General features: G+C 57.3%; 52 protein-coding genes. 23 read left to right on the forward strand and 29 right to left on the reverse strand.

Going from position 1 to position 57,470, the window contains the following annotated elements:
- Positions 1–402 precede the first annotated feature (402 nt).
- Positions 403–762 carry a FlxA-like family protein gene (locus tag PU683_RS00005; protein ID WP_277169531.1) on the forward strand — a complete coding sequence of 120 codons (360 nt, stop codon included), beginning with the start codon at positions 403–405 and terminating at the stop codon, positions 760–762.
- Here PU683_RS00005 and PU683_RS00010 read toward each other — a convergent pair.
- Positions 753–1,682: a LysR family transcriptional regulator gene (locus PU683_RS00010; RefSeq protein WP_277169532.1), complete on the reverse strand. Its 930-nt coding sequence runs from the start codon at positions 1,680–1,682 to the stop codon at positions 753–755. The two genes, PU683_RS00005 and PU683_RS00010, sit on opposite strands and share 10 nt — an antisense overlap.
- Before the next feature lie 89 nt (positions 1,683–1,771).
- Here PU683_RS00010 and PU683_RS00015 point away from each other — a divergent pair, with 89 nt between their 5' ends.
- Positions 1,772–2,761, forward strand: coding sequence for a bile acid:sodium symporter family protein (locus PU683_RS00015; RefSeq protein ID WP_277169533.1), 990 nt, complete (start codon positions 1,772–1,774; stop codon positions 2,759–2,761).
- Here the strand turns inward: PU683_RS00015 and PU683_RS00020 are convergent.
- The 3 genes from PU683_RS00020 to zipA form a co-directional block, all read right to left on the reverse strand.
- Positions 2,758–2,973 carry a DUF3820 family protein gene (locus tag PU683_RS00020; protein ID WP_277169534.1) on the reverse strand — a complete coding sequence of 72 codons (216 nt, stop codon included), beginning with the start codon at positions 2,971–2,973 and terminating at the stop codon, positions 2,758–2,760. The two genes, PU683_RS00015 and PU683_RS00020, sit on opposite strands and share 4 nt — an antisense overlap.
- On the reverse strand, positions 2,974–4,992 hold the full coding sequence (gene ligA, locus PU683_RS00025) for an NAD-dependent DNA ligase LigA (RefSeq protein WP_277169535.1): 2,019 nt from the start codon (positions 4,990–4,992) through the stop codon (positions 2,974–2,976). It abuts the gene before it with no gap.
- A 69-nt stretch (positions 4,993–5,061) separates the two neighbouring features.
- Entirely contained in the window at positions 5,062–6,099 is a 1,038-nt protein-coding gene (zipA, locus tag PU683_RS00030; RefSeq protein ID WP_277169536.1) for a cell division protein ZipA, read from the reverse strand.
- Positions 6,100–6,328: 229 nt separating this feature from the next.
- On the opposite strand from zipA, the gene cysZ reads away from it, so the two are divergent.
- The 5 genes from cysZ to crr all read left to right on the forward strand — a co-directional run bounded on the left by cysZ (position 6,329) and on the right by crr (position 11,168).
- Entirely contained in the window at positions 6,329–7,090 is a 762-nt protein-coding gene (gene cysZ, locus PU683_RS00035; RefSeq protein WP_277169538.1) for a sulfate transporter CysZ, read from the forward strand.
- Positions 7,091–7,230: 140 nt separating this feature from the next.
- Positions 7,231–8,202 (forward strand): cysteine synthase A, encoded by a 972-nt coding sequence (cysK, locus tag PU683_RS00040; RefSeq protein ID WP_277169539.1) that lies wholly within the window; start codon positions 7,231–7,233, stop codon positions 8,200–8,202.
- Positions 8,203–8,584: 382 nt separating this feature from the next.
- Positions 8,585–8,842: a phosphocarrier protein Hpr gene (gene ptsH / locus PU683_RS00045; RefSeq protein ID WP_007370907.1), complete on the forward strand. Its 258-nt coding sequence runs from the start codon at positions 8,585–8,587 to the stop codon at positions 8,840–8,842.
- 48 nt (positions 8,843–8,890) lie between these two features.
- Positions 8,891–10,618, forward strand: coding sequence for a phosphoenolpyruvate-protein phosphotransferase PtsI (gene ptsI, locus PU683_RS00050; RefSeq protein ID WP_277169540.1), 1,728 nt, complete (start codon positions 8,891–8,893; stop codon positions 10,616–10,618).
- A gap of 40 nt (positions 10,619–10,658) precedes the next feature.
- Positions 10,659–11,168, forward strand: a complete 510-nt coding sequence (crr, locus tag PU683_RS00055; protein ID WP_023478954.1) for a PTS glucose transporter subunit IIA — start codon at positions 10,659–10,661, stop codon at positions 11,166–11,168.
- A gap of 47 nt (positions 11,169–11,215) precedes the next feature.
- Here crr and pdxK read toward each other — a convergent pair whose 3' ends face one another.
- The 9 genes from pdxK to PU683_RS00100 form a co-directional block, all read right to left on the reverse strand.
- Entirely contained in the window at positions 11,216–12,055 is an 840-nt protein-coding gene (gene pdxK / locus PU683_RS00060; RefSeq protein ID WP_277169541.1) for a pyridoxine/pyridoxal/pyridoxamine kinase, read from the reverse strand.
- Between the two features lie 17 nt (positions 12,056–12,072).
- Positions 12,073–12,984: a cysteine synthase CysM gene (cysM, locus tag PU683_RS00065; RefSeq protein WP_277169542.1), complete on the reverse strand. Its 912-nt coding sequence runs from the start codon at positions 12,982–12,984 to the stop codon at positions 12,073–12,075.
- Positions 12,985–13,085: 101 nt separating this feature from the next.
- Positions 13,086–14,180 carry a sulfate/thiosulfate ABC transporter ATP-binding protein CysA gene (gene cysA, locus PU683_RS00070; RefSeq protein WP_277169543.1) on the reverse strand — a complete coding sequence of 365 codons (1,095 nt, stop codon included), beginning with the start codon at positions 14,178–14,180 and terminating at the stop codon, positions 13,086–13,088.
- Positions 14,170–15,045 (reverse strand): sulfate/thiosulfate ABC transporter permease CysW, encoded by an 876-nt coding sequence (gene cysW, locus PU683_RS00075; RefSeq protein ID WP_277169544.1) that lies wholly within the window; start codon positions 15,043–15,045, stop codon positions 14,170–14,172. The genes cysA and cysW overlap by 11 nt, the downstream gene beginning before the upstream one ends.
- Positions 15,045–15,875 carry a sulfate/thiosulfate ABC transporter permease CysT gene (cysT, locus tag PU683_RS00080; protein WP_023478964.1) on the reverse strand — a complete coding sequence of 277 codons (831 nt, stop codon included), beginning with the start codon at positions 15,873–15,875 and terminating at the stop codon, positions 15,045–15,047. Before cysT ends, cysW begins: the two co-directional genes overlap by 1 nt.
- Entirely contained in the window at positions 15,875–16,891 is a 1,017-nt protein-coding gene (locus tag PU683_RS00085; RefSeq protein ID WP_277169545.1) for a sulfate ABC transporter substrate-binding protein, read from the reverse strand. Before PU683_RS00085 ends, cysT begins: the two co-directional genes overlap by 1 nt.
- Before the next feature lie 164 nt (positions 16,892–17,055).
- On the reverse strand, positions 17,056–17,955 hold the full coding sequence (locus tag PU683_RS00090) for a Dyp-type peroxidase (RefSeq protein WP_277169546.1): 900 nt from the start codon (positions 17,953–17,955) through the stop codon (positions 17,056–17,058).
- An 80-nt stretch (positions 17,956–18,035) separates the two neighbouring features.
- On the reverse strand, positions 18,036–18,611 hold the full coding sequence (locus PU683_RS00095; protein WP_277169547.1) for an RpoE-regulated lipoprotein: 576 nt from the start codon (positions 18,609–18,611) through the stop codon (positions 18,036–18,038).
- 81 nt (positions 18,612–18,692) lie between these two features.
- Positions 18,693–19,118 carry a GNAT family acetyltransferase gene (locus PU683_RS00100; protein WP_042718790.1) on the reverse strand — a complete coding sequence of 142 codons (426 nt, stop codon included), beginning with the start codon at positions 19,116–19,118 and terminating at the stop codon, positions 18,693–18,695.
- Between the two features lie 212 nt (positions 19,119–19,330).
- Between PU683_RS00100 and amiA the strand changes: the two genes are divergently transcribed.
- Both amiA and hemF read left to right on the forward strand, forming a co-directional pair.
- Positions 19,331–20,203 (forward strand): N-acetylmuramoyl-L-alanine amidase AmiA, encoded by an 873-nt coding sequence (gene amiA, locus PU683_RS00105; protein ID WP_277169548.1) that lies wholly within the window; start codon positions 19,331–19,333, stop codon positions 20,201–20,203.
- The gene (gene hemF / locus PU683_RS00110; RefSeq protein WP_277169549.1) at positions 20,203–21,105 is read left to right on the forward strand and encodes an oxygen-dependent coproporphyrinogen oxidase; all 903 of its coding nucleotides are present in this window, start codon (positions 20,203–20,205) and stop codon (positions 21,103–21,105) included. The genes amiA and hemF overlap by 1 nt, the downstream gene beginning before the upstream one ends.
- Positions 21,106–21,600: 495 nt before the next feature.
- Here hemF and maeB read toward each other — a convergent pair whose 3' ends face one another.
- Positions 21,601–23,880, reverse strand: coding sequence for an NADP-dependent oxaloacetate-decarboxylating malate dehydrogenase (maeB, locus tag PU683_RS00115; RefSeq protein WP_277169550.1), 2,280 nt, complete (start codon positions 23,878–23,880; stop codon positions 21,601–21,603).
- A gap of 286 nt (positions 23,881–24,166) precedes the next feature.
- On the opposite strand from maeB, the gene tal reads away from it, so the two are divergent.
- Positions 24,167–25,117 carry a transaldolase gene (tal, locus tag PU683_RS00120; RefSeq protein WP_277169552.1) on the forward strand — a complete coding sequence of 317 codons (951 nt, stop codon included), beginning with the start codon at positions 24,167–24,169 and terminating at the stop codon, positions 25,115–25,117.
- 21 nt (positions 25,118–25,138) lie between these two features.
- A complete protein-coding gene (gene tkt, locus PU683_RS00125) occupies positions 25,139–27,133 on the forward strand; it encodes a transketolase (protein ID WP_277169553.1) in 1,995 nt (664 codons plus the stop codon).
- 37 nt (positions 27,134–27,170) lie between these two features.
- Here the strand turns inward: tkt and PU683_RS00130 are convergent, their stop codons facing one another.
- The 4 genes from PU683_RS00130 to aegA all read right to left on the reverse strand — a co-directional run bounded on the left by PU683_RS00130 (position 27,171) and on the right by aegA (position 31,945).
- The gene (locus PU683_RS00130; protein ID WP_277169555.1) at positions 27,171–28,103 is read right to left on the reverse strand and encodes a hypothetical protein; all 933 of its coding nucleotides are present in this window, start codon (positions 28,101–28,103) and stop codon (positions 27,171–27,173) included.
- A 65-nt stretch (positions 28,104–28,168) separates the two neighbouring features.
- Positions 28,169–29,212 carry a DUF1176 domain-containing protein gene (locus PU683_RS00135; protein ID WP_277169556.1) on the reverse strand — a complete coding sequence of 348 codons (1,044 nt, stop codon included), beginning with the start codon at positions 29,210–29,212 and terminating at the stop codon, positions 28,169–28,171.
- A gap of 124 nt (positions 29,213–29,336) precedes the next feature.
- On the reverse strand, positions 29,337–29,912 hold the full coding sequence (gene nudK, locus PU683_RS00140) for a GDP-mannose pyrophosphatase NudK (protein WP_277169557.1): 576 nt from the start codon (positions 29,910–29,912) through the stop codon (positions 29,337–29,339).
- A 68-nt stretch (positions 29,913–29,980) separates the two neighbouring features.
- Positions 29,981–31,945, reverse strand: a complete 1,965-nt coding sequence (gene aegA, locus PU683_RS00145) for a formate-dependent uric acid utilization protein AegA (protein WP_277169558.1) — start codon at positions 31,943–31,945, stop codon at positions 29,981–29,983.
- 449 nt (positions 31,946–32,394) lie between these two features.
- On the opposite strand from aegA, the gene acrD reads away from it, so the two are divergent.
- Positions 32,395–35,508, forward strand: a complete 3,114-nt coding sequence (gene acrD / locus PU683_RS00150) for a multidrug efflux RND transporter permease AcrD (RefSeq protein ID WP_277169559.1) — start codon at positions 32,395–32,397, stop codon at positions 35,506–35,508.
- A gap of 94 nt (positions 35,509–35,602) precedes the next feature.
- Here the strand turns inward: acrD and ypfM are convergent, their stop codons facing one another.
- Positions 35,603–35,662: a protein YpfM gene (gene ypfM / locus PU683_RS00155; RefSeq protein WP_100181659.1), complete on the reverse strand. Its 60-nt coding sequence runs from the start codon at positions 35,660–35,662 to the stop codon at positions 35,603–35,605.
- A 384-nt stretch (positions 35,663–36,046) separates the two neighbouring features.
- On the opposite strand from ypfM, the gene PU683_RS00160 reads away from it, so the two are divergent.
- The 3 genes from PU683_RS00160 to PU683_RS00170 are packed head-to-tail and all read left to right on the forward strand — an operon-like array spanning position 36,047 to position 37,751.
- Positions 36,047–36,403, forward strand: coding sequence for an ArsC family reductase (locus PU683_RS00160; RefSeq protein ID WP_277169560.1), 357 nt, complete (start codon positions 36,047–36,049; stop codon positions 36,401–36,403).
- A gap of 3 nt (positions 36,404–36,406) precedes the next feature.
- Entirely contained in the window at positions 36,407–37,534 is a 1,128-nt protein-coding gene (dapE, locus tag PU683_RS00165) for a succinyl-diaminopimelate desuccinylase (protein ID WP_277169561.1), read from the forward strand.
- Positions 37,535–37,550: 16 nt separating this feature from the next.
- Positions 37,551–37,751, forward strand: coding sequence for a YpfN family protein (locus tag PU683_RS00170; protein ID WP_023481257.1), 201 nt, complete (start codon positions 37,551–37,553; stop codon positions 37,749–37,751).
- A gap of 29 nt (positions 37,752–37,780) precedes the next feature.
- Here the strand turns inward: PU683_RS00170 and ypfH are convergent, their stop codons facing one another.
- From ypfH to dapA, 6 genes are all read right to left on the reverse strand, one after another.
- On the reverse strand, positions 37,781–38,479 hold the full coding sequence (gene ypfH / locus PU683_RS00175) for an esterase (RefSeq protein WP_277169562.1): 699 nt from the start codon (positions 38,477–38,479) through the stop codon (positions 37,781–37,783).
- A gap of 77 nt (positions 38,480–38,556) precedes the next feature.
- Positions 38,557–40,557 (reverse strand): tRNA(Met) cytidine acetyltransferase TmcA, encoded by a 2,001-nt coding sequence (locus tag PU683_RS00180; RefSeq protein ID WP_487246929.1) that lies wholly within the window; start codon positions 40,555–40,557, stop codon positions 38,557–38,559.
- 9 nt (positions 40,558–40,566) lie between these two features.
- Entirely contained in the window at positions 40,567–41,433 is an 867-nt protein-coding gene (gene ypfJ / locus PU683_RS00185; protein WP_277169563.1) for a KPN_02809 family neutral zinc metallopeptidase, read from the reverse strand.
- A 135-nt stretch (positions 41,434–41,568) separates the two neighbouring features.
- Positions 41,569–42,282 carry a phosphoribosylaminoimidazolesuccinocarboxamide synthase gene (gene purC / locus PU683_RS00190; protein WP_277169564.1) on the reverse strand — a complete coding sequence of 238 codons (714 nt, stop codon included), beginning with the start codon at positions 42,280–42,282 and terminating at the stop codon, positions 41,569–41,571.
- A 106-nt stretch (positions 42,283–42,388) separates the two neighbouring features.
- Positions 42,389–43,423: an outer membrane protein assembly factor BamC gene (gene bamC / locus PU683_RS00195; RefSeq protein WP_277169565.1), complete on the reverse strand. Its 1,035-nt coding sequence runs from the start codon at positions 43,421–43,423 to the stop codon at positions 42,389–42,391.
- A 16-nt stretch (positions 43,424–43,439) separates the two neighbouring features.
- Positions 43,440–44,318 carry a 4-hydroxy-tetrahydrodipicolinate synthase gene (dapA, locus tag PU683_RS00200; protein ID WP_023481177.1) on the reverse strand — a complete coding sequence of 293 codons (879 nt, stop codon included), beginning with the start codon at positions 44,316–44,318 and terminating at the stop codon, positions 43,440–43,442.
- 145 nt (positions 44,319–44,463) lie between these two features.
- Here dapA and PU683_RS00205 point away from each other — a divergent pair, with 145 nt between their 5' ends.
- Both PU683_RS00205 and bcp read left to right on the forward strand, forming a co-directional pair.
- Positions 44,464–45,039 carry a glycine cleavage system transcriptional repressor gene (locus PU683_RS00205; RefSeq protein WP_277169566.1) on the forward strand — a complete coding sequence of 192 codons (576 nt, stop codon included), beginning with the start codon at positions 44,464–44,466 and terminating at the stop codon, positions 45,037–45,039.
- Entirely contained in the window at positions 45,036–45,506 is a 471-nt protein-coding gene (gene bcp, locus PU683_RS00210; protein ID WP_023481155.1) for a thioredoxin-dependent thiol peroxidase, read from the forward strand. The genes PU683_RS00205 and bcp overlap by 4 nt, the downstream gene beginning before the upstream one ends.
- Before the next feature lie 64 nt (positions 45,507–45,570).
- Here the strand turns inward: bcp and PU683_RS00215 are convergent, their stop codons facing one another.
- Complete coding sequence (locus PU683_RS00215; protein ID WP_277169567.1) at positions 45,571–46,647, reverse strand: AI-2E family transporter; 1,077 nt, start codon at positions 46,645–46,647, stop codon at positions 45,571–45,573.
- A gap of 214 nt (positions 46,648–46,861) precedes the next feature.
- Here PU683_RS00215 and bepA point away from each other — a divergent pair, with 214 nt between their 5' ends.
- Both bepA and arsC read left to right on the forward strand, forming a co-directional pair.
- Complete coding sequence (gene bepA, locus PU683_RS00220) at positions 46,862–48,325, forward strand: beta-barrel assembly-enhancing protease (RefSeq protein WP_277169568.1); 1,464 nt, start codon at positions 46,862–46,864, stop codon at positions 48,323–48,325.
- Positions 48,326–48,337: 12 nt separating this feature from the next.
- The gene (gene arsC, locus PU683_RS00225) at positions 48,338–48,697 is read left to right on the forward strand and encodes an arsenate reductase (glutaredoxin) (RefSeq protein ID WP_277169569.1); all 360 of its coding nucleotides are present in this window, start codon (positions 48,338–48,340) and stop codon (positions 48,695–48,697) included.
- A gap of 127 nt (positions 48,698–48,824) precedes the next feature.
- On the opposite strand, the gene PU683_RS00230 is transcribed toward arsC, so the two are convergent.
- The 3 genes from PU683_RS00230 to upp form a co-directional block, all read right to left on the reverse strand.
- Positions 48,825–49,526: a DnaA inactivator Hda gene (locus PU683_RS00230; RefSeq protein ID WP_034813832.1), complete on the reverse strand. Its 702-nt coding sequence runs from the start codon at positions 49,524–49,526 to the stop codon at positions 48,825–48,827.
- A 99-nt stretch (positions 49,527–49,625) separates the two neighbouring features.
- Positions 49,626–50,915, reverse strand: a complete 1,290-nt coding sequence (gene uraA, locus PU683_RS00235; protein WP_277169570.1) for a uracil permease — start codon at positions 50,913–50,915, stop codon at positions 49,626–49,628.
- Between the two features lie 110 nt (positions 50,916–51,025).
- Positions 51,026–51,652 carry a uracil phosphoribosyltransferase gene (upp, locus tag PU683_RS00240; protein WP_023481179.1) on the reverse strand — a complete coding sequence of 209 codons (627 nt, stop codon included), beginning with the start codon at positions 51,650–51,652 and terminating at the stop codon, positions 51,026–51,028.
- A 235-nt stretch (positions 51,653–51,887) separates the two neighbouring features.
- On the opposite strand from upp, the gene purM reads away from it, so the two are divergent.
- The 4 genes from purM to ppx all read left to right on the forward strand — a co-directional run bounded on the left by purM (position 51,888) and on the right by ppx (position 57,462).
- The gene (purM, locus tag PU683_RS00245) at positions 51,888–52,925 is read left to right on the forward strand and encodes a phosphoribosylformylglycinamidine cyclo-ligase (RefSeq protein WP_277169571.1); all 1,038 of its coding nucleotides are present in this window, start codon (positions 51,888–51,890) and stop codon (positions 52,923–52,925) included.
- Entirely contained in the window at positions 52,922–53,563 is a 642-nt protein-coding gene (gene purN, locus PU683_RS00250; RefSeq protein WP_277169572.1) for a phosphoribosylglycinamide formyltransferase, read from the forward strand. Before purM ends, purN begins: the two co-directional genes overlap by 4 nt.
- Positions 53,564–53,856: 293 nt before the next feature.
- Entirely contained in the window at positions 53,857–55,917 is a 2,061-nt protein-coding gene (ppk1, locus tag PU683_RS00255; RefSeq protein ID WP_277169573.1) for a polyphosphate kinase 1, read from the forward strand.
- Between the two features lie 3 nt (positions 55,918–55,920).
- The gene (gene ppx / locus PU683_RS00260; RefSeq protein ID WP_277169574.1) at positions 55,921–57,462 is read left to right on the forward strand and encodes an exopolyphosphatase; all 1,542 of its coding nucleotides are present in this window, start codon (positions 55,921–55,923) and stop codon (positions 57,460–57,462) included.
- Positions 57,463–57,470 lie beyond the last annotated feature (8 nt).

Raw genomic sequence — 57,470 nt, forward strand, 5'->3', positions numbered from 1 at the left:
TCGTTAGCTCAGTTGGTAGAGCAGTTGACTTTTAATCAATTGGTCGCAGGTTCGAATCCTGCACGACCCACCAATGTAAAAAAGCGCCCTAAAGGCGCTTTTTTGCTATCTGCGATTTGAAAAATCCGTGCCCTCTTCTTGCCGGATGGCAGCTGCGCCTTATCCGGCCTACAACTATCTGCGATTTGAAAGATTTGTGCTCTCTTCTTGCCGGATGACGGCTGCGCCTTATCCGGCCTACAACAGCTCTCCGCAACCGGTTTTCCGAGGCCTGCTAAGCGCAGCGCCAGCAGGCGGTTTGCCGGGCAAAGGCTTGCGGCTGACACATCCTCACACGCTTCTTATTGAAGTCCGGCATGATTGAGCCGATAACTCTCTTTTAAGGCAAAAAAGGAGTTTTCAATGACCACCATTTCGGCAGCAACACCCTCTGTTCAGGGCGGTGGCACCAGCGGTACCTCTTCCGCCGGTAGCGATACCGCATCACAAATCAGCCGCGTGACGCAGCAGATCGCCAAACTTACTCAGCAGTTGAAAGATATTCCTAACGGCGAAGGCACGACTGAAGAGAAAAAGAAACAGCAAGAGCAGATTCAGCAACAGATCCAGCTACTGCAGGCTCAGCTTCAACAGTTAATGCGCAAGCAGGCTGAAGAGGCGGAGCAGAAACAGACGCAAAACCATCCGAAAACCGCGACGCAGAGCAAAATTGAAGGCGTGAACACCCCTTCAGTCGATCACCAGGTCGATATCTACATCTGAGTAAAGAGCGGATCGCTCTCCCGGGCCCGGTTTAAACACCGGGCCTCTTCCCGTACGACATCCCATAACGCCTGCGCCGCGCCGGAAAGCGATCGGTTTTTACGTCGTACCAGCATAATTTTTCTCTGCATGTCCGGCACCAGCCGTTTCACCATCAGCTGACTCCCCTGCGGCAATGGCAGCGCCAGCGCAGGCAGAATACTGATGCCAATCCCCGCTTCCACCATCGGGAAGAGCGTCGCCGGATGACCAATCTCCTGCACGATTTTCGCCCGTACCGCAAAGTGGTAGAGCGCCGCATCGATCAGCGGACGGCTGCCGGAGGCGTAATCCTGCACCACCAGCCGGGCACCATCCAGCGCCGACCACGGCACGGCGTCAAGCGGCGCCCAGGAGTGATCGTTGCGGCACAGCAGGAAAAAGGGCTCGGCGAGGATCTCCTCGATCTCCAGGTCGCTTGCCGGGCCGGGATCGATCACAATGCCGAAATCGACTTCGCCCTGGCGAATGCTCTCCAGCACCCACTGCTGCGGGCGGTCATGCAGCACAAAATCGATCTCCGGGTAGCGCTGATTGCTGCTGGCGATACAGTGTGGGATAAGATGCGCGGAGATAGTCTGGCTGGCGGCGACGCGCACCGTTCCGGTTAACTGCTGCCCAACCCTCCCCGCTTCGCGCAGCGTGCTGCTAAGCTCATCTAACAGCCGCTCCAGCCGACCAGCCAGCTGTTGACCCGCTTCGGTCAGCACCACTTCGCGGGTGGTGCGATCCAGCAGCTTGACGCCGGTTTGCCGCTCCAGCTCTTTTACGCTGTGGCTAACCGCCGACTGGCTGAGGCCAATCATCTCCCCGGCGCGGCTGAAACTCTTCGCCTGGGCGACGGTGACAAAGACACGTAATTGTCGGAGTGAATAATTCATCTGATAAATTCATGAATGGATGCAATAAATCAATTTTATTTCTCAAAGCAGACAAAGCACAATAGCGCTATCGACTTTCAGGAGTGCACATGAAACTTTTTCGTATCCTCGATCCCTTTACCCTGACGCTGGTGTGCGTCGTCCTGCTGGCCTCTTTCTTCCCGGCACGCGGTGGTTTTGTCCCCTTTTTCGAAGGGCTGACCACCGCCGCGATTGCGCTGCTCTTTTTTATGCACGGCGCAAAACTTTCCCGTGAAGCGATTATTGCTGGCGGCAGCCACTGGCGTTTACACCTGTGGGTGATGTGCAGCACCTTTGTGCTCTTCCCGGCGCTCGGCGTGCTGTTTGTCTGGTGGTCGCCGATCAATATCAGCCAGGAGCTCTACACCGGTTTTCTCTATCTCTGCATTCTGCCCGCCACGGTGCAGTCGGCCATCGCTTTTACCTCACTGGCGGGCGGTAACGTCGCGGCGGCCGTCTGCTCAGCGTCGGCCTCCAGCCTGCTGGGGATCTTCCTCTCGCCGCTGTTAGTTGGCCTGCTGATGAACCTCCATGGTGCGCAGGGCAGCCTTGAGCAGGTCGGCAAAATCATGTTGCAACTGCTACTGCCATTTGTGCTCGGACACCTGTCACGTCCGTGGACCGCGGGATTTGTCACCAAACATAAAAAGTGGATTTCTAAAACCGACCAGACCTCGATTCTGCTGGTGGTTTACTCGGCTTTCAGTGAAGCCGTGGTGAACGGCATCTGGCACAAAGTGGGTCTCGGCTCGCTGATGTTTATCGTGGCGGCGAGCATCGTTCTGCTGGCGATCGTGATTGCGATAAATATTCTGGTGGCGCGCAAATGCGGCTTCAATAAAGCGGATGAGATTACGATCGTCTTCTGCGGATCGAAAAAGAGCCTTGCCAACGGTATACCGATGGCCAATATTCTCTTCCCGACATCGGTGATTGGCATGATGGTGCTGCCGCTGATGATTTTCCACCAGATCCAACTGATGGTGTGCGCCGTGCTGGCCCGCCGTTACAAACGTAAGGCGGAGCAGCACGCGGCGCAGGAAGCGGCGAAAGCTTAAGGCCGCTTGAGGGGCTGCACCAGATGGCTCAGCCCCTCGGTTTTGATCACTAAGGTAATTTGCATTAGCTCGCCAAGCCGCCCGGCGGGAAACTGCTCCTTACGGGCGAACCAGAGCAGATACTCCTCCGGCAGATCAATCAGACGACGCCCCTGGTATTTGCCAAAGGGCATCACCATATTGGCGATCTCAATCAGCTGCTCCTTCTCCATTCAGGCTCCCAGCAGGCGAATCATTTCATCTTCATCGATAACCGGAATGCCCAGCTCCTGCGCTTTCGCCAGCTTCGAGCCAGCGGCTTCACCAGCAATTACCAGATCGGTCTTCTTCGATACGCTGCCGGCCACTTTCGCCCCCAGCGCCGTTAAGCGCTCTTTGGCCTCGTCGCGCGAAAGCTGGCTCAGGCTGCCAGTGAGCACCACGGTTTTACCGGCAAACGGGCTGTCGATCTCCTCGGCATTGACCACCAGCGGCGCGGGCCAGTGGATGCCCACCTCCTCGGTCAGCTGACGAATCACGTCGCGGTTGCTCTCTTCACTGAAGAAGTTATGCACGTGTTTTGCCACCACCACGCCGACATCGGGCACTTTTTGCAGCTCGTCAACAGAGGCCGCCATCAATGCCTCCAGCGTGCCGAAGTAAGCCGCCAGCCCTGCCGCCGTCGCTTCGCCCACTTCGCGAATGCCGAGCGCATAGAGGAAACGGGCAAAAGTGGTCTCTTTCGCTTTCTCCAGCGCGTTGACGACGTTTTGTGCCGACTTTGGCCCCATCCGATCGAGGCCAGTCAGTTTTCCGGCGCTCAGGCGGAAGAGATCCGCAGGGGTGTGGACATACTCTTTCTCAACCAGCTGGTCGATAATCTTATCGCCCATGCCATCAACATCCATCGCGCGGCGCGATACGAAATGCTTAAGCGACTCTTTGCGCTGCGCCCCGCAGATCAGGCCGCCGGTACAGCGGGCAACCGCCTCACCTTCAACCCGCTCAACATCGGAGCCGCAGACCGGGCAGTGCGCCGGGAAGGTCACTTCGCGCGTCTCTTCCGGGCGTTCGGAAAGCACCACATTCACCACCTGCGGGATCACATCCCCGGCGCGGCGAATCACCACTTTGTCACCGATACGCAGCCCAAGTCTTTCAATCTCATCGGCGTTATGCAGGGTAGCATTGCTCACCAGCACCCCGGCAACGTGCACCGGTTCAAGGCGCGCGACGGGAGTGATCGCCCCGGTGCGCCCCACCTGGAACTCGACATCGCGCACGAACGTCAGCTGCTCCTGAGCCGGGAATTTAAACGCCACCGCCCAGCGCGGCGCACGCGCCACAAAGCCGAGCTGCGCCTGCAGATCGAGCGAGTCGACCTTGATCACCACACCGTCGATATCAAACCCCAGCGTCGGGCGGTCCTCTTCCACTTTATGATAGAAAGCCAGCACCTCTTCCGGCGTGCCGCACAGGCGAATACGATCGCTGACCGGCAGCCCCCACGCTTTAAACTGCTGCAAACGCGCCAGGTGGCTAGCAGGCAACTCGCCGCCTTCCAGGATACCAATGCCGTAGCAGAAGAAGGTGAGCGGACGCTTCGCAGTGATACGCGGATCGAGCTGGCGCAGCGAACCGGCGGCGGCGTTACGCGGGTTGGCGAACACTTTTCCGCCGGTGCGACGCGCCTCTTCATTGATCTTTTCAAAGCCCGATTGCGGCAGGAAAACTTCACCCCGCACTTCCAGGCGCGCCGGAATGTTCTCCCCGCGCAGTTTCAGCGGAATGGCGCGGATGGTGCGCACATTGGAGGTGATATCCTCCCCGGTAGTGCCATCGCCGCGCGTGGCAGCGCGCATCAGCACGCCGTTTTCATACAGCAAGCTGACCGCCAGGCCGTCGAGCTTCAGCTCGCAGCAGTAAATCAGCGCATCGCTGCTCTTTAAGCGATCCTGTACGCGCTTATTGAATGCCAGAAAGCTCTCTTCGTCGAAGACGTTATCGAGCGACAGCATCGGCACTTCGTGGCGCACCTGCGTGAAGGCAGTCAGCGGTGCGGCACCGACACGCTGAGTGGGCGAATCCGGCGTAATCAGCTCAGGATGCTGCGCTTCCAGCTCGCGCAGCTCGCGCATCAGGCGATCGTACTCGGCATCCGGGATCTCCGGCGCGTCCATAACGTGATAGAGATGTTCATGATGGCGAAGGGTAGTTCGCAGCTCTGTCAGTTGTTGTTCAATTGATTCCATATCGCACCATCAATGTAAAAAACCCCCGACGGGCGGGGGTTCTGGAAGGAAATGTGTCGTGACGCGCCGTTACGCGTTTGCGTCTTTAACTTCGCGTATACGCGCCTGGTATTCACGTAGCTTCTGCGGCGTCATCATCCGACGCTGGTCATCGAGCACCACACCGCCAACTTCATCGGCGATATGCTGTGCCGACTGCAGCATCAGCTTGAAGTTCTGCAACTCGTCACCGTAAGACGGCACCTGCATAAAGATAGTCACCCCAGGGGTAGCCATCTCGCCCATGGTTTCCACATCAAATGTGCCTGGGTTGACCATATTGGCCAGGCTGAAGAGCGCCGGGCCGCTGCCGTCCGGGCTGAGATGACGATGGAAAATATTCATATCGCCAAATTTGAAGCCGGCCTGCAGGATGCTGTTAAGCAGTACTTCGCCATTGAGCGCCGCGCCGTGATGGGCCGCAACGTTCATAATAATCACCGTCTCTTTGCGCTGCGGTTTTTCTACCGGCGCTTCCACAACCGGCTCCGGCTCTGGCTGCGGCGCAGGCTCGTGAACCTGAGGCTGCATCTGCGGCTGCTGTGGCGAAGGTGGCTGTGGCGATGGCTGATGATGCGCCGGCTGTTGCGGGAAGTGCTGCGGCGCCATCTGCGGCTGAGCAGGCGCGGCCGGCTGGGCGACAGGCTGCGGCTCGGCTGCGCGCGGCTCGACCACGGGGCGCTCCGGCTGCTGCGGCTGCGAATAGGGTTGCGGCGCGTGGTGCGCGGGCTCACTCTGCTGAACCGGCGGTGCCGACGGACGTGGCTGAGCCGACGCGTAAGGCGGCTGGTATTGATGCTGCGCGGCGTGACGCGGAGTTTCCTGTTCTACGCTGGCCTTCGGGGCGCTGTGGGTTTTATGCACCCGAACTTCACCAACACCTTCGTCCTCTTCGACGTCCTCGTCGTCAAACTCGTCGTCGTCACGTCGCGATTTCATACGTTTTAGTGGGCGATCGCGGAACATAGAAGAGCGTTCTTTGCGACTGGTCCAGAAACCATGAACCAGTAAAGCAATTATGGCGATCGCGCCAACAATGATTAATATCAGACGCAAATCCTGCATCATTATATTCTCTGTTGTTCTAACACCTTGCCACCACGGCAAACATTTACTCACTAAGAGTATTTGCGCATTAGGCCAAGTGCAAGTGGATGGGAAGCATTCACCGCATAAAGATGAATTAAATCGTACTTTTTGCTCTTTTTTCGAACATTTCCGAACAGGTTTCCCCCGTCCGGTGAATATTATAAGCTTCGGTTTTTTCGCATGAGTTTAACAGGAGTCCAGCCAAATCATGGTTTCATCATCGCTTGGCGCTGCGCGCAGCGGTCTTTATTACTTTTCACAAGGCTGGAAACTGGTCACGCTGCCGGGCATTCGCCGCTTCGTGATCATGCCTCTGCTGGTCAATATCCTGCTGATGGGGGGCGCGTTCTGGTGGCTCTTTACCCGTCTCGACAGCTGGATCCCTTCACTTATGAGCCACGTTCCGGAGTGGCTGCAGTGGCTTAGCTATCTATTATGGCCGATTATCGTTGTCTCCATCCTGCTGGTGTTTGGTTACTTCTTCTCCACCCTCGCCAACTGGATTGCTGCGCCCTTTAATGGCCTGCTGGCTGAGCAGCTTGAGGCAAGATTAACGGGCGCGACGCCGCCGGATGTCGGCGTGTTCGGGCTGATGAAAGACCTGCCCCGCATTATGAAGCGCGAGTGGCAGAAGCTCGCCTGGTACCTGCCGCGCGCCGCCATTCTCCTCATTCTCTATTTTATTCCCGGTGTCGGGCAGACCGTCGCTCCGGTGCTCTGGTTCCTGTTTAGCGCCTGGATGCTGGCGATCCAGTATTGCGACTACCCGTTCGATAACCATAAAGTGCCGTTTAGCACCATGCGCTCCGCGTTGCGCGAACGCAAAGTAACCAATATGCAGTTTGGTGCGCTTACCAGCCTGTTCACCATGGTGCCGGTGCTCAATCTGGTGGTGATGCCTGTCGCGGTCTGCGGCGCAACGGCCATGTGGGTCGACTGTTACCGCAATAAGCTCGCCAGCTGGCGCTGAGGAACTATTCCTTTTCTTATTCCATACTGATAACCATTATTTCGTCGCAGCATATAGATATGCGAAATCCTTACTTCCGCATCATCGGTAAGTGCGTATGCTGGGTCGGTTCCCAAATTTCATACAGTTAAGGACGGGCTATGAGTAAGATTTATGAAGACAACTCGCTGACCATTGGTCATACGCCGCTGGTTCGACTGAACCGCATCGGTAACGGACGCATTCTGGCGAAGGTCGAGTCGCGCAACCCGAGCTTCAGCATAAAATGCCGTATCGGTGCCAATATGATTTGGGATGCCGAAAAACGTGGTGTGCTGAAACCCGGTGTCGAACTGGTCGAACCGACAAGCGGCAACACCGGTATCGCGCTGGCCTATGTTGCCGCAGCGCGCGGTTATAAGCTGACGCTGACCATGCCGGAAACCATGAGCATTGAGCGCCGTAAGCTGCTGAAAGCGCTTGGCGCAAACCTGGTGCTGACCGAAGGCGCCAAAGGGATGAAAGGTGCGATTCAGAAAGCGGAAGAGATTGTCGCCAGCGATCCGGCGAAGTTCCTGCTGCTTCAGCAATTCAGCAACCCGGCCAACCCGGAGATCCACGAAAAGACTACCGGTCCTGAAATTTGGGAAGATACCGACGGCCAGGTGGATGTCTTTATCTCCGGCGTGGGCACGGGTGGTACGCTGACAGGCGTTACCCGCTTCATTAAAAACACCAAGGGCAAAACTGACCTGATTACTGTAGCCGTTGAGCCGACCGACTCGCCGGTAATCTCGCAGGCGCTGGCGGGCGAAGAGCTGAAGCCTGGCCCGCATAAGATTCAGGGTATTGGTGCCGGTTTTATCCCGGGCAACCTCGATCTGAAGCTGATCGATAAGGTCGTGAAGATTACGAACGAAGAGGCGATCAGCACCGCGCGTCGCCTGATGGAAGAGGAAGGCATTCTGGCCGGTATCTCTTCCGGTGCTGCTGTTGCGGCCGCACTCAAGCTTCAGGAAGATGAAGCCTTTACCAATAAAAATATTGTGGTTATCCTCCCCTCTTCCGGTGAACGTTACCTGAGTACCGCGCTGTTTGCCGATCTCTTTACTGAGAAAGAATTGCAGCAGTGATGCCCGATTGTTAAATCAGCGCAAAAAAGCACCCGTTGGGGTGCTTTTTTGTGGCATACATCAAACTTTTGTCCCACCTGGCATTGCCGAAAAGGGGCTGGTCTGGTATTTAACCATCACATTTATTTTGAAGCGCGAAATTAATCGAAGTCAGATTTCGCTTGGCTGAATCGTTTTTATGATTTGGTTCAATTCTGGCTTTGACGGCATAATGTTTAATGACGTAAGAAACGTCAGCGACCATCAGCGACTGCACGAGACCGCGCCTTTCTGGCATCTGAACCTTGGCTCGTTACGCCAGCGCTAACTATACAGGCTAAAGTCCTGCCGCCAGGCTAGACTTTAGTTCCACAACACTAAACCTATAAGTTGGGGAAATACAATGTTCCAGCAAGAAGTTACCATCACAGCTCCGAACGGTCTGCACACTCGCCCTGCTGCTCAGTTTGTTAAAGAAGCAAAAGGCTTCTCTTCTGAAATCACTGTGACCTCCAACGGCAAAAGCGCCAGCGCAAAAAGCCTGTTCAAACTGCAAACTCTGGGCCTGACTCAGGGCACCGTTGTGACTCTGACCGCCGAAGGCGAAGATGAGCAAAAAGCAGTTGAACATCTGGTTAAACTGATGGCGGAACTCGAGTAAGTTTTTCGCGGGTTTCTTTAAAAATCAGTCACAAGTAAAGGTAGGGTTATGATTTCAGGCATTTTAGCATCCCCGGGTATCGCTTTTGGCAAAGCACTTTTGCTGAAAGAAGATGAGATCGTCATCGACCGGAAGAAAGTTTCTGCCGACAAGGTTGATCAGGAAGTTGAGCGTTTCCTGAGCGGTCGTGCCAAGGCATCGGCGCAACTGGAAGCGATCAAAACAAAAGCAGGTGAAACTTTCGGCGAAGAAAAAGAAGCCATCTTCGAAGGCCACATCATGTTGCTGGAAGATGAGGAGCTGGAGCAGGAAATCATAGCCCTGATTAAAGATAAGAGCATGACTGCCGACGCGGCAGCCCATGAAGTTATCGAAGGTCAGGCAACCGCCCTGGAAGAGCTGGACGACGAATACCTGAAAGAGCGTGCGGCTGACGTGCGCGATATCGGTAAACGCCTGCTGCGCAACATTCTGGGTATGCCGATTATCGATCTGAGCGCTATTCAGGATGAAGTTATCCTGGTTGCGGCCGATCTGACTCCGTCCGAAACCGCACAGCTGAACCTGAAAAAAGTGCTCGGCTTTATCACCGACATTGGCGGTCGTACCTCCCACACCTCGATCATGGCGCGCTCCCTTGAGCTGCCGGCGATTGTAGGTACCGGTAGCATCACCAGCCAGGTGAAAAACGGCGACTATCTGATCCTCGATGCGGTAAACAACAAAGTTTACGTTAACCCGAGTGATGACGAGATCGACGCACTGCGCGCAGCGCAGGCGCAGGTTGCAGAAGAGAAAGCTGAACTGGCGAAGCTGAAAGATCTGCCGGCGATCACCCTTGATGGTCATCAGGTTGAAGTGTGTGCCAACATCGGTACCGTTCGCGATGTCGCAGGCGCGGAGCGCAACGGCGCTGAAGGCGTTGGCCTCTACCGTACCGAATTCCTGTTTATGGATCGCGACGCGCTGCCGACAGAAGAAGAGCAGTTCGACGCCTACAAAGCGGTAGCGGAAGCGTGTGGCTCCCAGGCCGTGATTGTTCGTACCATGGACATCGGCGGCGACAAAGAGCTGCCGTACATGAACTTCCCGAAAGAAGAGAACCCATTCCTGGGCTGGCGCGCTGTGCGTATCGCTATGGATCGCAAAGAGATCCTGCGCGATCAGGTTCGCGCTATCCTGCGTGCCTCTGCTTTCGGCAAACTGCGCATTATGTTCCCGATGATCATCTCTGTTGAAGAAGTGCGTGCGCTGAAGAAAGAGATTGAGATCTACAAACAGGAACTGCGCGACGAAGGCAAAGCTTTCGACGAATCCATCGAAATCGGCGTGATGGTAGAAACCCCTGCTGCCGCGACGATTGCGCGCCATCTGGCGAAAGAAGTGGACTTCTTTAGTATCGGCACCAATGATTTAACGCAGTACACCCTGGCAGTTGACCGCGGTAATGATATGATTTCACATCTTTACCAGCCGATGTCGCCGTCCGTACTCAATCTGATCAAGCAAGTTATTGATGCTTCTCATGCTGAAGGTAAATGGACCGGCATGTGTGGTGAGCTTGCTGGCGACGAACGTGCTACACTTCTGTTGCTGGGGATGGGTCTGGATGAATTCAGTATGAGTGCCATTTCTATCCCGCGCATTAAGAAGATTATTCGTAACACGAACTTCGAAGATGCGAAGGTGTTAGCAGAGCAGGCTCTTGCTCAACCGACAACGGACGAGTTAATGACGCTGGTTAACAAGTTCATTGAAGAAAAAACAATCTGCTAATCCACGAGATGCGGCCCAAATTACTGCTTAGGAGAAGATCATGGGTTTGTTCGATAAACTGAAATCTCTGGTTTCTGATGATAAGAAAGAGACCGGTGCCATTGAGATCATTGCCCCGCTGTCTGGCGAAATCGTTAACATTGAAGATGTACCGGATGTGGTGTTTGCTGAAAAAATCGTTGGTGATGGCATTGCTATCAAACCGACCGGCAACAAAATGGTCGCACCGGTTGACGGGACTATCGGCAAAATCTTTGAAACCAACCATGCCTTCTCTATCGAATCTGATAGCGGCATCGAACTCTTCGTTCACTTCGGTATTGATACCGTTGAACTGAAAGGTGAAGGTTTCAAACGCATCGCGGAAGAAGGTCAGCGCGTTAAAGTTGGCGACCCGGTTATTGAGTTCGACCTGCCGCTGCTGGAAGAGAAAGCAAAATCCACGCTGACGCCGGTTGTTATCTCTAACATGGATGAGATCAAAGAGCTGATCAAACTCTCTGGTAGCGTAACCGTGGGTGAAACGCCGGTGATTCGCATCAAGAAGTAAGCGATCTGACGTCTAAAAAAATGGCACCGTAAGGTGCCATTTTTGTTTTAGCGCGGCGGTAAAATCAGCTCGTCATACCCCTTTTCAAGGGTATAACCCATCACTTCCACGACCCGCTCACCTGCAGCCTGCACCGCCATATCCAGCGCTTTACCCTGAATAATGCTGCTCACCAGTTCGGAGCAGAAGAGATCGCCTGTCCCTTTCAGATCCGTCGCCACACGCGGGTAGCTACTGATATTGACACCTTCGGCTGAGACCACCACCACATGTATCTGCCCATCGTTGCGGTCCACCGGCGCGCTGGTGATCGCCACCCAGCGTAATGACGGGGAGAGCAGCCCCTGCGCCGCGGCAATTGCGCTCTGCAGATCCCGGCACGGTTTGCCGCTCAGCACTTCCAGTTCGAACACATTCGGCGTGATCCCCTGAGCCAGCGGCAGCAACACCTCGCGGTAAGCCTCAGGTATTTCAGGTTTCACATAGATGCCACTGTCGATATCGCCAATCACCGGATCGACCAGAATCAACAGCTGCGGGTGTTTCTCCCGCAGCGTCGTCAGCCACTTCGCCAGCAGCTTGATCTGGCTGGCGCTGCCCATGTAGCCGGTTGTCACGGCCTTCACGCTGCGCAGTACGTCGCGCTCTTCCAGTGCCTGCAAATAGCCGCTGAACCACTCATCGGGAATAACACCGCCATAAAAGGTGTCGTAATGCGGGGTATTGCTGAACAGCACCGTGGGGACAGCCAGTACGTTAAGCTGGTGTTGCCGAATATTGGGTACGGCAATGCTGTTGCCTACGCTACCGTAAACCACCTGCGACTGAACCGCGACGATATCGGCCTGCTGCGCCCGGGTTTTATCCCTGAACAGGATCATCTCCATTTTGCCTCCTTGACGGGTTAAATCCCCGCGCCCTGCGAATAACTCTCTTCACCAAACACGCCGGTCGACAGATAGCGATCGCCGCGATCGCAAATGATGGCGACAACCACCGCGCCCGGGTTCGCTTTCGCCACCCGAATCGCGCCGGCGACCGCGCCGCCAGAGCTGACGCCGCAGAAGATGCCCTCATTGACCGCCAGCGCGCGCATGGTATTTTCCGCCTCGCGCTGTTGGATATCCAGCACCTCATCCACCAAATCGGCGTTAAAAATGCCCGGCATATAGTCGGCAGGCCAGCGGCGGATACCGGGGATGCTGCTCCCCTCTTCCGGCTGGAGGCCAACAATCGTCACTTTTTTCGCCTGTTCACGCAGGAAACGTGAAACGCCGGTGATGGTGCCGGTGGTGCCCATGCTGGAGACAAAGTGGCTGATACGCCCCTGCGTCTGCTGCCAGATTTCCGGGCCGGTGGTGGTGTAATGGGCGTAGGGGTTATCGGGATTGTTGAATTGGTCGAGCAGTTTGCCGTCGCCGCGCGCGGCCATCTCAAGGGCCAGATCGCGCGCCCCCTCCATCCCCTGCTCTTTGCTGACCAGAATCAGCTCGGCGCCATAAGCACGCATCGCCGCGCGGCGCTCCTGGCTCATGTTGTCGGGCATCAGCAGCTTCATGCGATAGCCCTTCAGCGCCGCAATCATTGCCAGCGCAATGCCGGTGTTGCCACTGGTCGCTTCAATCAGCACATCGCCAGGTTTGATTTCACCGCGCCGTTCGGCCTGCACAATCATTGAGAGCGCAGCGCGGTCTTTTACCGAACCGGCAGGATTGTTACCTTCGAGCTTGACCCAAATTTCACTGCCATTAGCCGGGGTCAGGCGCTGTAATTTGACCAGCGGCGTATTGCCGATAGTCTCTTCTAATGTGTTCACGATCGCTGTCCAATAAAAAACCCGGTCCGCATCACGCATACCGGGCTTGTCGGCCGGATAAGCAACGCGCTACCCGGCAAAAACCACGTTTCCTTAAGCTATCAGGCTGACTGAGCCAGAGCAAGCTCCGCGCCGGGCTCAATACGCTCATCGCCGTTATAGAGCCGCGCGTTCTGCAAGCCCACGAACAGCCGCTCGCCGCGCTGTGGCGGATGCGCATCGCGCATCACCACCGTTAACGGATCGGGGTTCCAGCCGAGCGGCTGCACCACCAGTTGCGTGTAGTGCCCTTTCGGGCTGGCTTCCAGCACCTGCACCGGCAGCGGCGAATCAAGGCTGGTGCGGCGGCTGACATCCACCTCCCACGGGCGCAGGAAGAGGTCGACATCGCCCTGGTAAACCGGCGTATGACCAAGCGGCCAGTGATGAGCGCCGACGTGGAACTGCCCGCCGCGAATCACCCCTTTCAGGCGGTTCACCTCACCCATAAATTCCAGTACAAAACGGGTCGCCGGTTCGCGCCACACCTGATCCGGCGCATCCGCCTGCTCAATATTCCCCTGGCTCATCACCACCACGCGATCGGCGACTTCCGTCGCCTCTTCCTGATCGTGGGTCACGAAGACGCTGGTGAATTTCAGCTCTTCATGCAGCTGACGCAGCCAGCGGCGAAGCTCTTTACGTACCTGCGCATCCAGCGCGCCGAAGGGTTCATCAAGCAGCAGAATTTGGGGTTCAACCGCCAGCGCACGCGCCAGTGCCACACGCTGCTTCTGCCCGCCAGAAAGCTGGGCCGGGTAGCGATCCGCCAGATGCGCCAGCTGCACCATCTCCAGCAGTTTGGTCACTTTCGCTTTGATCGCAGCAGCATTCGGCCGCTCGCGGCGCGGCAGCACCGTCAAACCAAAGGCGATATTGTCGAATACCGACATATGCCGGAACAGTGCATAGTGCTGAAACACGAAGCCGACGCGGCGCTCACGCGCATGCAGGCGGCTGACATCGGTGCCGTGAAAACGGATGCGGCCGCTGCTCTGGTGCTCAAGCCCGGCGATGATGCGCAGCAGCGTCGTTTTACCGGAGCCAGAGGGACCCAGCAGCGCCACCATCTGCCCGGACGGGATATCCAGAGAGATATCATTCAGCACCTGGGTGCGACCAAACGACTTCTTAATATTCGCAATCTCAATGCTCATGATTTCCCTCCTCGTGCAGGCGTTTTTGCTGATTGTTCAGACGCCACTGCACCGCACTCTTCAAAAAGAGTGTCAAAATCGCCATTAGGGTCAGCAGGGCCGCGGCGGTAAAAGCACCGACGGTATTGTAATCCTGCTCCAGTAACTCAATTTGCAGCGGCAGTGACAGGGTTTCGCCGCGAATCGATCCCGATACCACCGACACCGCGCCGAACTCGCCAATCGCTCGCGCGTTGGTCAACACCACACCGTAGAGCAGCGCCCAGCGGATATTAGGCAGCGTGACGCGGCGGAACATTTGCCAGCCGGAGGCGCCGAGCAGGATCGCGGCTTCATCCTCCTGGCTCCCCTGGCTGAGCATCACCGGTACCAGCTCGCGCACCACGAATGGGCAGGTGACAAATACGGTAACCAGCACCATGCCGGGCCATGAGAACATAATTTGCAGATTGTGTTCATCCAGCCAGCCACCAAGCGGGCCGTTGGTACCATAAAAGAGCAGATAGATAAGACCGGCAACCACCGGCGACACCGCAAACGGAATATCGAGCAGGGTCAGCAGTAACTGGCGGCCGGGGAAGTTAAAGCGCGTCACCAGCCAGGCGAGCAGCGTGCCGAACACCAGGTTGACGGGCACCGAGATAAGCGCAATCAGCACCGTCAGCCAGATGGCGTGCAGCATGTCAGCATCGGCAAGGTTTTGCAGCACCGGTGCCAGCCCTTTACTGAAGGCCTGCACGAAGATATAGATCATCGGCACCAGCAGAATAAAGGCTGAAAGCAAAATACCGGTGCCAATCAAGAACCATTTCCCCCAGTTCACCCGGGGCTTGTCATAGCGTTTCAATGCACTTATTTCCGCCATTAGTGACCTACCACACGCTGTCCAAAGCGACTTTGCAGGGTGTTGATAGAGAAGAGCAGCAGCAGCGAAGCTGCGAGGATCACCGAGGCAATTGCGCTCGCCGCCGGGTAGTCAAACTCCTGCAGACGTACGAAGATCATCAGCGAGGTCACTTCCGTCTTCCAGGCGATATTCCCGGCGATAAAAATCACTGCGCCAAACTCACCGAGGCTGCGGGTAAAGGAGAGCGCAACGCCTGCCATCAGTGCGGGCGACAGCTCCGGCAGCACCACTTTACGAAAGCTCTGCCAGCGCGTGGCACCAAGGGTTTCCGCCGCCTCTTCATACTCCGGGCCAAGCTCTTCCAGCACCGGCTGCACCGTGCGCACCACAAACGGGATGCTGGTAAAGGCCATCGCCACCGCAATCCCGAGCCAGGTGTAGGTCACTTTAATGTCCAGCGCCGCCAGCCACTCGCCGTAAAAGCCGTTAACGGAGAAGAGCGACGCCAGCGTTAAGCCCGCCACCGCCGTCGGCAGGGCAAACGGCAGATCCATCAATGCATCAAGCAGCGTGCGTCCCGGAAAGCGGTAGCGGGTAAGGATCCACGCCATCAGCATGCCAAAGACACCGTTGAAGATTGAGGCGACGAACGCCGCCAGCAGCGTCACTTTATAGGCGGCGACCACCTGCGGGTTGGTAACCACTTCCCAGTACTGTTCCCAGCTCATCTGCGACAGCTGCATCACCAGCGCGCTTAAGGGTAATAACAGAATCAGACAGACAAAAAAGAGGCTGCTGCCGAGGCTTAAACCAAAGCCCGGCAGCACGCGTTTCGATCCAGACAACATCACTTACGCCCCGCCGCCAGCAACTTATCCAGCTCGCCGCCACTGGCGAAATGGGTTTTCATCACTTCCGGCCAGGAGCCAAACTTATCCTCCACGCGGAACAGCGCAGTCTGCGGGAATTTATCCCCCAGCTTTTTCATCACTTCCGGGTTGTTCACGCGGTAGTAATAATCGGTGATGATGGTCTGCGCCTGCGGCGTGTAGAGCCAGTTGAGATAAGCTTTCGCCGCCTTCTCCGTGCCATTGGCTTTCACGTTCTTATCCACCCATGCCACCGGGAACTCGGCAAGGATATTGACCTTCGGCACCACCACTTCAAAGCCCTGCGCTTCATACTGTTTGCGGATGTTGTTCACTTCCGACTCAAAGGTGATCAGCACATCGCCGAGGCCACGCTCAACGAAGGTGGTGGTTGCACCGCGACCGCCGGTGTCAAACACCTCAACGTTTTTCAGAAACTGAGTCATAAACTGGGTGGTTTTGGCTTTATCACCGCCGTCAGCCTGATCGGCTGCGCCCCAGGCCGCCAGATAGGTATAGCGGGCGTTGCCGGAGGTTTTTGGATTCGGGAAGATCAGCTTCACGTCAGAACGCACAAGATCGTTCCAGTCGTGAATATTCTTCGGGTTGCCCTTACGCACAAGGAACGCCATTGTCGAGTAGAACGGCGAGCTGTTGTTCGGTAAGCGGCTCTGCCAGTCGGCGGGGATCAGCTTGCCCTTATCGTGCAGGATCTGCACATCCGTCACCTGGTTGTAGGTGACCACGTCGGCCTTCAGCCCCTGCAAAATCGCCAGCGCCTGTTTCGACGAACCGGCATGGGATTGCTTGATGGTCAGCTTGTCGCCGCCATTCTCTTGCGCCCACTGCTGCTCAAAAGGCGGGTTCAGCGCCGCAAACAGCTCGCGCGAGACATCATACGAGCTGTTGAGCAGTTCCGTTGCCTGTGCCTGCGCGCTCAGCAGCGTCAGCGCTGCCAGCGTCAGATATCCTTTTTTCAGTATGTTAACGGCCATTGCGCACCCTTATAAGCTGATCACTCGACGATGTTCAGTTTATTTATAACGGGAGTGAAAGCAGTAACGGTTTTATATACCAATTGGTGATTTGGAATCAGAAAAGAGTATAAGCAGAAAGGGGTATTAGCCGGGTCGCCCCGGCCTGATGTGACGCAGGTTTGTTACAGGGCAAAGAGCCTGTCGAGCGCGGGCGCGAAGTAGTAACCGCCGGTGACCGGGCGGGTAAAACGCAGCATGGCGTCGCGCTTGCCGTCACGGTCGCCGAACATGCTCAGCAGCTGCTGCTCAATGTTGTAGAGCCGTGCGCTGTAGGTGCAGAAATAGAGGCCGTGAGTGCCGCTGGCGCTGCCGTAAGGCAGGCTCTGGCGCACAATTTTCAGCCCTTTCCCCGCCTCTTTCAGATCGACGCGCGAGAGATGGGAAGTTACCGGGCGCACATCAGCGTCGATCTCTTCGTTATCCGCTTTGGTGCGCCCGATCATCATCTCCTGATCGCTGACGCTCATGCGGTTAAGCTGTTTCAGGTTATGCTCCCAGCGCTGCACCATTACGTAGCTGCCGCCCGCGTCGATACCCTCCTGAATAATCGCCACTTCACGGCGTTTCTCTTCGCCGGCCGGGTTCTCCGTGCCGTCGACAAAACCGCTGAGATCGCGATCCTCGACCCAGCGGAAACCGTGCGTCTCCTCTTTCACCTCCAGCGCATCGCCAAAGGCAGCCAGCGCCGCCTGGGCGACAGAGAAGTTGACGTCGTGACGCAGGGAGAGAATATGGATCAGCACATCGTGCTGGGTGGCGGGCGCAAGCCCTTTGCCATAGGCAGGAAAATCTTTCAGCTCTTCAGCACCCTGCCCGCCGCTTAATTCACGCCAGACGCGGGAACCAAATGCGACCACCGCGCCGAGCGCCGCGTCAGGGAATTGCAGTTGAAAATTCGCGAGCTTATCGGCAAACGCACGGCTGCCGGCGCGCAGGGCATCGGCCTCCCCTTTTACGCTGGCCTCAATCCAAATTGCCGCACGGCAATGTTCCGGCAAAATGCCACTTTGAACCTGGGACATCACATCTCCTGAAAACTGACCACAAAAACGATGCGGCATTGTACCTGTTTTTGGGTCAGTATCAGACTATTCCGAGCAGATTAGCGACGCCAAATGATCTTGCTCACTTTCCAGCTTTTCAGGGTATCATCCGACGGCATTAAGCCCTCCGGGCCGCTCCAGCTACCGCTGAAGAGATAGCTGATGTGCTGGCTGTCGGGCGCTTTACACTCGATGCCGGAGATATCGGCGTCGGAGGCTTTCACGCAGTGGCCAAACGCTTTGTCATAGAGAGTGTTGAACGGCGCGCCGATTTTTACCCCTTTGTGGGTGGCAATATCGGGATCGGTGACATCAATACGGCTGACGACGCCGTTCTCACCATTGACCACCAGCGCCAGCTGCTTCTCTTTCAGCGCTTCGAAATAGCGAACAATGGTGCCTTTATCGGTTTTCATGCCGCTGCGCAGGTGGTAATCGCCGCCTAACGCGTCGCCAATCGCCTGTTCATTGAGCGGCGTGCTGGCAGTCAGCCCGCCGACGCCCTGCTCGTTGACTTCGAGGGAGGAACCAAACCAGTTCCAGGGGTAAGCAGCAGACCAGTTGACCGAGGCGAACGTCGAGCAGCCGGTTAACGCCAGCGGCAGCGCGATGAAAAACATACGCAGGGGGTTCATGCACAATTCCTTATATTGACCAAACGCCTGTTGGAGTGCCGAAAATGAAAAAAGTGCCCTCGTCACAGCGAAAGGCCGGATTCAGTACTCTTCGTCTTCAATCAGGCGTTTGCCAAGATTAACGCTGTCGGTGTGCTCATACCCCAGGCGCTCATACATACCGATTACCATCTCGTTATCGTCGCGCACCATCAGGTTGATCTTCGGACAACCGCGGGCAATCAACTTCTTCTCCAGCCGGCTGAGCAGCGCATTGGCGATGCCGCGACCGCGAAACTCCGGATGGACACCCAGGTAGTACGCCGAACCGCGATGGCCGTCATAACCGCCCATTACCGTACCCACCACTTCGCCCCCGACCTCTGCCACCAGGAAAAGGCTTACGTCATGATTGACCTTACGCTCAATGTCCATCTCCGGATCGTTCCACGGGCGCAGCAGTTCACAGCGCTCCCAAAGCGTGATCACTTCTTCAAAATCTTCCTGCCGGAAAACACGTATCTCCATGATGTCCCCCATATTTTTCAGCTGTGTAAACGGTGATTATGGCCTCTGGCGCGCGGTTAGCCAATATCCAGCATCATCGCCGCTGAAAAATGGCATAATGTCACTCTGTCACGTATTGAAATGAAAAGTAAAACAATAGTTCTTACGGACTGTCGTCACAGCAAACACGATACGCTATAACACCTGCCACCACGGATAACCCATTTCAGGCTATGAGCACCTTTAAACCATTAAAAACACTCACCTCGCGTCGCCAGATCCTGAAAGCAGGCCTGGCAGCATTAACGTTGTCAGGTATGTCTCGTGCTATCGCTAAGGATGAGACGCCGCTTAAAACCAGCAACAGCCACAGCAAACCAAAGGCGAAAAAAGCGGGCGCCCGGCGCATCGTGATGCTCGACCCCGGCCACGGCGGGATTGATACCGGCGCGATTGGCCACAACGGCTCGAAAGAGAAGCATGTGGTGCTGGCGATTGCCAAAAACGTCCGGGCGCAGCTGCGTGCGCGCGGCATTGATGCGCGTTTAACGCGTACCAGCGATAAATTCATTCCCCTTTACGACCGCGTCGAGATTGCCCATCAGCACGGCGCGGATCTCTTTATGTCGATTCACGCCGACGGCTTCACTAACCCGAACGCCGCGGGCGCGTCGGTGTTTGCCCTCTCCAATCGCGGGGCGAGTAGTGCGATGGCGAAATACCTCTCTGATAAGGAGAATGCCGTCGATGAACTGGCGGGCAAAAAAGCGCGTGATAAAGATCATCTGCTCCAGCAAGTGCTGTTTGATTTGGTGCAGACGGACACCATTAAAAACAGCCTGACGCTCGGCTCGCATATCATCAAACAGATCAAGCCGGTGCACCGGCTACACAGCCGCAATACCGAGCAGGCGGCGTTTGTGGTGCTAAAATCTCCTTCCATTCCGTCGGTGCTGGTGGAGACCTCGTTTATTACCAACCCGGCGGAGGAGAAGCTGCTCGGCACCGCCGCGTTTCGCCAGAAGATCGCCACGGCCATCACCGACGGTGTCATGAGCTACTTTAGCTGGTTCGATAATCACAAAGCCCACACGAAGAGGCGCTGATGAGCACTCCTGATGTAGACCCGGTAAAAAACGCCCTGCTTGCCCTGCAGGACGCTATCTGCGCGAAGCTGGCGGCAATCGACGGCGGAAGCTTTATCGAAGATGCCTGGCAGCGTAACGCGGGCGGCGGCGGGCGCAGCCGTGTGCTGCGCGACGGCAGCGTGTTTGAACAGGCGGGAGTTAATTTCTCCCACGTCCACGGTGATGCGATGCCCGCCTCTGCCACCGCGCACCGCCCGGAGCTGGCGGGGCGCAGTTTCGAAGCGATGGGCGTCTCACTGGTGGTGCACCCGCGCAACCCCTATGTGCCGACCAGCCATGCCAACGTGCGCTTTTTTATCGCCCAGAAGCCGGATGCCGATCCGGTTTGGTGGTTCGGCGGCGGTTTCGATATGACCCCCTATTACGGCTTTGAAGAGGATGCCGTGCACTGGCACCGCACCGCGCGCGATCTCTGCCAGCCCTTCGGCGAAGAGGTCTACCCGCGCTATAAAAAGTGGTGCGATGACTACTTCTACCTCAAGCATCGCGACGAGCAGCGCGGCGTTGGCGGGCTCTTTTTCGACGATCTCAACACCCCTGATTTTGACCACTGTTTCGACTTTATGCGCGCGGTGGGCGAAGGCTATACCGACGCCTACCTGCCGATCGTCGAGCGGCGTAAAAATATGCCGTGGGGCGAGCGCGAGCGCGACTTTCAGCTCTACCGCCGCGGGCGCTACGTGGAGTTTAATCTGGTGTGGGATCGCGGGACGTTGTTCGGCCTGCAAACTGGCGGGCGCACCGAGTCGATTTTGATGTCGATGCCGCCGCTGGTGCGCTGGGAGTACAACTACCAGCCCGCCGAAGGCAGCCCCGAAGCGGCGCTCAGCGAGTTTATCAAAGTGAAAGAGTGGATCTAACCTCGTAGGCCGGATAAGGCGCAGCTGCCATCCGGCAAAGGTGTTACCACGGTGGAATGGTTCCGTTCACCAGGCATTAGGGAGTTTCATTAATCTCTTATGCGGTGAACGGGACAAGGGGCGCGGCCGCGCTCCCCTTGTCAATCCCCGCGGCCCCGCGAGGAAATCGGTGCTGCGCACTGCGCTCACCTCCCGCGTGCCTGACTGCGGCCGGCTCGACTCGACTTACTCGCCCCGTTCCGGGACTCGTCCCTGTCTCGGTTCGCCTCTGTCCGCCATCCATGGCGTCCAGACCTTGTCATTCACGCTTCGGTTCGCCGATTTCAGCGGGGACACAACACCCTCGCTGTGAGACCTGAGGTAAAGGAAAGTCGGAGTTGCTGGAACCGCGTAGGCCGGATAAGCGTTTACGCGCCATCCGGCATTATGTGAGCGGCATCGATTGCCGGATGGCGCTACCGCTTATCCGGCCTACCGAAACTGTGATGCTAAAGCTTACAACGGCGCGGTCTGCGCCTCGACAACCGCTAACGCCACCATATTGACGATCCGCCGCACGGAGGCGATCGGCGTCAACACATGTACCGGCTTAGCCACCCCCATCAACACCGGCCCGACGGTCACCCCTTCGGCGCTGGAGACGCGCAGCAGGTTGTAGCTGATACGCGCGGCTTCGACGTTCGGCATAATCAGGATATTCGCCGTCCCCTTCAGCGGGCTGTCGGGCATTCTGTCCTGACGAATCGACTCATCCAGCGCCGCATCACCGTGCATCTCGCCGTCAATCATCAACTCCGGTGCCCGCTCACGCACCAGCGCTAAGGTTTCACGCATCTTCGCCGCCGCCGGGGCATTGGATGAGCCGTACTGAGAGTGTGAAAGCAGCGCCACGCGCGGTTCAATACCAAAACGGCGCACCGTCTCCGCCGCCAGCAGGGTGATCTCTGCCAGCTGATCGGCGCTCGGATCTTCGTTTACGTAGGTGTCGGCAATAAAGGTGTTGCCGCTTGGCAGCAGCAGCGCGTTCATCGCGCCTGCGGCATGCACGCTGTCGCGATAGCCAAAGATGTCGCGCACCACGCTAAAGTGCTCATGGTATTCGCCAATGGTGCCGCAGATCATTGCATCCGCTTCACCGCGATGGACCATGATGGCGCCAATCACCGTGGTGTTAGCAATCACCGCGCGCTGCGCCTGCTCCTGAGTCACGCCACGGCGTTTCATGATGTTGAAGTACTCCGTCCAGTACTCCTTAAAGCGCGGGTCGGACTCGTTATTCACTATCTCGAAATCCGCGCCGGCGCGGATTTGCAGCCCCAGCTTCTGAATGCGCATCTCAATCACGCTCGGACGGCCAATCAGGATCGGCTTCGCCAGCCCCAGCGTCACCAGCTCCTGGGTGGCATGCAGTACGCGCGGCTCCTCCCCTTCTGTCAGCACCACACGCTTCGGCGCGCTGCGGGCCTGGGAGAAGATCGGCTTCATAAACAGGTTTGTTTTATAGACAAACTCGGCGAGCTTATCGACATAGGCGTCGAAGTCGCTAATCGGGCGCATCGCCACGCCGGACTCCATCGCCGCTTTTGCCACCGCCGGGGCGATTTTGACAATCAAACGCGGGTCGAACGGTTTCGGGATCAGGTAATCAGGCCCAAAGCTGAGATCCTGATCGCCATAGGCAGAAGCCACCACTTCGCTCTGCTCGGCGTGCGCCAGCTCGGCAATGGCATGCACTGCCGCCAGCTTCATCTCTTCGTTAATCGCCGTTGCGCCAACGTCGAGCGCGCCGCGGAAGATAAAGGGGAAGCAGAGAACGTTGTTGACCTGGTTGGGGTAATCCGAGCGGCCGGTGCAGATGATCGCATCCGGGCGCACCGATTTTGCCAGATCCGGCAGGATCTCCGGCTCTGGATTTGCCAGCGCGAGGATCAGCGGCTGGCGCGCCATCTCTTTCACCATCTCCGGGGTCAGCACTTTTGGCCCCGAGCAGCCGAGGAAGATATCCGCACCCGCGACCACTTCCGCCAGCGTGCGTTTGCCGTTGTCCTCCACCGCATAGGCGGCTTTGGTCTCCGCCATGTTCGGCTCGCGGTCTCTGTAGATCACCCCCTTCGAGTCGCAGACCACAATGTTGTGTTTCTGCATCCCCAGCGCCACCAGCAGGTTCATACAGGCGATGGCCGCCGCGCCCGCGCCGGAGACGACCATGCGCACGTCAGAGAGGTTCTTTTCCACCACCCGCAGACCGTTGAGAATGGCAGCAGTGCTGATGATCGCCGTGCCGTGCTGATCGTCATGGAACACCGGGATATTCATGCGCTCACGCAGTTTCGCCTCAATATAGAAGCACTCCGGCGCTTTAATATCTTCCAGGTTAATGCCGCCGAAGGTCGGCTCCAGCGCAGCAACCACGTCGATCAGTTTGTCGGGGTCCTGCTCATCAACTTCGATATCGAACACATCAATACCGGCAAATTTCTTAAACAGAACGCCTTTGCCCTCCATCACCGGCTTGCCCGCGAGCGCGCCGATATTGCCAAGACCGAGCACGGCGGTGCCGTTGGAGATAACGGCGACCAGATTGCCGCGCGCGGTGTATTTATAGGCTGCCAGAGGGTCTTTCTCAATTTCCAGACAGGGCGCGGCAACACCGGGCGAGTATGCCAGCGCCAGGTCGCGCTGCGTCGCCAGCGGTTTGGTAGGGGAAACCTGAATCTTACCCGGGCGGGGAAACTCGTGAAAATCGAGGGCACTCTGTTTTAATTGGTCGTCCATTAGATGTTCCTTTCACGTTGCTTTCAGCGTCAAGAGTGTTAACGCGTGATGACACTCCAATGCACCGACCAGTATGGCCTTTGTCGACGGCGTAAACTTTGAAGGTCGCCATACTCTGGCCATCGCATCAACAAAACCTTTACGTATATCTCCCATCTTTGTTACCTGCCGCAAAACCCCGTAAAGGGCTGCGTCTGCTATGCTTTTTTGTTATGCAGCTCTCATCCTGACAACAGCGCGATGCGACGCGCGCAAATAACACATTGCTTTTTAAGGAGTTATCTTCATGAATTATTTAGACGGCCTGAAACAGTTCACCACCGTTGTGGCGGACAGCGGCGACATCGAATCCATTCGCCATTACCAGCCGGAAGATGCCACCACCAACCCCTCTCTGCTGCTGAAGGCCGCAGGACTCGGGCACTTTTCCCATCTGGTTGACGACGCGCTGGAGTATGGCAAAGCGCGCGGCAAAACCCAGGAGCAGCAGGTCGCAGAAGCGAGCGATAAACTGGCGGTCAATATCGGTGCGGAAATTCTGAAAAGCATTCCGGGACGCGTCTCCACCGAAGTCGACGCGCGTCTCTCCTACGATAAAGAGAAGAGCATTGCCAAAGCGCGCCGTATCGTTGAGCTCTATCAGGAGCAGGGGATCGATAAGACACGCATTCTGATTAAACTCGCCTCCACCTGGGAAGGCATCCGCGCGGCTGAAGAGTTGCAAAAAGAGGGTATCGACTGCAACCTGACGCTGCTCTTCTCCTTTGCCCAGGCGCGCGCCTGTGCCGAAGCGGGCGTCTATCTGATTTCGCCGTTCGTCGGGCGCATCTATGACTGGTACAACGACCGCAAACCGATGGATCCCTACGTGGTGGATGAAGATCCGGGCGTCAAATCGGTGCGCAATATCTATGACTACTACAAACAGCACCGTTACGAGACCATCGTGATGGGCGCCAGCTTCCGCCGCGTCGAGCAGATCCTCGCCCTCGCCGGCTGCGACCGCCTCACCATCTCGCCTGCCCTGCTGCAGGAGCTACAGGAGCATGAAGGCACCGTCGAGCGCAAACTGGTGCCGTCATCCCAGACCTTCTCACGCCAGGCGAAAATGACCGAAGCGGAGTTCCGCTGGGAACATAACCTCGACCCGATGGCGGTTGAGAAACTCTCTGACGGCATCCGCCAGTTCGCCGTTGACCAGCGCAAACTCGAAGATCTGCTTGCTGCCAAACTTTAACCTTTTGCCACGGAGTGAACTATGTCCCGTAAAGAGCTTGCTAACGCCATTCGCGCCCTGAGTATGGACGCGGTGCAAAAAGCCAATTCCGGCCACCCCGGTGCGCCAATGGGGATGGCAGATATCGCAGAAGTGCTGTGGAACGACTTTCTGCAACACAACCCGGCCGACCCGACCTGGTACAACCGCGACCGCTTTATTCTCTCTAACGGTCACGCCTCAATGCTGCTCTACAGCCTGCTGCATCTCAGCGGCTATGACCTGCCGATCGAAGAGCTGAAGAACTTCCGTCAGCTGCACTCCAAAACGCCGGGCCATCCGGAAATTGGCTACACGCCGGGCGTTGAGACCACCACCGGCCCGCTGGGTCAGGGGCTGGCGAACGCCGTCGGTCTGGCGATTGCCGAGCGCACGCTGGCGGCGCAGTTCAACCGCCCTGGCCATGACATCGTCGATCACTACACCTATGTCTTTATGGGCGATGGCTGTCTGATGGAGGGGATCTCCCACGAAGTCTGCTCGCTGGCGGGTACGCTGGGCTTAGGCAAGCTGATTGGCTTCTACGATCACAACGGCATCTCCATTGATGGCGAAACCGAAGGCTGGTTTACCGATGACACGGCCAAACGTTTCGAAGCCTACAACTGGCATGTGATCAGCGAAGTGGATGGTCACTCTGCGGAAGCGGTGAAACAGGCCATCGAAGAGGCGCAGCAGGTGAAGGATAAGCCGTCGCTGATTATCTGCCGCACGGTGATTGGTTTTGGTTCGCCAAACAAAGCGGGCAAAGAGGAGTCGCACGGCGCGGCGCTTGGCGACGAAGAGGTGGCGCTGACCCGCAAACAGCTGGGCTGGAACTACGGTCCGTTCGAGATCCCGAAAGAGATCTACCAGGCGTGGGACGCACGCGATCGCGGCGCGAAAGCCCAGCAGTCGTGGAATGAGAAACTGGCGGCGTGGGAGAAAGCGTTCCCGGAGCTGGCGGCCGAGTTTAAGCGTCGCATGAGCGGCGGGTTGCCGGAGAACTGGGAGCAGATCACCTCCGAATACATCAACAATCTGCAGGCTAACCCGGCGAAGATCGCCAGCCGTAAGGCGTCGCAAAACACCCTGAACAGCTATGGCCCGGTGCTGCCGGAACTGCTTGGCGGCTCGGCGGATCTGGCCCCGAGTAACCTCACCATCTGGTCCGGCTCCACATCGATTAAAGAGGATGCGGCCGGGAACTACATTCACTACGGTGTACGTGAGTTTGGCATGACGGCAATTGCCAACGGTATCGCCCATCACGGCGGTTTTGTCCCCTATACCGCGACTTTCCTGATGTTCGTTGAGTATGCCCGTAACGCGGCGCGTATGGCGGCGCTGATGAAAGCGCGGCAGATCATGGTCTATACCCATGACTCCATCGGCCTTGGCGAAGATGGCCCGACGCACCAGGCGGTGGAGCAGATTGCCAGCCTGCGTCTGACGCCAAACTTCAGCACCTGGCGCCCCTGTGACCAGGTGGAAGCGGCGGTCGGCTGGAAACTGGCGATTGAGCGCCACAACGGCCCGACGGCGCTGATCCTCTCGCGGCAGAATCTGGCGCAGATGGAGCGAACCCCGGAGCAGGTCAAAGCGATCGGCAAAGGCGGTTATATCCTGAAAGATAGCGACGGCAAACCCGATCTGATCCTGATTGCGACCGGCTCTGAAATGGAGATCACCATGAAGGCCGCAGAGCAGCTGAGCAGCGAAGGCGTTAAGGTGCGTGTGGTTTCACTGCCCTCAACGGATATCTTTGATGCCCAGGATGAAGCGTGGCGCGAATCGGTGCTGCCATCGGATGTCAGCGCGCGCGTCGCGGTGGAAGCCGGTATTGCCGATTACTGGTACAAGTATGTCGGCCTGAAGGGCGCGATTGTCGGCATGACCGGCTATGGCGAATCCGCGCCGGCGGAAAAACTCTTCCCTTACTTCGGCTTTACCGTCGAGAACATCGTGGCGAAAGCCAAAGCGGTACTTAAGAAGTAATCTCAAGACGCGCCTGCTTCGCCAGGCGCGCTTTTTCTTATTTCACCACCTGCAACGCTTCGCTCTCCTGCGGCGTGACAATCTCTTCCTGCTTCTCATCCCACAGCGCTTTTTTCACCAGCACGAAGCCCGGATGCTGCGGATCGCGCTTCACCAGCGCGGCAGCATTGTCATCCTCCTGCACATTGCTGTTATAGGGGAAGGAAGGCACGGCTTTCACCCACTCTCCCTGCTGGATATCGTAGACATAGACCACGTTCCACGCGCTGGTCCACCACTGAGGGAAGACCACCACCCGATCGCGACCGCTGTCGTCAAGGCCGGAGAGCGTCTCCACCGTGGCACCAATACACTGCGGCAGCGTAGCGGGTTTGATGGCCGGATTGCTGCTCCATAGCGCGCAGTCGCAGTCGCCCTCTTGCGTACAGCTGCCGCCGGAGTGCGGATCGCGGGCGCTGACCCACACCGTCTCTTTAGTGACGCCGTCAAATTTGCCTTTGGTCAAAGCCCCCTGCACCGCCGCCTCTTTCTGATTGAGGCGCGTGAGCAGATCCGTTTCGCCGCTGATGCGCCAGCCCGCTGGCTGATGGTGGAGGATTAACTGCGCGGGATAATTTTTACGCGTGTCCGCCTCCAGCCCGGCCTGTTTGACAAAATCGACCTCCACATCGCCAGCGCTGGTTTCGTTGATATCAAGCGTGGTGATGATGCGTTGAGTAAAGTGCGGCGCGCGGGCGGTGAAATCCTGCTGCTTGCGCAGCACCGCGTCGCGGGAGAGGTTTTCGCCAAACCAGTTCACCTGATCGGCATAGAGATCGCCCGCGTCGGCCTTGCCGTTAAGGTGGCTGTTCCAGCGCTCAACCTGCGCGGCGATGGCCTTATTGTCGTCGGCGGTAAGTTCAGCTCTGGCGGGCAGAGCGGCGATAAAAGCCAGGCTTAAGGCAAGCCATGGCGTAAACAGAGGTTTCATTATTTTCTTCCCGGTGGCAACGTGCGGGCGGATTATAATGAGCGCGGAGCGGTTTCGTCACTCGCTTATCGCGTGACCCACAGCGTTGGCCATGAATCGGGCCCGTGCCAGCTGTCGCAGGTAGGCTCCTGGGCGTAACGCACGAGGCGGAAATTCTGCCCGTCGAAACGCCAGCGGCTGGCGACGCCGCAGTCTGCAAGGCCTCGCCCTTTCGCCAGCGTGGTCAGCTCGCGGCTCTTCTCATCAAACGAGGCATTCATCAGCTCCATTTCGCTGTTGCCATTATCGGGGGAGAATGGCAGGCGCAGGCGCACCAGGCGGGAGATAAACGGTTTTTGTCGCGAGACAAGCCAGGCGAGATCGACCACGTTGTAAGCACCCGCTTCGCAATCAATCATCAGCAGCGCTTTGTCATTGGTCAGGGCATAGACCCGCACCTGGCGACGCGCCGGGTCAAGGGAGCACTGGGTGTTGCTCATGCGCCAGTTGCCGTAATCAAGCAGATCGTTGAGTTGCTGGTGGGTTAAGGGTGCGGGAGCCGCACTGGTCTGGATGACCTCTTTTAAGGCGGGTGCAGGCGGCACGCTCAGCGGCGGACTGACCCCTTTTTTGATCCACGCGGTTTTACTGCCGACGCGTTTTTGCTGCGCGTCAATAAACAGCAGTGCGGCTTTCAGCCCGGCGAGCGAAATCCGCCCCGGCCCGCTCTGCAGGGTAATGGTCTGCCCCTCCTGGATAGTCTCCAGCAGCGCGGCAACGGTTTGCGGGTTGCTGGTCATCAGATGCCACGGCGCGATCTTCCACTCCGTATTGGTCATTTTTAGCGGTTGTCCATCCAGCAGCAGACGCCCGGCGATAGGCGGCGCTTTGCCCGCCGGAATACCGATACCGCCAAGATCGATCCGCAGCGACGCATCAGCGCGCGCCCCGGCGCTGCGTTCAAGGCTCATCACCAGCCCGGCGTGATCGCCGGTATTGCGCGCCACGCAAAAATTCTGGTTATTGCAGGTTACTTGCCAGTCGGAGAACGTTTTCTGTGCCGGCGCGGCCCATAGCGCGGGTGCGGTGCAAAGACCGAAAAGGAGAGTAAGTACGCTGCGATAACGCATGAATGGTGCAACCCCGGAAGAATAGACGCAAAACTGGCGTATCTTTACTCCCGCGGTTGACCGGCTCAATCGGATTTGTCGGATAGCTTCATGCGAAAGTTGGTAGGGGGGCAGAAAAAGTGCTTCACGCCATCAGACCGGAGGTTTGCAGATACTGCAGCAGAATGACTGCCTTGCCGTCGCGGATCTCACCGCTTGCCACCATCGCCAGCGCCTGCTCAAACGGCAACTCCAGCACTTCGATATCTTCATCCTCCACGCCGCCGCCGTTATTGGCGCGCTGCGCATCGCTATACTCAGCGACAAAAAAGTGCACGATCTCGGTCACGCCGCCTGGCGACATATAGAGTTCGAACACTTTGCGCACCTCTCCGACCAGGTAGCCAGTCTCTTCAATCGCCTCTTTGCGGATGCACACTTCCGGCTCGTCGTCATCCAGCAGACCGGCGCAGGCTTCAATCAGCATGCCGCTCTCGTTGCCATTCACCCAGCTGGCGATACGGAACTGGCGAATAAGCACCACGCTCTGTTTTTCGCGGTTATAGAGCAGGATGGTCGCGCCGTTACCGCGGTCATACACTTCGCGTTTATGGCGGATGACCTCGCCGTTCTGGCGCGTCAAATCGTAGGTGATGTTGCGCAGGACAAAGTAGTTTTCAGAGAGGATTTTATCTTTAATCACATCGATTTTTAGCGACATAGCAGGCTCCAGAAGAGAAACAGAATGGCGTTATAGTACGCGCCCTGACCTGCTTTGTCGCCGGGGGGTTACTGTTTCTCCGGTGGGTTAACCTCAAGCCACGCCATGATCCCCTGTGCCGCATGACGCCCCTCGGCCATCGCCGTGACGACCAGATCGGCACCGCGCACCGCATCGCCACCGGCAAAAATCTTCGGGTGAGTAGTCTGATACCGGTAAGGGGTGTTGACGCTTGCGACGATACGCCCCCACTCATCCACCTGCACGCCAAGGCGCGATAACCACGGCATTGAATGGGGGTTGAAACCAAAGGCCATAATCACCGCCTCGGCGGGCATAATAAACTCGCTGCCCGCGATCGCCACCGGACGACGGCGGCCTTTCGCATCCGCCTCGCCGAGCTGCGTGCGCTGTAAGCGTATGCCGCTCACTTTGCCCTCTTCATCCACTTCAATGCTGAGCGGCTGAACGTTGAACTCAAAGTTCGCCCCCTCATCGCGGGCATTTTTCACCTCTTTTTTCGAGCCGGGCATATTGGCCTCATCCCGGCGGTAGGCACAGGTCACCTTTGCCGCGCCGTGACGCAGCGCGGTGCGCACGCAGTCCATCGCCGTATCGCCGCCGCCCAGCACCACTACGTTAAGCCCTGCAGTGTCGACAAACGGCTCATCCGCCGGGGTCTTAAGCCCCATCAACTGTTTGGTGTTGGCAATCAGGAACGGTAAGGCGTCATAGACACCAGGCGCCTCTTCATTGAGCAGGTTGGCTTTCATTGAGCGGTAGGTGCCGACGCCGACGAACACCGCGTCAAACTCCGCCAGCAGCTGCTCCAGCGGGCGATCTTTGCCGATTTCACAATTAAGCTCGAAATCGATGCCCATCGCGCTGAAGATTTCGCGCCGCCGCACCAGCAGGGATTTGTCGAGCTTGAAAGCCGGAATGCCGAAGGTGAGCAGGCCGCCAATTTCCGGGTGGCGATCAAAGACGGTAGCGCTGACGCCGTGGCGAGCCAGCACATCGGCGCACGCCAGCCCCGCTGGCCCTGCGCCAATAATCGCCACCCGTTTATTAACGGGTTTCACCTGCCGCAGGTCGGGCCGCCAGCCCTGCGCCAGCGCCTGATCGGAGATGTAGCGCTCAATATTGCCGATGGTGACCGCGCCGGAGGCATCGCGCAGAGTACATGCCCCTTCGCAGAGGCTATCCTGAGGACAAACGCGGCCGGTGATCTCCGGCAGGCAGTTGGTCTGGTGCGAAAGCTCCACCGCAGCGGCGATATCCCCCGCTTTTACGCGCTCAATCCACTGGGGAATGTGGTTGTGGAGCGGGCAGCGCCATTCGCAGATGCTGTGCTCGCCGCAGGTTAAGCAGCGTCTCGCCTCCTGCTGCGCCTGCGCGGGTCGAAACGGCAGGTAGATCTCATCGAAGCCGCTTTTCCGCGCCGCAATCGGTAGCTTCTCCGGCTCGCCGCGCGCAGCGGTACTACGCAGCTGGCGAACTTTGTCGTCGTTCTGCGCCGGAACATCATGCCACGGCAGCGCCTGCTGGCGGGCGCTGCGCAATCGCCGCGCTTTTGCCATAGTTGCCAGCGCCTCTGCGTTGACTAAGGTGAGCGCATCCGCCGGGCAGTTCTCCACGCAGGCCGGGCCTGCGGTGCGCTGAGCGCAGAGATCGCATTTGTGAGCAGTGGCTTGCATCTGCCCTTCCCTGACCGTTACCAGCACCTGCATTGTGCCGAACGGGCAGACGACAACGCAGGATTTGCAGCCGATGCATTTCTGCTGATTAACCTGCACCGTGTCATCGACGCGGGTGATGGCCCCGTTCGGGCAGCTACGCGCGCAGGGAGCCGCTTCACAATGGTGGCAGGTCACCGCGCTGTTGTGTTGGGGGGTTTTAACGACGGTAATACGTGGGTAGAACGCATCAGGGGTAAGGGGATGTTGCTCGTCGTTGTGCGCCATTACGCAGGCCACTTCGCAGGCGTGACATCCAATACAGTGCTGGCTATTCGCCATAATAAAACGATTCATGGCACCCTTCTTGATTGGCTGGATAAACCTTATCTTTTATATGCCTACTCTATTTACCGGGGTGCCTGCGGGCAGGCAATGTTCATTTGCCCTGAATGGTTATCTATTTGTCACGAACATGTAGCAGATCAATTTACCTCCGCTTTTCAGAAAAGTAGCAGGTCTGCATAATCGGCCAGGATGGTCTACATTCCCTGTAACCCATTAACAATGGGCGGGCTATTTACCGCTGCGGCGAAAGCCCGGTAAAGGTAAAGAGTCAACATTGAGAGTAGGTCGTCGCAGATGAAAATTTGGCTTAAATACCGCTCTGCCTCGTGATGCCTCAATAGGGCATGATAATTTACACTTTCTCCTTTATTTCTCCACGATTGGTGTCGCTATTACCGCTACATTGAGGCGGTTATTCTCCCCCTAATCATGCGCAGCAATATGAGGTCCTGTTTCTGATGGCGAAATTTTTTATCGATCGCCCCATTTTTGCGTGGGTGCTGGCGATCCTGATCTGTCTGACCGGGGCGCTCGCCATTAGCTCGTTGCCCGTTGAGCAATATCCCGATTTAGCCCCGCCGAATGTGCGCATCACCGCCAACTACCCCGGTGCGTCGGCGCAGACGCTGGAGAACACTGTCACGCAGGTAATTGAGCAGAATATGACCGGGCTCGATAACCTGATGTATATGTCCTCACAAAGCAGCGCCACGGGCCAGGCATCGATTACCCTTAACTTCCGCGCCGGTACCGATCCGGATGAAGCGGTGCAGCAGGTGCAAAACCAGCTGCAGTCCGCGATGCGCAAGCTGCCGCAAACCGTGCAGAATCAGGGGGTGACGGTGCGCAAAACCGGCGATACCAACATCCTTACCATCGCGTTTGTCTCCACCGACGGGTCGATGGATAAGCAGGATATTGCCGACTATGTGGCAAGTAACATTCAGGATCCCTTAAGCCGCGTGAACGGCGTCGGCGATATCGACGCCTACGGCTCGCAGTACGCCATGCGCATCTGGCCCGACCCGTCGAAGCTCACCAGTTACCAGCTCACAACCGGTGACGTCACGCGCGCTATCGCCTCACAGAACGCGCAGATTGCCGTCGGGCAACTGGGCGGCACGCCCTCTGTTGATCGTCAGGCGCTGAATGCCACCATCAATGCACAGTCGCTGTTACAGACGCCGGAGCAGTTCCGCGATATTACGTTGCGCGTCAATCCTGACGGGTCGGAAGTGCGTCTCGGCGACGTGGCCACCGTCGAACTGGGCGCGGAGAAGTATGACTACCTGAGCCGTTATAACGGCAACGCCGCCTCCGGGCTCGGCGTGAAGCTGGCCTCCGGGGCGAATGAGATGGAGACGGCAGAGCTGGTGCTTCAGCGGCTCAATGAGCTGTCGCACTACTTCCCTCACGGCCTGGAGTACAAAGTCGCCTATGAAACCGCTTCGTTTGTTAAAGCCTCGATTATCGATGTGGTGAAGACGCTGCTGGAAGCGATTGTGCTGGTGTTTGTGGTGATGTACCTCTTTTTGCAAAACTTCCGCGCCACCCTGATCCCGACCATCGCCGTGCCGGTGGTGCTACTGGGTACGTTTGGCGTGCTCTACGCCTTTGGCTACAGCATCAATACGCTGACCATGTTTGCGATGGTGCTGGCCATCGGCCTGCTGGTGGATGATGCGATTGTGGTTGTGGAGAACGTCGAGCGCATTATGAGCGAAGAGGGGCTTTCGCCACGCGAGGCAACGCGCAAGTCGATGGGGCAGATTCAGGGCGCGCTGGTCGGCATTGCGATGGTGCTCTCCGCCGTGTTTGTGCCGATGGCCTTTTTTGGCGGCACGACCGGCGCCATCTATCGCCAGTTCTCTATCACCATTGTTTCGGCGATGGTGCTCTCGGTGCTGGTGGCGATGATCCTGACACCTGCGCTCTGCGCCACGCTGCTTAAACCGCTGCACAAAGGCGAGCAGCACGGGCAGAAAGGCTTCTTCGGTGCCTTTAACCGCGTCTTCAACCGCAATGCCGATCGCTATCAAAACGCCGTGGGCAAAATCCTGCATCACGCTCTGCGCTGGATCCTGCTCTATCTGCTGCTGATTGGCGTGATGGTGCTGCTGTTTATGCGCCTGCCCACCTCGTTTCTGCCGCTGGAGGATCGCGGCATGTTTACCACCTCCATTCAGTTGCCGAGCGGCTCCACGCAGCAGCAGACGCTGAAGGTGGTGCAAAAGGTGGAGAAGTACTTCTTCACCCATGAAAAAGAGAATGTGCAGTCGGTGTTCGCCACCGTCGGCTCCGGCCCCGGCGGCAACGGGCAGAACGTCGCCCGTCTCTTTATTCGCCTGAAAGATTGGGAGTCGCGCGATACCACGGATGGCAGCGCCTTTGCCATTATCGAGCGCGCGACCAAAGCCTTTAGCCGCATTAAAGAAGCGCGCGTCTTTGCCGGAAGCCCGCCGGCGATCAGCGGCATGGGCAGCTCAGCCGGGTTTGATATGGAGTTGCAGGATCACGCCGGTGCCGGTCACGATGCCTTGATGGCGGCGCGCGATCAGCTGATTCAGCTCGCCTCGCAGGATCCGGCTCTCACCCGCGTGCGTCACAATGGCCTGGATGACAGCGCACAGTTACAGATTGATATCGATCAGCGCAAAGCGCAGGCGCTGGGCGTCTCGATTGATGATATTAACGACACCCTGAAGACCGCCTGGGGCTCCAGCTACGTTAATGACTTTATGGATCGCGGCCGCGTGAAGAAGGTCTATGTGCAGTCGGCGGCGAAATTCCGCATGCTGCCGGACGACATTAACCTCTGGTATGTCCGCAATAACAGTGGCGGGATGGTGCCCTTTTCTGCCTTTGCGACCTCACACTGGCAAACCGGCTCGCCGCGTCTCGAGCGTTATAATGGCTATGCGGCGGTGGAGATCGTTGGCGAAGCCGCGCCGGGGGTCAGCACCGGTACGGCGATGGATGTGATGGAGAAGCTGGTGCGCCAGTTGCCGACCGGCTTTGGCCTTGAGTGGACGGCGATGTCCTATCAGGAACGCCTCTCCGGCGCGCAGGCACCCGCGCTCTACGCGGTCTCGCTGCTGGTGGTCTTCCTTTGTCTTGCCGCGCTGTATGAGAGCTGGTCGGTGCCCTTCTCGGTGATGCTGGTGGTGCCGCTGGGCGTAATTGGTGCGCTGGTGGCGACCTGGATGCGCGGGCTGGAGAACGATGTCTATTTCCAGGTGGGGCTGCTCACGGTGATTGGCCTGTCGGCGAAGAACGCGATTCTGATTGTCGAGTTCGCCAATGAGATGAATGCCCGCGGCGAAGATCTGCTCGCCTCAACGCTGCATGCCTGCCGCCAGCGTCTGCGACCAATTCTGATGACCTCACTGGCGTTTGTCTTTGGCGTACTGCCGATGGCGACCAGCACCGGTGCCGGCTCAAGCAGCCAGCATGCGGTGGGCACGGGGGTGATGGGCGGGATGATTTCAGCCACGGTGCTGGCTATCTTTTTTGTCCCGCTCTTCTTTGTGCTGGTGCGCCGCCGCTTCCCGCTGAAGGCGAAGCCACGTTAATCGCAGGCAACAAAAAAGGCGACTTGATTCAGGTCGCCTTTTTTTACGTGGATATTATTATTAAGCCGTCACTGCTCAATCATTCGTCTGAAAATTATTTACGAAGCATACCTTCGATAAAATCTTTCCAGTTCCCCAGTTCATGTTCAATCATAACTACCTCTCTTATTATTGCGGCCATTCTACTCAATGCCCGGATGCGATGTGAAGCTATTTAAACCAATCGAATTAATCGCTCTTTACCGGCCATTTCTCTTTGGCTTGGGTTTACTATGCGCCGCTCTGCGGCCTCATACTGTGATTAACGGCAATATTTTCTAAAAACTTAAGGGCTAAATGAAATGGCGATCACATTGTCAGATAAATCTTTAGTTTTGTTATTACAGGATGAACTACCGCTGACCAAAAGTTAATTAACTAAAATTACTCAACTCACCATTGAGTGAATTATTATTACCACGCGAATGATATTTGAATTTGATTCCGTTATTCTAATTTCCTGTTCGAATAAGGTAAAAATGAGACAAAAGGATTCAACATGATCACCCTGTACGGCATCAAAAATTGCGACACCATCAAGAAAGCCCGACGCTGGCTGGAAGCACAGCAGGTTGAATACCGCTTTCATGATTACCGCGTCGACGGGATAGATGCAGATCTGCTGCGCCCCGCTGTGGCGGAGCTTGGCTGGGAAGCCCTGCTGAATACGCGCGGAACCACCTGGCGCAAGCTGGATGAAGCGCAGCGCGCGGCGGTCGTTAACGCGGAAACAGCGATTGCCTTAATGGTTGAAATGCCTGCAATTATCAAACGGCCATTGCTCTGCGCGCCCGGTAAGCCTATGCTGCTGGGTTTCAATGAATCCAGTTATGAGAAGTTTATTCACGAGGTGTAGTTTATGTCATGCCCGGTTATTGAGCTGACGCAGCAGCTTATTCGTCGCCCTTCTCTGAGCCCCGATGATGCGGGATGCCAGGCGCTGATGATTGAACGTCTGCGCGCTATCGGTTTCACCGTTGAGCCGATGGATTTTGGCGACACGCAGAACTTCTGGGCATGGCGCGGCCAGGGAGAGACGCTGGCGTTTGCCGGCCATACGGATGTCGTCCCGGCGGGCGATGTCGACCGCTGGATCAACCCCCCTTTCGAACCTACCATTCGCGACGGCCTGCTGTTTGGTCGCGGTGCGGCAGATATGAAAGGCTCGCTGGCGGCAATGGTGGTTGCCGCCGAGCGCTTCGTGGCGCAGCACCCGCAGCACAAAGGCCGCCTTGCGTTTCTTATTACCTCTGATGAAGAGGCCAGCGCCACCAACGGCACGGTGAAAGTGGTTGAAGCGCTGATGGCGCGCAACGAACGTCTCGATTACTGCCTGGTAGGCGAACCGTCAAGCACCGAAGTGGTGGGCGACGTGGTGAAAAATGGCCGTCGCGGCTCAATGACCTGCAACCTGACCATTCATGGCGTGCAGGGGCACGTGGCCTATCCGCATCTGGCGGATAATCCGGTTCACCGCGCGGCACCGATGTTAACCGAACTGGTGGGCATCGAGTGGGATCGCGGCAATGATTACTTCCCGCCGACCAGCATGCAGATCGCCAATATTCAGGCCGGTACCGGCAGCAATAACGTCATCCCTGGTGAGCTGTTTGTACAGTTCAACTTCCGCTTCAGTACCGAACTGACGGACGAGATGATTAAAGCGAAGGTGCAGGCGCTGCTGGAGAAACATCAGCTGCGCTACTCCGTGGAGTGGTGGGTCTCAGGCCAGCCGTTCCTGACGGGACGCGGCAAGCTGGTGGATGCGGTGGTTAACGCCATTGAGCACTATAATGAGATTAAACCGCAGTTGTTGACCACCGGCGGCACCTCGGATGGCCGTTTTATTGCGCGGATGGGCGCGCAGGTTGTCGAGCTTGGGCCGGTGAACGCAACGATTCACAAAATTAACGAATGCGTAAACGCCGCAGATCTGCAGCTGCTGGCGCGGATGTACCAGCGCATTATGGAACAACTCATCGCCTGATTGGCTGGAGGTTCGCATGGATTGGCTGTCAAAATATTGGTGGATTCTGGTGCTGGTTTTTTTAGTCGGCGTGTTGATCAATGTGATCAAAGATCTTAGCCGCGTCGATCATAAAAAGTTTCTCGCCAACAAGCCGGATCTGCCGCCGCATCGTGATTTCAACGATAAGTGGGATGACGAGGATGACTGGCCGAATAAAGACCAGCCGAAGAAGTAATCTTTCACCCCCGTCCGGGGGTGAATGTTTTATAGCAGTTCAATGATGTCATCATCGTTCGGTTTGCCGCCGCTTAATGCCTCATCAAAATAGTGCTTCGGCACGGTGTACTGCAAATGATGTAGCGCCAGCGCCATACTGCGATCGTCAATCGCGTGCCCCAGATCCTCAACGATATCGAGCGTGATATCGCCGCCTAACGCCGCAACCGCCTCTTGCGCCTTCACAGCCCAGGCCAGATCGATCACTGGATCATCGCCGCCGTGGATCAGATGGATGGTATTGGTGGTGGCAACCCGCTGCGGCAGGCTGGCGTAACGACCATTAAAGGCAATCACGCGCGAGGCAAGATCCGGCTGCGCTTTGAGCCCCTCCAGCGCCATAATCGCCCCCTGCGAGAAGCCAATCAGCGCCGTGGCAAGCGGGCTGATGCCGCTCTGCTGCTGCCAGTAGCGCACCACCTCAATAAACTGTGGCATCACCGCATCGACGCGCTGCTGGCGGTTCTCTTCACTGATATTGCCGACGGAGAACCACTGGCGACCCGGTGCTGCACCGCTCGCTTCAACGCCGCCGATACTGACGATCAGCGCGTCGGGAAAGGCTGGCGCAAACCAGCGGCCAATCTCGCCCATCGAAACCGGGTTATCGCCGACGCCGTGGAACAGCAGCAGCAGTTGTTTCGCAGGGCTTGTCGGGCGTTGCACAACAAAATGGGCATCTTTCATCAGGATCTCCTTAACGTGTCAGGTGCAGTCTACGCCGGGCGAAAAGAATGACCATGCCATTTAACTGATGGAGATCGTTAAAAAAACTGTCTGGCCTGCACCTGCTTTTTCAGGGTGTCTGTACGCACTTCATCATCTGCCCGCAGCGCCAGACCAGCTTCGCTGCGCTGCTGCGCCAGTAGCGCTTTACGCCCCGTCAGCCCTAAACGCGCGCAGAGCTGTGCCTCGTGCTCATCGTGCTCAAGCTGGCCACGCAGCGCCGGGAGCGCTAAATCGCTCTGCGCAAGCAGGCGCGAAAGTGCGCCAGTGGCGGCTGAGAGCGGGCGATGGGCAAAAGCAAACCCGGCCAGCTCCAGCCAGTCCTCATCATTAAGGGTAGACCCCTGGGCCGGTGGCAGGGCTAACTTTTCCCCCTGCCAGTGTGAAAGCCACGGGAGATCCCGTGCCAGACGCTGCTGTTCATGGTTCGCCAGCGCATGCCCGGCCTCGCTTAACGGCAACAGCGCCATCGCGGTAAAGCAGCCGCTGCTCGCCTCTTTCTGGCTGCCAAGGCGCACAAGCATAAATCCGCAGCGCTGCCAGAAATGCCACAGTGCCTGCGTAAAACCAAAGCTGACCGACAGATAGTCGCAGTCGCTGTCACGCGCCTGCGCCACCAGCGCGCGGCCAATGCCTTCGCGCTGGCAGTGAGGATGCACGGCAATGCGGCTGATACGCCGTCCACGTAGCGTAGCGGCCAGCGGGCTGCCGCCGTGCGCAGCGAGTGATTGCGCCACCAGATTGCCGCGCGGGCGGCGAAAACCGGCCCATACCGCCTGGCTCAGCTCGGGCGACAGCCCGCCCTCCTCTACCAGCCAGAGCGCGCCAACTATGTTCTGCGCTTTTTTCGCCAGCCAGAAGTGCTGGCCTGGCGCATCCATCATGCGCCGCAGATCAAGTGGCGAGGTACGGTAGTGGGCGCTCGCCAGCAAGCGATAGAGTGCCGCAGGTTGCGCGGGATGATTCTGCCAGGCATTAGCGGGCAGCGGCGCGAGCGTGAGCGCGCCGGTGGGGTTATCCGTGGCAATAGCATCATCAAGCAGCAGCAGGTCGGCCACCACACGCTCAAGCGGACAACCCGCCGCCCAGCGCAGGGGCGTGGAGAGGGCGCGGTGGCGTAAGTGCGGGAAACCGGCGCAGAACTTCAGTAAAAAGCCCTGCCCGGTGCCTTCATAGCCCTGCACGGTGGTGATTAACAGCACATGGCTAAACGCAGCGGTCAGGGTATGCAGCAGCGGGCCGGGGATCGCCGCGGCTTCATCGACAATCAGCCAGTCGGGCTGGCTTCCCTGCTGATTGATCCGCCCGGCCAGCGCATCGGGGGCGATGAAATCGAACTTTTCGCCTGCGTAGTATGAAAGCACATCGGTGGCAGCGCGCGTCGGTGCCGTCACCACCGCAGGCGCGGCAAGCGTTGCGATATGCATCCCGGCGAGAGCGGATTTACCGCGTCCACGCGGCGCCGTCACCACCATCACGCCAGGCGGCATAGCAGCCAGTTCGGTGAGGATTGCCGCCTGCTCGCGCTGCGGCACACCGCTGGCGGGATGCCAGTCATTGCGGGGTGGGAAATCAGGAGTAGGTTGCGCACCGTCTTCACACCAGAGCAACGTCTGGCCGTCGTGAAAAAGGGTGCGGCTAAAGTGGTCAACAAAAACCGGGGTGGGGATGGGATCGGCGGTGTCGCTCCAGCGGCGGCTGTCTGCGTCCGGCTGCTGCGCCCAGCGATCGAGCGGCGGAACCAGCAGCAGTAGCCAGCTTCCCGCTTTTAACGTGCCGCTGAGGGCGGCAAAGGCGGCCACATCGAAGCCGTCACGCGCATCAAACACCGCATGGCTGAACTCGCGCCCGAGCAGCGTGGTGAGCGCGCGCGGCGAGCAGTGCTGCGGCTCGTCGCTCACCCACAGCCAGTCACCGGGGAGCGAGGCGCACAGCTTCCCTGCCTTATCGGCACACCACGCCGCGCTGCCGGAGAGCACCAGCAGGCGACGGATCCCTTCCCGCGCCATCTGTGCGCTCAGTGTAACCAGTGACTGCACAGTGACGGCCTACAGACGCCCGCTAAAGGTGTCGCACTGCGCCGGATCGCCGCTATCCATGCCGCGTTTGAACCAGCTGTAGCGCTGCGCCGAGGTGCCGTGCGTAAAGCTGTCCGGGATCACGCGCCCCTGGCTGCGCTGCTGTAAACGGTCATCGCCAATCGCCTGCGCCGCGTTCAGCGCCTCTTCGAGATCGCCCTCTTCCAGCACGCCCTGCTGCTGCATGCTGTGGCCCCAAACGCCGGCATAACAATCTGCCTGTAACTCCATGCGCACCGAGAGTGCATTTGCCTCTTTCTCGCTGGCATTCTGCTGCAGCTGGCGCACTTTCGCTTCGGTGCCAAGCAGTTTTTGCACGTGGTGACCCACTTCATGGGCGATCACGTAGCCCTGAGCGAAATCGCCGCCAGCGCCAAGTTTATTTTTCATCTCATCGTAAAAGGAGAGATCGATATAGACCTTGCTGTCTGCCGGGCAGTAGAACGGCCCCATGATTGACTGGCCCATGCCGCAGCCGGTATTGAAATGGTTACGGTAGAGCACCAGTTTGGGTTGCTGATATTGACGCCCCATTTTCTGGAAAAGCTGCCCCCAGGTATCTTCGGTGGAGGCGAAAATCACGCTGGAGAAGCGCGCGGCCTCATCCTCTTTCGGGTTAACCGCCGCCTGCTGTGACGATGGCGCGCTGACGGGCTGCCCGGTCAACATGCCGGTTAAATCCACGCCGTAGTAGCTTGCCACCACCACGATCACCAGCAGCACTAACCCGCCTTTGCCCCGCGGCAGACGGAAACCCGCGCCGCCCATTGAGGGGCCGCCCGACTGGCTCCGTCGGTCTTCTACATTGTCACTCTCTCGTCGCCCTTGCCAGCGCATACTGCCTCCCTATGCCAATAATGGACTCTGTGTATATATGATCGTAGGCGGTTAGGGAAGGATTACCACTGGGAAAAAGACGTAAAAAAACCAGAGGATGCAGGCACCCTCTGGCGGAGACGAAAATGTAAGCAATCAGTCCAGTTTCACGCCCAGACGGTGCGCGACGGCTTCATAGGCTTCGATCAGCCCACCGAGGCTCTGGCGGAAGCGATCTTTGTCCATTTTGTCCAGCGTCTCTTTGTCCCACAGGCGGCTACCGTCCGGGGAAAACTCATCGCCCAGCACCACTTCCCCTTTGAACAGGCCAAACTCCAGTTTGAAGTCGACAAGGATCAGGCCTGCGTCATCAAACAGCTTTTTCAGCACGTCGTTGGCTTTGTAGGAGAGCGCCTTCATGCGGGCCAGGTTCTCTTTATTTACCCATCCGAAAGTTTCGCAGTAGGATTCGTTGACCATCGGATCGTGCATGGCGTCGTTTTTCAGGAACAGATCAAACAGCGGCGGATTAAGCTCAATGCCTTCTTCAATGCCCAGACGTTTCACCAGCGAGCCTGCGGCGCGGTTGCGGATCACGCACTCGACCGGCACCATATCCAGCTTTTTCACCAGACATTCAGTATCCGAGAGCAGCGCTTCCATCTGGGTCGGGATGCCGGCATCGGCAAGTTTGGTCATAATGAAGTGGTTGAACTTGTTATTCACCATGCCTTTACGATCAAACTGTTCAATGCGCGCGCCATCCCCTGCTGACGTATCGTTACGGAATTCGAGCACCAACAGGTCCGGGTTTTCGGTACTGTAGACGGTTTTCGCTTTGCCGCGATACAACTCAGCTTGCTTTTGCATTTTATTACTCCAGGTGTGATTACAAGGCTAATTGCACTATCTTACGCCGACGCACACGTTTGCGTCACGCTGATAAAAAAAGGCCGGAAGCATTCCGGCCCTGGATTTACTGGTTAAACGCGGCCTGGAAGGCGGCGACTAACGCGTCGTTCTGAGATTGCGTCAGGGTGTGGCCCTTCGGATCGATAAACTGGAGGCTGCTGCGGTTATCAAGATCGCCGACCTGCAGTTTATAGTCACCGGAGCTGAGACCCGGATCGCGTGCGCCCAGGGCTTGCCAGCCACTGTCAGAGAGCGGTTTGTAGGTCACGGCCATGCTGCCGGTCGAACGCGTGCTGTCGGTCACTTTCATGCCCACTTTTTCCAGCACGTTCGGCAGACGCTGCCAGACGATGTTGAACGGACCGCGCACCACCAGCATCGGCAGACCGGTATCATCCGCGCCGCTCTGCACGTCGAGCGTGGTCACGCTGCGCTTCTCAGCAGCGTTCTGCGCATCGGTGGCGGTTTTATCAAGGCCTGCGGAGATAACGTTCAGCATTTCGGTGCTGTAACGCTGCAGCGATGCGGTATCCCCCACCGGTTTACCCGCCTGCTCCAGGTTCACCAGCTTGACGACAACTGCCTGCTGATAACCCTGCGGTTTCACCGCGATTTGATAGCGACCGCGATACTGCTGATCTTCATCCTGGCGGTTCCACTCAACCCAATCGGTGGTCAGGGTCTGCGCAGCATCGTCGCGTTTTGCGATAGTGAAGTTTTTCGCCTGAAGCAGACTCACAACCTGCGGCCACAGCGTGTTGCCGCGACCATTTTCGACCATCAGGGTGGCGGTATCACCGTTGAACTGGGTACGCGCACCGGTCACCAGCGCCAGCGGCTGTGCCGGCGGGCGAATGTCCAGCGCTTTACCGACAGCACCGCTGCCGTTGGCGGAAGGAACATTGTAGTCCCCAGTCTGCACCGGCAGGATCATCCCGGCGGGCGCATGAAGCTCAGCAAGCGGCGTAGCATCCAGATAGGATTCGTCGCCGCTGACCTGACGCTTGTAACGTGAATCGGAATTGCAGGCGGCGAGCAACATCACAAGTGAAACACTCGCTACCTTCGCCAGGCGCGACTTTTGTACTGAGTAAGCCATCAAATCTCCCTAAACTTTACAGCAGACCGGCATGCTTAAGCGCCGCACGAACCACCTCACGACCGTGGTCGGTAATCGGTGTCATCGGCAAACGCAGCGTATCGGTTGCCACAAGTCCCAACTCCTTACATGCCCATTTGACCGGGATCGGATTGGGTTCGACAAATAGTTTATTGTGTAACGGCATCAGACGCTGGTTAATCGCGCGGGCATCGGCAAACTGCCCTTCAGCGGCGAGTTTGCACATCTCGGCCATTTCGCGCGCCGCCACGTTAGTGGTGACGGAAATCACACCGTGACCGCCGAGCTGCATGAAGTCCATCGCAGTGGCATCATCGCCGCTCAGCAGAATAAAGTCGTCTGAAACCAGCTCTTTGATCTGGTGAACGCGACTTAAGTTCCCGGTCGCTTCTTTGATACCAATAATATTTTTGACTTCCGCCAGACGACCCACGGTTTCCGGCAGCATATCGCAGCCGGTGCGCGACGGCACATTATACAGAATCTGCGGCAGGTCAGTATGTTCGGCGATGGCTTTGAAGTGCTGGAACAGGCCTTCCTGCGTCGGACGGTTGTAATAGGGGGTAACGGTGAGGCAGCCAACGATGCCGCTGTTATTGAAACGCTGCGTCAGGCTGATGGCTTCGGCGGTGGCATTTGCGCCCGTGCCGGCAATAACAGGAATGCGCCCGTCAGCCAGCTCAACCGTCAGCTCAACCACATCAGCATGCTCGTCGTGGCTCAGGGTTGCGGATTCGCCGGTAGTCCCTACCGAAACGATCGCCGAGGTTCCACTGGCGACATGATAATCAATCAGTTTCTTCAGGCTTGACCGGCAGACTTTACCTTGCGAATCCATCGGCGTAATAAGCGCAACAATACTTCCCGTGAACATGGGCCATCCTCTGTGCAAACAAGAGCCTCAATGGTACGTGCGGTGCCGTAAGAAAAGCAAGAGACCTGACGGTCTGTGGCGGTTGTATGCCGGTTTTTTTTATGCTTTCCTTATGATTACCTCATGTTTGACAGGAAGCTCAGGTTTGACAACCTCATCACAACACTTTTTGGTTATCACTGCGCTGGGGGCCGACCGGCCTGGCATTGTGAATACAATCACACGCCATGTCAGCAGCTACGGCTGTAATATTGAAGACAGCCGGCTGGCAATGCTGGGAGAAGAGTTCACCTTTATCATGCTGCTCTCCGGGTCGTGGAACGCCATCACCCTTATCGAATCGACCCTGCCGCTGAAAGGCGCCGAACTGGATCTGTTGATTGTGATGAAGCGCACCGAGGCTCGCCCGCGTCCTGATATGCCAGCCACCGTTTGGGTGCAGGTTGACGTACCGGATTCTCCCCATTTAATTGAACGCTTTACGGCGTTATTCGACGCTCACGAGATGAATATTGCCGAGCTGGTGTCCCGTACCCAGCCCGCCAGCGCCGATGGTGTTCCGCAACTCTTTATTCAGATTACCGCCCACAGCCCGGCCTCGCGGGATGCATCAAATATTGAGCAGGCGTTTCGGGCGCTCTGTACAGAATTGAATGCGCAAGGCAGTATAAACGTCGTCAACTATTCTCAGCATGATGAACAGGATGGAGTGAAGCAATGAATCCACTGAAAGCCGGTGATATCGCACCGAAATTTAGCTTGCCCGATCAGGACGGTGAACAAGTAAATTTAGCCGACTTCCAGGGACAGCGTGTTCTGGTCTATTTCTACCCGAAAGCCATGACACCGGGTTGTACCGTCCAGGCCTGCGGCCTGCGCGATAATATGGATGAGCTGAAAAAAGCAGGCGTGGAAGTTCTCGGTATCAGCACAGATAAACCGGAAAAACTCTCCCGCTTCGCAGAGAAAGAGCTGCTCAACTTTACCCTGCTGTCCGATGAAAGCCATGAAGTGTGCCAGCAGTTTGGCGTCTGGGGTGAGAAGACCTTTATGGGTAAAACCTACGACGGCATTCACCGCATCAGTTTTCTGATTGATGCCGCCGGCACCATCGAACATGTGTTTGATGATTTCAAAACCAGCAATCACCACGATATCGTCGTGAACTGGTTAAAAGAGAACGCCTAAACGTCCCCTCTTCTGCTGCGGGCAACCCGTCTGGGTCGCCCTCCTCTCCAGCTTTTACTCTCAGTTAGCCGCTTATCATCTTATCTTCGCTGTCCAGCGAATCTGGCCAGGCGTGGATCACCGCTTTGATCAGGGTCGCCAGCGGAATGGCGAAGAAGACGCCCCAGAAGCCCCACAGGCCGCCGAAAATCACCACCGACAGGATAATCACCAGCGGATGCAGGTTTACCGCTTCCGAGAAGAGCACCGGCACCAGCAGGTTGCCATCCAGCCCCTGGATAATCAGGTAGACCGCAAAGCAGCTCCAGAACTCGGTCCCCAGCCCGAACTGAAACAGCGCCACGCCGACCACCGGAATGGTCACCACAAACGCGCCAATATAGGGAATCAGCACCGAGAAGCCCACCAGCACCGCCAGCAGCAGTGAGTAGTTTAAGCCAAAGAGAATGAAGCCAATCCAGGTGGCTACGCCCACCACTACCATCTCCAGCACTTTGCCGCGAATATAGTTGGTGATCTGCTGATTCATCTCTTTCCACACCTGGCCTGCAAGCCCGCGATTGCGCGGCAGTACGCGGCGCACGGCGTTGAGCATCTGCTCTTTATCTTTCACCAGGAAGAAAACCATCAGCGGCACCAGCACCAGATAGACCGCAAGAGTAAGCAGCCCGACCAGCGAGGCGAGGGAGTATTTCACTACCGAGTCGCCCATCGACAGCATGCGCGCGCGCATATTCTCGGCCATCGCATCGATGATGCCCGCATCCATCAGCGCGGGGTAACGGCGCGGCAGGGTAGCGGCAAAACCGGAGAGCTTGTTTAGCATGCCGGGCATATCGCGGATCAGGTTGATCCCCTGCTGCCAGGCAATCGGCATCACCACAAAGGCCATCACCAGCAGAATGCTGATGAACAGCACCAGCACGATGCTTGCCGCCCAGCTGCGCGAGCAGCCGATACGTTGCAGGCGGGCCGTTGGCCACTCCAGCAGGTAGGCAAGCACCAGCGCCACAAGCAGCGGCGCGAGCAGGCCGCTAAAGAAGAAAAGAATGGTAAAACCGGCAAGCAGGATAACCAGCAGGGCAATCGCTTCGGGATCGCTGAAGCGACGGCGATACCACTGCGTCAACATTTCGAGCATAACGTTCCTTATTTCGCCTCACTGGCGGACGTTCAGAACGGGAAGTTTATCGAAATGTCATAAAAAAGACTTCGCTTTTCGTTCCCTTTGCAGGAAACATATCATTGTCGTGAATAAGATTTTCAACGGCCATTAACGCGGCTACACTCGCAGGGCGGGTTAGCCGAATGGAACCCGGTTATCGTTGTGTCACCTCCAACACAGGAAAGAGGTTATGTTCAGGCAGTTGAAACGAACGCTGGTCGCAACTCTTATCGCCGCGCTTACCGCAGGCCAGGCTGCGCAGGTTTTTGCGGATTCGGCAGACACCCTGCCGGATATGGGGACCTCGGCTGGCAGCACGCTCTCCATCGGCCAGGAGATGCAGATGGGCGACTTCTATGTGCGCCAGCTGCGTGGCAGCGCGCCGTTGATTAACGATCCCCTACTGGTGCAGTACATCAATTCCCTCGGTATGCGGCTGGTCGCGCATGCCTACTCTGTGAAAACCCCTTTCCACTTCTATCTGGTCAATAACGACGAAATTAACGCCTTCGCCTTCTTTGGCGGCAACGTGGTGCTGCACTCTGCCCTCTTCCGTTACACAGATAATGAGAGCCAGCTTGCTTCGGTGATGGCGCATGAAATTTCGCACGTAACCCAGCGCCACCTTGCGCGTGCGATGGAAGATCAGAAAAGCAGCGCGCCGCTTACCTGGGCAGGTGCGCTGGGGTCGATTCTGCTGGCGATGGCCAATCCGCAGGCGGGGATGGCGGCGCTGACCGGCACGCTGGCCGGCACGCGGCAGGGGATGATCAGCTTTACGCAGCAGAATGAGCAGGAGGCGGATCGCATCGGCATTCAGGTGCTGCAACGCGCCGGCTTTGACCCGCAGGCGATGCCGACCTTCCTCGAAAAACTGCTCGATCAGTCACGCTACTCCAGCCGGCCGCCGGAAATTTTGCTCACGCACCCTCTACCGGAGAGTCGCCTGTCGGACGCGCGTAACCGCGCCAACCAGATGCGCCCGGTGGTCGTGCAATCCTCTGAATCGTTCTATATGGCAAAAGCCCGCACCCTGGGCATGTATAACTCAGGCCGTAACCAGTTGACCGACGATCTGCTCGACAGCTGGGCGAAAGGCAACGTGCGCGAGCAGCGCGCCGCGCAGTATGGCCGGGCGCTGAAAGCGATGGAGGCGAAAGATTTTGCCGGGGCGCAGAAACTGTTGCAGCCGCTGCTGAGCGCGGATGCGAACAATGCCTGGTATCTCGATCTGGCGACAGATATCGATCTTGGCCTTAATAAAAGCGGCGAGGCGATTAAACGCCTGAATAGTGCCAGCGGGCTTAAGAACAACCCGGTGCTGCAACTTAACCTGGCGAATGCTTACTTACAGGGCGGCCAGGCGGCTCAGGCCGCGCAGATCCTCAATCGCTACACCTTCACCAACAAAGAGGATATCAACGGCTGGGATCTGCTGGCGCAAACGGAAGCGGCACTCGGCAACCGCGATCAGGAGCTGGCGGCACGCGCCGAAGGCCAGGCGCTGATCGGCAGGCTCGACCAGGCGATCACACTGCTGAGCAGTGCCAGCGCACAGGTGAAGCTCGGCAGCCTGCAACAGGCACGCTATGATGCGCGCATCGACCAGCTGCGCCAGATGCAGCAGCGTTTCCGCCCGTACGAAAAGATGTAATCAGGAGAGAAAATGTCAGACGCGGTAACAATCTACCATAACCCCCGCTGCTCCAAGAGCCGTGAAACCCTGAGCCTGCTGCAGGCCGACGGTGTTGAACCGGAAGTGGTGCTCTATCTGGAGACGCCGCCGGATGCGGCAACAATCAAACAGCTGTTGCAGTGGCTTGGGATGTCGAGCGCGCGGGAATTAATGCGCACCAAAGAGGATCTCTACAAATCGCTCAACCTCGGCGACAGCGCCTTATCCGAAGCAGCGCTGGTGCAGGCGATGGTAGAGAACCCGAAATTGATCGAGCGGCCAATCGTGGTCGCCAACGGTCAAGCGCGTATTGGCCGCCCGCCGGAAAGCGTACTGGAGATCTTGCGGTAAGAGCGGATGACATCCTGGAGGCCGGATAAGGCTGCACGCCGCCATCCGGCTGAAGCAGCCACAATGCATTGCCGGATGGCGCTCACGCTTATCCGGCCTACGCAGCGAGCCGCGGGCATTTAACTGCCTACAGCTGCAGAATATCCTTCACAAACGGGATGGTGAGCTTGCGCTGGGCGGTTATCGAGGCGCGGTCCAGCTGATCGAGCGTGTCGAACAGCGTACGCATCTCGCGATCTAATCTTTTCAGCAGAAAACGGCCAACATCTTCCGGCAGCTCAAAGCCGCGAATGCGCGCGCGCAGCTGCAGCGCCTGCAATTTGTCTTCATCGGAGAGCGGCTGCAGCTTGTAGATCTGCCCCCAGTCGAGACGCGAGGCCAGATCCGGCAAGCCGAGATTGAGCTGGCGCGGCGGCCGGTCACCGGTGATCAGCAGGCGGGTTTTGCCCTGCTCCAGAATGCGGTTGTAGAGGTTGAAGATCGCCATCTCCCACGGCTCATCACCGGCGATACATTCAATATTATCAATGCATACCAGCGAGAGGTGCTCCATCCCTTCCAGCACTTCCGGTACAAACCAGGTGCGTTTATCGAGCGGCACATAACCGACGGCATCGCCGCGCTGCGAGAGTTCAGCGCAGGCGGCATGCAGCAGATGGCTGCGCCCCGCCCCTTCGCGCGACCAGAAATAGATGTAACCGCTGTGCGCCTCGCGCAAAACGTTTTGTAACGCCGCCAGTAAGGAGGGGTTATCACCCGGCCAGAAACTCGCAAAGGTTTCATCATCGGGTAAAAATAGTGGCAGGGAGAGCTGTGCCGGCGTGTTCAGAGGTACCTCAACAGGGCTTACAAAAAACGCAGTGAGTCTATCATAAAAATGGACGCTGTTTGAACCGGGCGCAAGACCCGGCTCAATTCTGTGCGCGACTTACGGTTTCGCCTGCTCATTTTCTGAGGCATCCAGCACCACCTCTTCCGGGCGCAGCACGCTAATCAGCTTAAAGATCAGGCTCAGGCCAACACCAACAATGGTCGCCAGCGCCATACCTTTCAGCTCTGCCGCGCCGATATGCACCTTCGCGCCGCTGACGCCGATAATCAGGATCACCGAGGTGAGGATCAGGTTTTGCGCTTTGCTGTAGTCCACTTTCGACTCGATCAGCACGCGGATCCCCGAAGCCCCAATCACCCCGTAGAGCAGCAGCGACACACCGCCCATTACCGGCACCGGAATGATCTGGATCGCCGCAGCCAGCTTGCCGACACAGGAGAGCAGAATGGCGAAAATCGCCGCGCCGCCAATCACCCAGGTACTGTAGACACGGGTGATCGCCATTACGCCAATATTCTCACCGTAAGTGGTGTTTGGCGTCGAACCGAAGAAACCGGAGATCATCGTCGACAGGCCGTTGGCGAACATTGAGCGGTGCAGACCCGGGTCGCGGATCAGATCGCGTTTAACGATATTGGCCGTCACCACCAGATGGCCGACGTGCTCGGCAATCACCACCAGCGCCGCTGGCAGAATGGTGAAAATAGCGAACCACTCAAAGCGCGGGGTGTAAAAGGTTGGCAGCGCGAACCAGTGCGCCTGGGCAATAGGAGTGGTATCGACAACGCCCATCGCGAAAGAGAGCGCATAGCCCGCCAGCACCCCGATCAAAATCGGGATAATCGCCAGAAAGCCGCGGAACAGCACCGAACCAAAGACCGTGACCGCCAGCGTCACCAGCGAAATGGTGATGGTTTTGCTGTCGGCGCTCTGCCCATCCGGCGGCAACAAGCCAGCCATGTTGGCCGCCACGCCCGCTAACTCGAGACCAATCACCGCCACAATGGCCCCCATTGCCGCAGGCGGGAACATCACATCCAGCCAGCCGGTGCCCGCTTTTTTCACTATCAGCGCCACCAGGCAGAAGAGCACGCCGCACATAATGAACCCGCCCAGCGCCACTTCATAGCCCAGCGGCAACAGCAGCAGCACCGGCGAGATGAAAGCGAAACTGGAGCCAAGGTAGGCAGGGATTTTCCCTTTACAGATAAAGATATAGAGCAGCGTTCCGACACCGTTGAACAGCAGTACGGTAGCCGGGTTGATATGAAACAGGATTGGCACCAGCACGGTTGCGCCAAACATGGCGAACAAGTGCTGCAAACTAAGCGGGATCGTCTGTAAAAGCGGCGGTCTTTCACTCACCCCGATAGCACGGCGCGTCATAGTGTTTTCCTCTGAGTGTTGTTGTTAATCTCCCCGTCCGGTCCGGCGGGCAGTGTTTTGTTTCCCAAAAAAAAGCCGACTATCAAAGTCGGCTTTCATTGTGTTGTCAGTTACTTCGTACCAAAAATCTTATCGCCGGCATCGCCGAGCCCCGGGATGATGTATCCCTGCTCGTTGAGCCCCTGGTCGATAGACGCGGTGTAGAGTTCGACATCCGGATGCGCCTTCTCCAGCGCGGCGACACCTTCCGGCGCGGCTACCAGCACCAGCACCTTAATAGTGGTGCAGCCGGCGTTTTTCAGCAGATCGATAGTCGCGATCATTGAACCGCCGGTCGCCAGCATCGGGTCAACCACCAGCGCCATACGCTCGTCGATATTCGATACCAGCTTCTGGAAGTAAGGCACCGGCTCCAGCGTCTCTTCGTTGCGGTAGATACCAACGACGCTGATGCGCGCGCTTGGCACGTGCTCCAGCACGCCTTCCATCATTCCCAAACCGGCGCGCAGGATCGGCACCACGGTAATTTTCTTACCCTTGATCTGGTCGATCTCTACCGGGCCGTTCCAGCCTTCGATAGTGACCTTTTCCGTTTCCAGATCCGCAGTAGCTTCATACGTCAGCAGGCTGCCTACTTCTGAGGCGAGTTCACGGAAGCGTTTGGTGCTGATGTCGTTCTCTCGCATCAGGCCCAGCTTGTGTTTGACGAGTGGGTGTTTTACTTCCACGACCTTCATACTCTTCTCCTTCCGCTGACAGGTGGCAACCACAAAAAAAAATCGCCGGATTATACCGCTTTTTTTCCGTTTCGCTACAGGCAGCCGCTTGATCGCGATCAATTTGGCTGGAAAAGAGTATAAAACAATAATCGACCGTGCCCTGCAACAATGGACTCGCAAACGTTTGCCTTGGCTGTTAGAATTGCGCCGAATTTTTATTGCTACCGCTAGAAAACGCGTGGGGACAGAAGCAGTGACCGATAAAACCTCTCTCAGCTATAAAGATGCCGGTGTTGATATCGACGCGGGCAATGCTCTGGTAGACCGAATCAAAGGCGTGGTGAAGAAGACCCGTCGCCCGGAAGTGATGGGCGGGCTGGGCGGCTTCGGCGCGCTGTGCGCGTTGCCGCAAAAATATCGTGAACCAGTTCTGGTTTCCGGCACTGACGGCGTAGGCACCAAGCTGCGTCTGGCGATGGATCTGAAACGTCACGACACTATCGGTATCGACCTTGTGGCAATGTGCGTTAACGATCTGGTGGTACAGGGCGCTGAGCCCCTCTTCTTCCTCGACTACTACGCCACCGGCAAGCTGGACGTTGATACCGCTGCCAGCGTGATTAACGGTATCGCCGAAGGGTGTTTGCAGTCCGGCTGCGCGCTGGTTGGCGGCGAAACGGCAGAGATGCCGGGCATGTATCACGGCGACGACTATGATGTGGCCGGTTTCTGCGTCGGCGTGGTGGAAAAATCAGAGATTATCGACGGTAGCAAAGTCGCTGATGGCGATGTGCTGATCGCCCTTGGCTCGAGCGGCCCGCACTCCAACGGCTACTCGCTGGTGCGCAAAGTGCTCGAAGTGAGCGGCACCGATCCGCTGACCACGCAGCTGGAAGGGAAATCACTTGCCGATCATCTGCTGGAGCCGACGCGTATTTACGTCAAATCCGTGCTGGAGCTGATTGAAAAGGTTGAGGTTCATGCCGTTGCGCACCTGACCGGCGGCGGTTTCTGGGAGAACATTCCTCGCGTACTGCCGGATAACACCCAGGCGGTTATCGACGAATCCTCCTGGCAGTGGCCGGCGGTATTTAACTGGCTGCAGAGCGCCGGTAATGTCAGCCGTCACGAGATGTACCGCACCTTTAACTGCGGCGTCGGCATGGTGATCGCCCTGCCCGCGCAGGAAGTGGATAAAGCCATTGAGCTGCTGAATGCCAAAGGTGAAAAGGCATGGAAAATCGGTATGATCAAAGCTTCCGATTCCAGCGAGCGTGTGGTCATTGAATGAAAAACATTGTGGTGCTGATTTCCGGCAACGGCAGTAATTTGCAGGCGATTATCGACGCCTGCAAAGAGAAAAGAATCAACGGCACCCTGCGGGCAGTTTTCAGCAATAAGGCCGACGCGTTCGGCCTTGAGCGTGCGCGGGAAGCCGATATTCCCGCACATGCGCTGAGCGCAGATCAGTTTGCCAACCGCGACGCGTTCGATCGTGAACTGATGCAGGAGATTGACGCCTACGCGCCGGATGTGGTGGTGCTGGCGGGTTATATGCGCATCCTCAGCCCGGCGTTTGTCGCCCACTACGCCGGTCGCCTGCTCAACATCCACCCTTCCCTGTTACCGAAATACCCGGGTTTGCATACCCACCGTCAGGTGCTGGAAAACGGTGATGAGGAGCACGGTACCAGCGTGCACTTTGTCACTGACGAGCTGGATGGCGGCCCGGTGATTTTGCAGGCGAAAGTTCCGGTGTTCGCGGGGGATAGCGAAGAGGATATTACCGCGCGCGTGCAGGCGCAGGAGCATGCGATCTATCCGCTGGTGGTGAGCTGGTTTGTCGAGGGTCGCCTGACCATGCAAGAGGGCGGTGCCTGGCTTGATGGTCTGCGTTTACCACCAGAAGGGTATGCAGCCGACGAATAATCGCTTTTTCCCGGCTGCGGCTTACGCGGGCGGGCTGTTTTCTGTGCCGGGGAGGCGAAACCTCCTGCGGCACATCCTTCCCCTCTCTACTCCACACTATTTTTCATCACGTTAAGCAATAAAACTGATTACTGTCATACTTTTTTGCCACAGTTGGACATCTGCTAAGAAAGCTCGCCATAATAAGTTGTCTTATACGAAGGAACGCCAGCAACGTTCACCTGCAAGTCGGAGCACCGCATGCGCGAGAGGGAGTGGCCGTGCTTCGAGAAAGAACCGGAGTGTAAACAGGAATGGGTCAGGAAAAGTTATATCTCGAAAAAGAACTAAGCTGGTTGTGCTTTAACGAACGCGTGCTTCAGGAAGCCGCGGACAAAAGTAACCCCCTTATCGAACGCATGCGTTTTTTGGGGATCTATTCCAATAACCTTGATGAGTTCTATAAAGTCCGTTTCGCCGAGCTTAAACGGCGGCTGATCATCAGCGAAGAACAGGGCGTGGCGACCAATTCACGTCACCTGCTGGGCAAAATTCAGTCTCGCGTATTGAAAGCCGACCAGGAGTTCGACGGGCTCTATAACGACCTGCTGCTGGAGATGGCGCGTAATCAGATCTTCCTGATTAACGAGCGTCAGCTCTCGCAAAACCAGCAAAGCTGGCTGCGCAGCTACTTTAAACAGTATCTTCGCCAGCACATCACGCCGACGCTTATCACCCGCGAAACCAATCTGGTGCGCTTCCTGAAGGATGATTACACCTATCTGGCGGTGGAGATCATTCGCGGCGAAGATATCCGTTACGCGCTGCTGGAAATCCCCTCAGATAAAGTGCCGCGCTTCGTCAATCTGCCGCCGGAGACGCCACGCCGCCGCAAGCCAATGATTCTGCTGGATAACATTCTGCGCTACTGCCTGGATGATATCTTTAAAGGCTTCTTTGATTACGATTCGCTCAACGCCTACTCGATGAAAATGACCCGTGACGCCGAATATGACCTGGTGCACGAGATGGAGTCGAGCCTGATGGAGCTGATGTCATCAAGCCTGAAACAGCGCCTGACCGCCGAGCCGGTGCGTTTTGTCTACCAGCGCGATATGCCGGATGCGATGGTTGAGATGCTGCGCGAGAAGCTGACCATCTCCCGCTACGACTCGATTATTCCCGGCGGGCGTTACCACAACTTTAAAGACTTTATTGGCTTCCCGAACGTCGGCAAAGCCAATCTGGTCAACAAACCGCTGCCGCGCCTGCGCCACATCTGGTTTGACAAATTCCGCAACGGTTTTGACGCTATCCGCGAGCGCGATGTGCTGCTCTACTACCCGTACCACACTTTTGAGCACGTGCTGGAGATGCTGCGCCAGGCCTCGTTCGACCCGAACGTGCTGGCGATAAAAATCAACATCTACCGCGTGGCAAAAGATTCACGCATCATCGACTCGATGATCCACGCCGCGCACAACGGCAAAAAAGTGACCGTGGTGGTGGAGCTGCAGGCGCGTTTTGATGAAGAGGCCAATATTCACTGGGCCAAACGGCTGACGGAAGCGGGCGTGCAGGTGATCTTCTCCGCGCCGGGCTTAAAAATCCACGCCAAGCTCTTCCTCATCTCTCGTATGGAAGGCGAAGAGATTGTGCGCTATGCCCATATCGGCACCGGTAACTTCAACGAAAAAACCGCGCGCACTTACACCGACTACTCGCTGCTGACCGCCGATGCGCGCATTACTAACGAAGTGCGCCGGGTCTTTAACTTTATCGAAAACCCCTATCGGCCCGTGCAGTTTGACTATCTGCTGGTGTCGCCGCAAAACTCGCGCCGCCTGCTGTATGACATGATCGACGCGGAAATCGCCAACGCGCAGAACGGCAAGCCGTCCGGCATTACGCTTAAGCTGAATAACCTTGTCGATAAAGGGCTGGTGGATCGTCTCTATGCGGCTTCCAGCTCCGGCGTGCCGGTGAACTTGCTGGTGCGCGGCATGTGTTCGCTGATCCCTAATCTTGAAGGCATCAGTGAGAATATTCGGGTGATCAGTATCGTTGACCGCTATCTTGAGCACGATCGCATCTATATTTTCGAACACGGTGGCGAAAAGCGCGTCTGGCTCTCCTCCGCTGACTGGATGACGCGTAATATTGATTACCGTATCGAAGTGGCGGCGCCAATCCTCGATCCGCGCCTGAAACAGCGGGTGCTGGATATTATTGAGCTGCTGTTCAGCGATACGGTGAAAGCCCGTTATATCGATAAAGAACTGAGTAATCGCTATGTGCCGCGCGGGAATCGTCGTAAAGTACGCGCCCAACTAGCGATTTACGACTACATCAAATCCCTCGAACAGCCCGAATAATTTATGCCGATACAAGAGAAGATGCCACGACCGGAGGAGTTCGCCGCGGTCGATTTGGGTTCCAACAGTTTCCACATGGTGATTGCCCGTGTGGTGGATGGCGCGATGCAAATCATCGGTCGCCTTAAGCAGCGCGTGCATCTGGCTGACGGGCTGGACAGCAATAACATGCTGAGCGAAGAGGCGATGGAGCGCGGGCTTGCCTGCCTGTCGCTGTTTGCTGAGCGCTTGCAAGGATTCGATCCGGCAAGCGTCTGCATCGTCGGTACGCATACGCTGCGCCAGGCGCTGAACGCGACAGAGTTTCTAAAACGCGCTGAAAAAGTGATCCCCTACCCGATTGAGATCATTCCCGGTAATGAAGAGGCGCGCCTGATTTTTATGGGCGTTGAGCACACGCAGCCGGAGAAAGGCCGCAAGCTGGTGGTTGATATCGGCGGCGGCTCGACGGAGCTGGTAATTGGTGAAGATTTCCAGCCGCAGCTGGTTGAGAGCCGCCGGATGGGCTGCGTCAGCTTTGCCCAGCTCTACTTTGCGGGTGGCACCATTAATGGTGAAAACTTCCGCCGCGCGCGCATGGCGGCGACGCAGAAGCTGGAGTCGCTGGCCTGGCAGTTCCGCATTCAGGGCTGGAACGTGGCGCTTGGCGCCTCCGGTACCATTAAAGCTGTGCATGAAGTGCTGATCGCCCTCGGTGAGAAGGATGGCATTATCACCCCGGAGCGGCTCGAGAAAGTGGTCGCTGAAGTGCTGAAATATAAAACTTTCAGCGATCTTACCCTGCCGGGCCTGTCGGATGAGCGCAAAGTGGTGTTCGTGCCGGGCCTGGCGATCCTTTGCGGCGTCTTCGACGCGCTGGCGATCCGCGAGCTGCGGCTCTCCGATGGCGCGCTGCGTGAAGGGGTGCTGTATGAGATGGAGGGGCGTTTCCGCCATCAGGATATTCGCAGCCGCACGGCGCAGAGCCTCGCAAGCCAGTACAATATCGACCGCGATCAGGCGCGTCGCGTACTGGATACCACCACACTGATTTACGATCAGTGGCAGGCGCAGAACCCGAAACTTGGCAACCCGCAGCTGGCGGCGCTATTGAAATGGGCGGCGATGCTGCACGAAGTGGGGCTGAATATTAACCACAGCGGTATGCACCGCCATTCGGCCTATATTCTGCAAAACAGCGATTTGCCGGGTTTTAACCAGGAGCAGCAACTGATGATGGCGACGCTGGTGCGCTGCCACCGTAAGGCGATCAAGCTTGATGAGCTCCCGCGCTTCACGCTGTTTAAAAAGAAGCAGTTTTTACCGCTGGTGCAGATCTTACGTCTCGGCGTGCTGCTGAATAACCAGCGCCAGGCGACCACCACGCCGCCGACGCTGCGCCTGAAGACGGATGATAATCACTGGACGCTGAGCTTCCCCCACGCCTGGTTTAGCCAGAATGCGCTGGTGCTGCTGGATCTGGAAAAAGAGCAGGAGTACTGGGAATCGGTGACCGGCTGGCGGCTGAAGATTGAAGAGGAGCAGTCCCCGACCGTGGCGGCGTAAACGGCCGC

The sequence above is a fragment of the Candidatus Kosakonia sp. 282A-S69 genome, from assembly GCF_029433855.1.
GTDB classification, from domain to species: domain Bacteria; phylum Pseudomonadota; class Gammaproteobacteria; order Enterobacterales; family Enterobacteriaceae; genus Kosakonia; species Kosakonia cowanii_A.

Coding starts and splice junctions, on each gene's coding strand:
- PU683_RS00215 (WP_277169567.1), bottom strand. CDS start 46,647: ATGCTCGAAATGTTGACGCAGTGGTATCGCCGTCGCTTCAGCGATCCC.
- uraA (WP_277169570.1), bottom strand. CDS start 50,915: ATGACGCGCCGTGCTATCGGGGTGAGTGAAAGACCGCCGCTTTTACAG.
- bepA (WP_277169568.1), top strand. CDS start 46,862: ATGTTCAGGCAGTTGAAACGAACGCTGGTCGCAACTCTTATCGCCGCG.
- PU683_RS00015 (WP_277169533.1), top strand. CDS start 1,772: ATGAAACTTTTTCGTATCCTCGATCCCTTTACCCTGACGCTGGTGTGC.
- PU683_RS00135 (WP_277169556.1), bottom strand. CDS start 29,212: ATGCGTTATCGCAGCGTACTTACTCTCCTTTTCGGTCTTTGCACCGCA.
- maeB (WP_277169550.1), bottom strand. CDS start 23,880: ATGGACGACCAATTAAAACAGAGTGCCCTCGATTTTCACGAGTTTCCC.
- PU683_RS00130 (WP_277169555.1), bottom strand. CDS start 28,103: ATGAAACCTCTGTTTACGCCATGGCTTGCCTTAAGCCTGGCTTTTATC.
- PU683_RS00100 (WP_042718790.1), bottom strand. CDS start 19,118: ATGGAGATACGTGTTTTCCGGCAGGAAGATTTTGAAGAAGTGATCACG.
- dapE (WP_277169561.1), top strand. CDS start 36,407: ATGTCATGCCCGGTTATTGAGCTGACGCAGCAGCTTATTCGTCGCCCT.
- hemF (WP_277169549.1), top strand. CDS start 20,203: ATGAGCACTCCTGATGTAGACCCGGTAAAAAACGCCCTGCTTGCCCTG.
- nudK (WP_277169557.1), bottom strand. CDS start 29,912: ATGTCGCTAAAAATCGATGTGATTAAAGATAAAATCCTCTCTGAAAAC.
- tal (WP_277169552.1), top strand. CDS start 24,167: ATGAATTATTTAGACGGCCTGAAACAGTTCACCACCGTTGTGGCGGAC.
- ypfJ (WP_277169563.1), bottom strand. CDS start 41,433: ATGCGCTGGCAAGGGCGACGAGAGAGTGACAATGTAGAAGACCGACGG.
- crr (WP_023478954.1), top strand. CDS start 10,659: ATGGGTTTGTTCGATAAACTGAAATCTCTGGTTTCTGATGATAAGAAA.
- aegA (WP_277169558.1), bottom strand. CDS start 31,945: ATGAATCGTTTTATTATGGCGAATAGCCAGCACTGTATTGGATGTCAC.
- ppx (WP_277169574.1), top strand. CDS start 55,921: ATGCCGATACAAGAGAAGATGCCACGACCGGAGGAGTTCGCCGCGGTC.
- cysW (WP_277169544.1), bottom strand. CDS start 15,045: ATGGCGGAAATAAGTGCATTGAAACGCTATGACAAGCCCCGGGTGAAC.
- zipA (WP_277169536.1), bottom strand. CDS start 6,099: ATGATGCAGGATTTGCGTCTGATATTAATCATTGTTGGCGCGATCGCC.
- bcp (WP_023481155.1), top strand. CDS start 45,036: ATGAATCCACTGAAAGCCGGTGATATCGCACCGAAATTTAGCTTGCCC.
- cysZ (WP_277169538.1), top strand. CDS start 6,329: ATGGTTTCATCATCGCTTGGCGCTGCGCGCAGCGGTCTTTATTACTTT.
- ptsH (WP_007370907.1), top strand. CDS start 8,585: ATGTTCCAGCAAGAAGTTACCATCACAGCTCCGAACGGTCTGCACACT.
- ptsI (WP_277169540.1), top strand. CDS start 8,891: ATGATTTCAGGCATTTTAGCATCCCCGGGTATCGCTTTTGGCAAAGCA.
- PU683_RS00010 (WP_277169532.1), bottom strand. CDS start 1,682: ATGAATTATTCACTCCGACAATTACGTGTCTTTGTCACCGTCGCCCAG.
- ypfH (WP_277169562.1), bottom strand. CDS start 38,479: ATGAAAGATGCCCATTTTGTTGTGCAACGCCCGACAAGCCCTGCGAAA.
- arsC (WP_277169569.1), top strand. CDS start 48,338: ATGTCAGACGCGGTAACAATCTACCATAACCCCCGCTGCTCCAAGAGC.
- upp (WP_023481179.1), bottom strand. CDS start 51,652: ATGAAGGTCGTGGAAGTAAAACACCCACTCGTCAAACACAAGCTGGGC.
- bamC (WP_277169565.1), bottom strand. CDS start 43,423: ATGGCTTACTCAGTACAAAAGTCGCGCCTGGCGAAGGTAGCGAGTGTT.
- PU683_RS00020 (WP_277169534.1), bottom strand. CDS start 2,973: ATGGAGAAGGAGCAGCTGATTGAGATCGCCAATATGGTGATGCCCTTT.
- tkt (WP_277169553.1), top strand. CDS start 25,139: ATGTCCCGTAAAGAGCTTGCTAACGCCATTCGCGCCCTGAGTATGGAC.
- ligA (WP_277169535.1), bottom strand. CDS start 4,992: ATGGAATCAATTGAACAACAACTGACAGAGCTGCGAACTACCCTTCGC.
- purC (WP_277169564.1), bottom strand. CDS start 42,282: ATGCAAAAGCAAGCTGAGTTGTATCGCGGCAAAGCGAAAACCGTCTAC.
- cysT (WP_023478964.1), bottom strand. CDS start 15,875: ATGTTGTCTGGATCGAAACGCGTGCTGCCGGGCTTTGGTTTAAGCCTC.
- cysK (WP_277169539.1), top strand. CDS start 7,231: ATGAGTAAGATTTATGAAGACAACTCGCTGACCATTGGTCATACGCCG.
- ppk1 (WP_277169573.1), top strand. CDS start 53,857: ATGGGTCAGGAAAAGTTATATCTCGAAAAAGAACTAAGCTGGTTGTGC.
- cysA (WP_277169543.1), bottom strand. CDS start 14,180: ATGAGCATTGAGATTGCGAATATTAAGAAGTCGTTTGGTCGCACCCAG.
- PU683_RS00085 (WP_277169545.1), bottom strand. CDS start 16,891: ATGGCCGTTAACATACTGAAAAAAGGATATCTGACGCTGGCAGCGCTG.
- purN (WP_277169572.1), top strand. CDS start 52,922: ATGAAAAACATTGTGGTGCTGATTTCCGGCAACGGCAGTAATTTGCAG.
- acrD (WP_277169559.1), top strand. CDS start 32,395: ATGGCGAAATTTTTTATCGATCGCCCCATTTTTGCGTGGGTGCTGGCG.
- amiA (WP_277169548.1), top strand. CDS start 19,331: ATGAGCACCTTTAAACCATTAAAAACACTCACCTCGCGTCGCCAGATC.
- PU683_RS00090 (WP_277169546.1), bottom strand. CDS start 17,955: ATGTCCCAGGTTCAAAGTGGCATTTTGCCGGAACATTGCCGTGCGGCA.
- pdxK (WP_277169541.1), bottom strand. CDS start 12,055: ATGGAGATGATCCTGTTCAGGGATAAAACCCGGGCGCAGCAGGCCGAT.
- PU683_RS00095 (WP_277169547.1), bottom strand. CDS start 18,611: ATGAACCCCCTGCGTATGTTTTTCATCGCGCTGCCGCTGGCGTTAACC.
- PU683_RS00170 (WP_023481257.1), top strand. CDS start 37,551: ATGGATTGGCTGTCAAAATATTGGTGGATTCTGGTGCTGGTTTTTTTA.
- dapA (WP_023481177.1), bottom strand. CDS start 44,318: ATGTTCACGGGAAGTATTGTTGCGCTTATTACGCCGATGGATTCGCAA.
- PU683_RS00005 (WP_277169531.1), top strand. CDS start 403: ATGACCACCATTTCGGCAGCAACACCCTCTGTTCAGGGCGGTGGCACC.
- PU683_RS00160 (WP_277169560.1), top strand. CDS start 36,047: ATGATCACCCTGTACGGCATCAAAAATTGCGACACCATCAAGAAAGCC.